Here is a 57,671-nt window from a genome sequence, read left to right on the forward strand (position 1 = left end):
CCTCCTGAAAGCCGACAAATGATTAGGAGGCCCGCTCGGGCCCACTTTATAATCAATATTGATCATTTCTAGAAACAGGAGGCCCCGCTGGGGCCATAATTTCCAGTTAGGTTATTTTTTGCTAGAAACAGGGAGCCGCTCTGCGGCTGAATGGGAGATGTTTTGCGTGGTAAACGACATGGAGCAAATGAGGTTTGGGACACTTCCGGGAAACTGAAAACAGCTCCGGCGGAGCTTCCTGTTTCTGGAAAGTGTGACTAACCGAAGATATTGGGCTCCATTGGGAAACTTAAAGCAGCTCCGGCGGAGCCTCGTGTTTCTAGAAAAAGTGCGACTAAACGAAGATTGGGCTCTGGCGGAGCCTCTTGAAACCCGACAAATAATCAGGAGGCCCCGCTGGGGCCCACTTTGTAATCAATATTGATCATTTCCTAGAAACAGGAGGCCCCGCCGGGGCCATAATTCCAGTTAGGTTATTTTTGCTAGAAACAGGGAGCCGATCTGCGGCTGAATGGGAGATGTTTTGCGTTGTAAACGACATGGAGTAAATGAGGTTTGGGACACTTCTGGGAAACTGAAAACAACTCCTTCAGAGCTTCCTGTTTCTGGAAAGTGTGACTAACCGAAGATATTCGGCTCCATTGGGAAACTTAAAATAGCTCCGGCGGAGCTTCCTGTTTTTAGAAAAAGTGCGACTAACCGAAGATATTGGGCTCCTTCGGGAAACTTAAAGCAGCTCCGGCGGAGCTTCCTGTTTCTAGAAAAAGTGCGACTAAACGAAGATTGGGCTCCGGCGGAGCCTCCTGAAAGCCGACAAATGATTAGGAGGCCCGCTCGGGCCCACTTTATAATCAATATTGATCATTTCTAGAAACAGGAGGCCCCGCTGGGGCCATAATTTCCAGTTAGGTTATTTTTGCTAGAAACAGGGAGCCGCTCTGCGGCTAATGAAGATGTTTTGCATGGTAAACGACATGGAGCAAATGAGGTGTGGGACACTTGACATTATGTGTAGATCAAATTCTTCATCTCTCCAAACTCATAAATCTTAACCTTCTCCGACTCCTTTTTCGCAGCCTGCATCATTGCTTTTGCAATATCACTAGCCTCGATGCCCCGATATTTTTTCATTGGTCCGATGAAAAGCGGGTTAATGACTGAAAACAATTTGATCAGGAATTTTTCGAGCTGGCGGGTTTCTTTGCGGTTTCCCATGATCATCGACGGGCGAAAAATATGGGTATGCTGCATGTCCAGCGCGGTAATGTCCCGCTCGGTTTCGCCTTTGGTTCGAACGTAAAAGATGCCGGAACCTGCATTCGCGCCGACTGCAGAAACAAGTAGAACCGACTTCGCTCCGTTTTCTTTCGAAATTTCAGCCGCCAGAACCGGGTAATCGTGATCGACCTGATAGTATTCTTTCTGATCGGGCGTGTTATCTTTTGTCGTTCCCAATGCAATGAAAACCTCGTCTGCCTGGATCTGGTCTTTTAATGCCGGCAAACTTTGATAGTTCCCAATCAGCGTTTTCAGCTTTGGATGGCTGACATTCAGGTCTTTCCGGACTATGATCGTTACCTGATCATAATCCGGATCGCCTAATAATCCATCCAGAAGGAAAGACCCGATGAAGCCGCTGGCGCCGAAAAGCACCGCCTTCTTTTTTCCAGTATTATCCATTCTTTTCCAATTGCGCCAGTATCTGGCTGAGCTTGTCATGGATCAGCGACAAATGCGGCCGGCCGCTCGGTGTAGTTCCGTTCGAGTCATGAATGGCTTGTAAAATCAGGTTTTGCTGCGCCAGTTGCAGCGTTTCAAATTTGGTCAGTTCAGGGTATTTTTCCTGAAATCCTTCTGCGAGTTCGTCAATGCTGTGAATGTTCATTTTGTTGAGGTTTTTAATGTGTAGAAACAGGTTATTCCTGCATTATCAAATCTAGTAATTTAAAATTACCCGCCACTTCAAAGCCGCATTTATCCTCCGATTTTACTCACATTTTAATGACTTTACCCGAATTCGTCAACGCGGTATTAACTACCTGGAAACCAACGGCGAGCAGCGCCAGAGCCGGCATAGCTCAAACCCTTGTTTATTCTGCGGATCCGTTTTTCCGAATGGGCGCGGATGGCGCCAGGTAGTTGAAGAAAAAGGCGTCTGGCCGCCCCAGCTGCTGCTTTACGACATATCCGGGACCAAAATCCCGGATTGCCGGCGGCTGTCCGAAACCGATCTGATAATGCGCTGCGCTTTCCGCAATTTCTTCAAACGCAGTCAGGCCCATTAAACAGAACATTAAAAAACAAGCATAGAAAATACCTTTTCTTTCCACCCATAAATACTCCAAGCTACTGGCAATCAAGACGCTCATCACAAAAAGCGACGGCATGGATACTTTAATACACCAATCGTTCCAGGTACCCAGGATCAGGAACGGAATGAGAACGAGACTACATCCCGCGATTATGCAGATCTGCTTTTCCATTCGGTCGAAATTTCGAAAACCTGCAGAGATCAGCAGTGTTCCGACGAGCAATTCGATGGTCAGAAACCGCGCATAAGTCCACCAGAAATCAGGTATCAGTGTTTGTGAAAATGCAACCGGAAATGAAAAATCATTGGACAAAATAAAAGATGAAAGGATCAGAAGAATCAGGCAGGAAGTGATGTTGAGGAGTGAAAACCGCAAATACTCCGATCTCTGTTCAACTAAAACCGGCACCAGAAACGGGATAAGCCCCAACAGACAAAGCGGCGACCATAGAACCAGGGAACAGACAACCAGCGGAAAACATCTGATTAAAACCGGATGCATGGATTTCCGATTAAGCAGCAAGCCGATCATGATCCAGGTCGGCAGGCAATGCTGCGGCGACCAGAACAGGTTTCGAGTATTGGAAAAATAGAAAAACGGTTTGAGCCACATTTCCGAACGGTCCATTGTGAAGTCAAAAACGAAATTCGCCAGGTAATCCATTCCGCCAAAAAGTGAGATTCCGGCAACGAGGAAGAATGCAGATCGCACACCGCTGGTTGTTTTATTAAAATATACCAAAAGCACCGCCAGCAATACTCCCAGATAAGAGTAAAAAAACAAGACAATATTCGCCTCCGCCCAGCCCGAAAGCTTCCCCGCGACCGCTGCGGGCAGGTAATAGGCAAAGTAATACACATAGGGTTTGTCGGACTCATAGCCAAATTCCGCCCCCATGTATTCGGGCGAAAACCAGACCGGCCAGTCATCTCTGGTCAGGTGCCAGAGCAGCGAGCTTCTGATACCGGAATCGAAATTCGGATAACCGACTCCGCCGATGCTGGAAAATAACAGCCAGGCAAACGTGAGCAGGGCAATGATCAGAATGTACTTCCGGACATGGGCAAGCTCGGCAACAATCCCTGCAAAACAGCGGCTGAATTTTGCCGCAGCCAAATGTGCCGACAGAATCTCATACAATGCGAGAATCATGACCATGCAAGTAAAAAGTGCGATTTCCCAGCGAACATAGCCGACCAGAAAAATCAATACTGGGAAAATCACATAACAAAAAGACAATCCGGCAACCAGGTTTAAAAGATTATAGCCGGGAGAATGGAGCTCCGCCCGGGCTCGGGATCGGTTTTTGTATGTAAAAATTTCACGGGGTGTCCGGAGTGGTACTTTCGGAACCGATACCAGATTTGTACTGAATGTCGAAGCAAGAAGAATTTTCATGACTTATGGATTAATAAATGAGGGCATAGCTTTCCCATCACCCTTTTTTGAGGGGTTGAACCTTATGGGGTTTTTCTAGACTACAATTGAAAAAGACTACGAACTATGTACTATATACGCGTCCGTGTAAATCCTGAAATTGATATTGGAGTGCCTGTAAATGAAGACAAGAAAAAATAGTATCGCCGTTGCATAACAATCCTGAATAAAATTAAATAGTAAGAATTTAATACACGTTGCCCAATTATGACCTCTAAAAACAGACCCAAAAGGATCGCCATCCTGGGAGGTGGACCGAGTGCACTTTTTATCTACAAAAGACTGATTGAATCTAAAACAGCATGGGAAGTTGATATCTTTGAGCGCAGGCACGCACTGGGTTCAGGTATGCCGTATAGTGAGGAAGGTGCTGGTACGGAACACATTACCAATGTGTCCGACAACGAAATCCCCGAGATTGTTACGTCCATTGAAGATTGGATCCGGTCCCTGCCACAAAGCGCACTGAGCAGGTTCGACATCAACCCCGAAACCTTTAATAAATTCCATGTGCTGCCGCGTTTATTGTTTGGGCAGTATCTCGCCGCGCAATTTGAGCTTTTGCGAAAAAAAGCCAGGAAAGCGGGACTCACCACGCACGTGCATTTCAACAGTAATGTCCTGGATGTGATCGACTACCCGGAACAGAACGTGGTACAAATTGATGTGGAAGAAAAAGGCAAGCTGCTATTCGACGCCGTGGTCATTTGTACGGGACATAACTGGCCCGTTAAAAATGAAGGCAGGGTTGCCGGATACTACGATTCGCCGTATCCTCCCGCCAAGCTTAAAATGAAATGCAATCATCCGGTGGCGATCAAAGGCTCGTCCCTGACGGCGATCGATGCGATCCGGACGCTGGCGAGGCATAACGGGCATTTTGAAAAAACACCCGAAGGAAAACTTGCCTTTATACCTGCGGAGGACTGCCCGAAATTCAAAATGGTCATGCATTCCAGAAACGGACTTTTACCCGCGATCCGGTTCCATCTTGCAAAACCGCAGCTTTCCGCCGATTCTTTACTTACGAAAGAAGAAATCGAAAAGAACCGAAAACAGAACGGCGGCTTTTTATCCCTTGATTTTTTGTTTGATAAAAACTTCAAAAACGGCTTCAAAAGGAAAGACCCGAAGTTTTACAAGAGAATAAAAGACCTGAATATGGAGGGTTTTGTACAACTGATGATGGATATGCGGGAGGGACGGGAGCCTTTTCATCTTTTCAGGGAGGAATACCGCGAGGCTGAAAAATCGATCGATAAGCGGGAATCGATCTACTGGAAGGAAATGCTGGCCGAGCTGAGCTTTACCATCAGTTATCCCGCCAAATACTTTTCGGCCGAGGATATGATGCGGTTAAAAGAGGTACTTATGCCTCTAATATCCGTGGTTATCGCATTTGTGCCACAGGCTTCCTGCGAGGAATTGTTTGCATTGAATGACGCCGGAAAGCTGGACCTCGTTTCGGTGGGGTCCGACAGCGAAGTTGTCACGAAACAGACCGGCGGCATTATTTATAAATACCGAAATGAGCAAGGCAGGAAGCGTGCAGAACATTTCGAAACCTATATCGATTGCGTCGGGCAGCCGCATTTGTCTTATGAAGATATTCCATTCAAAAGTTTGCTCATCAAAAAAACGGTAAGCCAGGCATTTTTACGTTTTAAATCGGTTGAGGCGGCGGAGAAAGAGATGGAAAAAGGGGACGGTTCGGTCATTCAAAATGCAAATGGGGACTACCTAATGAAAGTGTCCGGGATTACGATTAACGATCATTTCCAGGTTGTAAATGAGTATGGTATCGAAAACGAGCGGGTGTACATCATGGCTGTACCGTATATAGGTGGCTACAATCCGGATTATTCGGGTCTGGACTTTTGTGATGAAGCATCGTCCTGCATCCTTGAAAAGCTGACCCTCATTCACCAGCATGCCTGATGATCAAACAAGCAATTACGAATTATTTTGATACTATTTACATAAAATAGTGAGATAATTCTACAAATTTTATGCACTTTTAATGACAAATTCCAATATATTTAAGAAGAATGACTAATCTTTCTTCCCAACCCGATTTACCCGCTATCAGTAAGGAACATTTCTTTGACATTTCGGACGATTTTCTCTGCGTCGCGGGCTATGATGGTTATTTTAAACTCATCAATCCTGCTTTCACAAGGCTGCTCGGGTACGATGAACAAGAACTGTTGTCCAGACCGATCGACTCGTTTGTTTACCCGGAAGACCGGGAATTGACGGCAAAATACCGCGCCAAGTTGCGTCAGAATATTCCGCTTTCGGATTACGAAAACAGGTATGTGACCAAAAACGGAGAAGTAGTGTGGCTGTCCTGGACATCCATGCCAAAAGACGATGAGCAGCTGGTGTATGCCATTGCCAAAAATGTAACCCATAAAAAGATTCTTGAAAACGACCGGAATACACTGCTGGCCAACCTGACACGCATTAATCAGGAATTAAAACAGTTGACGTACACCACTTCGCACGACCTGCGATCGCCGGTAAACAACTTACTGGCAATTTTTAGTCTGCTCGATACCTCAAAGATCGAGGATACCGAAACACTGGAATTTATTTCCATTCTTAAATCGGCCAGTGAAAACCTGAAAGACACGCTCAACCAGTATGTGGATGCATTAATCCGGCAAGATCTGTTGAATGTAAAAAAAGAGGAGATCAGCCTTTCCCGGCCACTCGGTATCGTTACAGCTTCGTTGACATCCCTCATTGAGAACTCTAAAACGACGATCAGGACCGACTTTTCTGAGTTCGACACGATCCAGTTTAACGAGGCTTTTATGGTTAGTATCTTCTTAAACCTCATTTCCAATTCCATTAAATATGTGATCCCGCACCATCACCCGGTTATCTCGATCCACACCAGGAAAACCGGCAATGTGAAGCAACTGGTCTTTTCAGACGAGGGACGCGGGTTTGACATGGACGATGTGAAAGACCGTGTATTTGGACTGAACCAGACTTTCCACAACCACATTGATGGCAAGGGAATAGGATTATATCTTGTTCACAACCAGATCACTAGCCTGGGTGGCAACATTACTCTCGAAAGCAAACCGGGCGAGGGAGCCACATTTATTCTTTCGTTTAGAAACTAGCAACTGATACGTAACATCACTTCGGGGGCGATCAGTTAGTATCTGTACTAAGAATAAATCCAAATTTGACCTGATCCAGTGCTAAAATCGTTTTTGGCAAAATATCTTTTGTAAAGCTGCGTATTTTTGAAAAAAGAGCTCGGAATTACGAAAAGGATATGCAGAAAATGTTTCGGAAAAGCATCCGTCTGGATGATAGTCAAATCAGGAAACTGCAGGATCTGAGCGCATTCGACGGCAAAGATCCCCTGACACACATTAAAAGTGCAATTAATGAATATCTGGATAAAAAGAACAGCGAGATCAATTCGGCTTCCGAAAAAGAGATCCACGCCGAAATCCGCGAAAAATCGCGGGACCCGAAGATCCGCGGGGCGATGTGGGTATCAGGCATCGTCGACAAATATGAATTTTCTGCATTGATCCTCGGCGAACCTTCCAAATCGGGCATTGAAAAAGGCAAGGTTTCAAAACTTTCCATTCTCGACCCCGCCATTCAGAAGTCGACCAACAGTTTTATCAGTTCCTGTATTGTGAATTATGACCGGGGATGGGATATTCGGCCCAGCAAAATGGCTGAACCATACTACAACAAAGTGAAATACCTCGTCGAGAAATTCGTCTGAAACCAGTATAAAAAGCGGCCAAAATCTCCTACCGGTCGCTCACTTTCGAGATTTCACCGTTAATTCCTTCACCTATTAACGGATCCGGCTGCTATTTTTGAAAAAAATAAAGATTATAAAACAGCAATGGAAAATATTAAAGTAGCGACAGCCCAATTCGAGAACCGGAGTGGTGACAAAGAATACAACCTGGAAATGATCCGGAAATTGTCCGCAGATGCGGCGGCAAAAGGTGCACAGGTAATTGCATTTCACGAGTGCTCGGTCACCGGCTACACCTTTGCGAGGCATTTGTCAAGAGAACAGATGCTCGACGTTTCGGAGATGATTCCCGATGGCCCGAGCGTCCAGGCGTTGACAAACATTGCCAGGGAAAATCAGATTGTTATTCTGGCCGGCTTGTTTGAAAAAGATGCGGATGAAAAAATGTATAAAGCCTATGTCTGCGTGGATGAAAGCGGGCTCGTGGCCAAATACCGGAAATTGCATCCATTCATTAACCCGCACCTGACACCCGGCGACAGCTACGTCGTTTTCGATTTATTGGGGTGGAAATGCGGGATCCTGATCTGCTATGATAACAACATCATCGAAAATGTGCGCGCGACAAAGTTATTGGGGGCCGACATCATTTTCATGCCGCACGTTACCATGTGCACACCTTCTACCAGGCCGGGCGCGGGCTTCGTCGATCCGGCATTGTGGCTCAACCGGGAATCCGACCCGACCTCGCTACGTCAGGAATTTGATAGTTTGAAAGGACGGGGCTGGCTGATGAAATGGCTTCCCGCGCGGGCTTACGACAATGCCGTTTACGCAGTGTTCTCAAATCCCATCGGTATGGATGACAATCAGTTAAAAAATGGCTGCTCCATGATCCTGGACCCGTTTGGCGACATCATCGCAGAATGCCGGGAACTTGACAACGACATCGCCATCGCCACATTCACTCCCGAAAAACTTGAACAGGCAGGAGGGTCCCGTTACCTGAAAGCGCGCAGACCCGAACTTTATGCCGAAACCATCGGCAAATCCCACGTTTCAGAACAAAAAGTGGTCTGGCTATAAAAGAACAGGGTGCGTCACAGGTACAGGATATAATCGTGGCGCACCAGTTTTTCTTCCCTGATCTCTCTGAAAAACGAGAAGTTCTGCTTTGTTAAAACGTGGATAGAGGACTGATTTTCAGGAACTACTAATGCGATCAGCAAACTGATCGTACCTAACTGGCGCGCATATTCGATCAGCCGGGCTGTAATTTCGGAAGCATACCCTTTTCCCCAGTACTCGGGTAACAGTGCATACCCGATTTCAGTGAGATTATCACCAAAAGGAACAATTTTGGCAAGGCCGATAAAGTCTTCCCGGCTTTGTTCAAAAACAGCCAGGAAGCCCATATCCGCCCGGTCCTGATCCGCATCCAGCGCTACCTGAAAACGTTTTTTTGCCAGTTCATAGTCCAGCGGAAGTCCCGTGATGTAACGCATCACCTCCTGCCGGGAAACCAGCCCGAAATAGTTTTCAAAATGTGCCGGCGTAAACTTTTTGTAAGTCAGCCTTTCGGATTCCAGGTACATTTGTTGCTAAAACGGGCAAGTTAATCAACCTACCTCACATCCCACCAAACTTTGCTCAGATACGTATCGCCGTTTGCCAGCACCTTCGACGCTGCATTGTATTCTTCGGGATTACGGAAACGCTCGCTGCCGGAATAAACCGCGCGACGTGGGATCTGTCCGTTAGTAACACCTTTGTTCGGTCCCGGAACCAGTTTTGGATAGCCCGTACGTCTCCATTCTGAATAAGCTTCATAATGCCGCATGAACAAGCTGATCCATTTTTGAACCATGATCTGTTCCAACTGCTGTTCAGCTGTACCGGTCAGCAAGCCTTCCTTGGCCAGATACGTGTCGATTGTTGCCGCGTCAAGTTTATAAGGTTCTGTTTGCATTGCCGCGCGGATTCCCGCCTGATAAAAACCTTTTGCGTCAGCCGGCGTCAGACCGGCCCAGCCCAACAATGCAGCTTCGGCTTTGTAAAAACACAGGTCTGAGTAGGCCATGAATAAATACGGAAATGTCGTTTTCCGGTCGTTGTAGATCGAGATCGTGCCGTACGAATAATCGTCCCGGTTCACTGTCACATTCTGGCCCAGCGCCACGCCCAGCCCGCGATAAATTGGTGCGCCGGCTTTTTTGGAATTTTCAGTAGGTTCCGCGATTTTGGGAAGTCTTGGGTCATTTTTGTTCAAAAGCGTAGTGATAAATGGCTCGGCAAGCTGGTTCAATTCCTTCGAGCCGTTATAGCCGCTGATCACCGGGTGGTAACCTAATGCAAAACCATCCTGCGGATTAGTGATAATCTGCGCATTGTCCGCATTGCTGGTGAAGATCGGGCCTTTCAATGCTTCTTCCACCACTTTCCTGGACCACGTTTCATCCACATAACGTAACCGGAAACCCATGCGCAGTTTGAGCATATTGGCGAATTTCTTCCAGGCTTCCACATTCCCTTTGTACACCACATCAGCAACCCCGTACGAAAGATCGCCCGCATTTAACTTGCCCGCAGCCGCATCCAGATCCGCCAATAGCGACGCATAAATGTCTTTTTGAGCATCATACTTAGGTGTCAAAATCATTTCAGCTTCGGTCTGGGCCGATTCAGAATATGGGATATCACCCCAAAAATCGGTCATTCGTTGCCAGAGGTAGATTTCGTTGATTTTGGCAATGGCAAGTTTCGTACGACCTGCTGCCGTTTCTTCCTGGCCTTTCAGCAACCGGTTCCGGATCTGCGCCAGGTTGTTGATATAGCTATAATGTGACGCCCAATTGCGGGTTTCGTAAATGTCCCGGTCTTCCTGGTATTGAGAAGGCGCCGATAGCGACCCGCTCGCCCATTGCTCCACCCAAGATCCTACCTGCCACCAGTTGGCCCCTTCCGCCATGATCCCGTTCATCTGGACGTTGGTCAGCACATATTCTGCGGGGACTGTTGCGGGTTGGGTTGGCGAAGTATTCAGTTCTTCAAAATCATTGGTACATCCGAGCAGGCCCATCGCCAGTGTGAGCGAGGTAGTCAGGTGTTTCAGATATTGGTTCGTTTTCATTTTATATGTTATTAAAGACATCGTCTGTTTTTATTTAAAAATTAACACTCAGATCCACACCGAATGTCTTCATCATCGGCAGCGAATGCCCCTCCATTCCCATTGTACCCGTGTTCACATTTACAGATGAGTTTTCAGGTGAAAATCCATCGGTATGACGTTCGAAATATCCCAGGTTCCGGCCGTAGATCGCGAGAGACGCGCCGCTGAAAATCTTTGTTTTTTGAAATAAAGACGCAGGCAGCCTGTACGAAAGCCGCAATTCACGCACGGCAATGTAGCTGGCATCATAAATGAATTCTTCCGCCACAGCAAATCCTTTATCGGACGCAACACGGTTCCAGAAAGCCTGTGCAGTAGTAGCGACATCGTTCTTCTCACCCGTACTTACCCAGGTAGTACCTTCCTGGCGTGCTTTCACACCATCCACCACCAGGCCACCTTCCCGGCCTGCCAATGTGCGTTTGGAAGTTCCATAAGCTGCTTCCTGAACCCGGCCCTGCGAGAAAATGATCCCGCCGCGACGGATATCGATCAGCGAGCTGAATGACAATCCTTTATAGGAGAAAATATTGGAAAAACCACCCGTCCATTTCGGATTCGCATTACCCAGTTCATACGTAGGCACCGACCGTACAATCGGAAGTCCATTGGCATCGATCATCCTATTTCCCTGATCATCTTTGAGATACGCATAATCCGCCGCACTCAACACACCGAATGGTTTGCCAGGCACTGCCGTCACCCGGATGTTACGATCGGAGCCAACCAGGATTTCAGAAACACCGTCGATCAGCTCGATTACCTTGTTTTTATTAGCAGCAAGGTTAAAACTGGTTTCCCATTTGAAACCGTTGGCAAGCTGCACCGGCGTTCCCGATATCAGCAATTCCACACCGTGGTTCTGGATTTTACCTGCATTCGTCAGTTTGGTACCAAAACCCGTCGATTCAGCAATGGTAATGGGCAAAATCTGGTTGCTGGTGACCGAATGGTAATAGGTGAAGTCGATTAACAAACGGTTTTTAAGAAACCGCAATTCCGCGCCTGCTTCATAAGAAGTCTTCAATTCATTTTTCAGGTTCGGATCGGTAATGACCGAAGTATAAGACGCAAGTGGCTGGTTTTGAAACGTATTTGCATTCAGTGAGAAGTAGCCCATCGTATTATACGGATCGCCCGACCTACCTGCCTGCGCCCACGAGCCACGGATTTTGGCATAGTCAAGAACGCCGCCTTTGATATTCAATGCATCTGTCAGTACCACACTAGCACCGACCGACGGATAGAAAAACGAATTGTTTTTGACCGGTAACGTAGATGACCAGTCATTACGGGCTGTTAAATCGAGGAATACAATGTTTTTATAACCAAAATTACCCGCCGCAAATACCGAGTTAATGTCATATTCCGACACGCCCAGGTTCGCCGAGTTCAGGATCGTGCGCCCCACTGCATAAAGTCCCGGAATGCTCAATTGAGAACCCGAGTTTCCGACAATGCGGTAGCGATTGGCCTGATGGTTTGCCCCTGCATTGATAAACAATGAAAAGTCCTGAATGTCGCGGGAAACGGTCAACAACAAATCCGCGTTTTCAACTTTGTTAAAAACCGTATTTTCAAAAACACTACCCGTTTGCGCTACCCGCGTCCCCACTCCTTTCCAGCCATATTGACGCTCGTAGTAAAAGTCGGTACCATACCTTCCCTGAATGCTGATGCCTTTTGCAATTTCGTAGTTCAGTTTGGCATAGGCGATCAAACGGTCGCGCTGGTCTTCATTATGGTCATTATTAATAGTCCAGAAGGGATTGGAAGTCACCGAGTTACTTTCAAATATTTTTTCACCACCCACGAAAAAACCATTACCACTCAAATCCCTCGAATTCTTGATATCGGCCGCCGTGTATTCGTACCGTTTCAGACCTTCCATATTCAAGCTGCGCGGAATGTACAGAAAACGATATACCGGATTCTGGCCATCATCGCCCAGGTATGGCCTGTTATTCACATCCTGGCGAATGTAATTCGCCTTTACGTCCAGGTTCAAACCTTTGGCGATATCAGTCGAAAGTTTCAGGGTTGCCGAATTACGTTTAAGTACGTTAGTTGGCTGAAAACCGTCATTTTTCAAATTGGTCAGTGAAAAATAATAAGTCGTTTTATCTCCGCCGCCATCCACACTCACCGTGTGCATCATCATTTTTTCAGGCTGAAAAAATTCCTTATACGGATCAGCGATCGGAGAATAGCTCACCGTATCGCCCCACATATCTTCTACCGTTTGCCCCTGCATTTTCGGCCCCCAGCTTCCGCGGGTTGTCGGGTTGCGGCCGCCGCTCAGCTTGGGAATACCGCCGGTCAGTTCTGGTTTGTAAGCTACTACCGAGCCATTTCCTTGTCGGTAAAATGTAAAATTGCCATTGAACCCCTGGCCATATTCATTCTGGTAATCCGGCTTCACCAATGCAGTTCCCGAAGAGAAACTACCATTGTAGGAAATGTTCGGTTTGCGGTTTTTAGTACCGGATTTGGTTGTGATAATGATGACCCCATTCGCACCCAACTGGCCATAAAGTGCCGCGCCGTTTGGGCCTTTCAGTACCGTAACACTTTCAATGTCATTGGGATTAATGTTGGAAATACCATCGCCGCCATCCACACCAGTGGCAAATGTCTGCGAACCTACACTCCGGCGGTTCGAGTTGTCGATCGGCACGCCATCGATCACATATAATGGTTGTGAATTACCTGATAACGAAGAATTTCCGCGAATAATAACCCGTGAGGCTCCCGCCATACCACCAGAAGAACTCGACACATTCACCCCGGCTATTTTAGCAGATAATGCAGAAGCCAGGTTGGTTTCGCGCGCATTTGAAAAGTCCGAACCTTTGAGCTCACCGGTCGCAAAAGTCAATGCTTTTTTGTCGCGTTTGATACCCAATGCAGTGACCACGACTTCATTCAGACTGCGGCTGTCGACGGCCATCGAAACATCCAAAACGGAACGGTTGCCAACCGTAATTTCCTGAGATAAGTAACCTACATAAGAAAAGATCAGGATTGCGCCGTCGGGAACGGTCAGCGAATATTTTCCGTCCCCATCCGAGGTGGTACCGATCGTTTTTCCTTTTACAATGATACTTACCCCCGGCAAAACCCCGCCGGATTCTCCGTCTTTAACTGTTCCCGAAATCGTCTGATCCACATTAATCGGCGCCTCGGCCGGGGCAATAACGCCCGTTTTGGTCTCTGTTTCGATTGTCGGTGCATTCTTCAATAAAATGTGCTTTTCGCCGATTACTTCAAACGAAATCTTCATCGGGTCCACGATCTGGCGGATCACCTCACTGAGTTTTTTATTGGTAAAATCGACCGTAATCTTTCGGTTTGCCTGAATATTCCTGGGAATGTAGGAAAACCGAACGTCGGCAATCTTTTCGATCATACTCAATGTCTCGCCGATTTGCTTGTCTTTCACGACAATGCTGATTTGCTGTTCGAGGATCTGCTGCGCATTGGCACGTCCGGCAAAAGACATGTCGGCAAACACAACAGCCAGCAGAAATTGAATGACCGAAATCCGCATCATTACAGATAGATCTGGTCTTGTTTTTCGTAATCGTAGTTTCATGGGTTTTGGTTGTCAGCGTTTTGGGGTAAAAATTTAGGTGAGCTTGTCAGCACCCTTTGCTATCGATCACGATCTGTGCGTCGATGATCTTATAGCTTGCATTCAGCAGGGTACAAATGATTTTCAGTTTGGAATAAAGATTTTCATCTTCCATGGAAGTGGTTACGCGGCAGTTACTTAGCAACGTTTCATCGTACACGATGGTCACGCCATACGCCTGTTCCAGTTTTTTGAATATTTCGTCAACCGGCGCATTATCAAATATAAATTTCGGCTGCGCAACGGACGGCAGCACCACGTCCGGGTTCTCGACCAACGTTTTGACCAACCGTTGCTCACGGGCCATAAATACCACCTGCTGATTGGGAGTGAGCACGACGCCACCCGTTTCCGGATCGCGTGAACCTTCCGTCTGCGATGTCAGATTAGGCGAAAAAACGGAAACCCGGCCGGTTTTAACAGCGACGGTAACATCGTTCCCTGACTTCCCGGCGCTAACCCGGAAACTCGTCCCCAACACTTTGGTCACCACCTCGCCCGCATATACGATGAAGGGTTTGGCCGCGTCTTTGGTCACTTTGAAAAATGCGTCACCTTCCAGTATCACCTCCCGACGCTGGCCGGAAAACTGTTCCGGATATCTGATTTTAGCGCCCGGTTCAAGGCTTATGACACTTTTATCACTTAAAATCACGTCCATCGGCTTGTCCGTGCCATTCGTCTTTTCAATATTCACTGCCCCATTCGTCGCCGCGGCAAATTCGTAGATAGCGGATTTCGGTTTTTCCCCTGAGAACCAGAAGATTGAAGCAAAAACGAGCACAGCCGCACAAGCAGCGACCGCATATTTCCAGAAAACAGGTTTTTGAGATTTCGGAAGCAGCAGTTCTGCATGCAACGCATTCCAGTTTTTCCGCATGAGCTGCAACTGCTGTGATTCCGGAATTAATGTCTGAGAACGCTCGTCGAGAGCATCATACCAGGCATCAAGTGCGGCCCGTTCCTCGGCAGTAACATCCCCATTTAAGTAGCGTTTCAGCAGAGCCTGGTAATCCTGATCATCCATTTTCCGAGTCCTTTTTGTGATTTGGATGTAGAGACGGACGAAGGCAAAATTACCCTAAGGCGAATGGGATCTTTTTTTCAAAAAAATTTATTGAACCAGGAAAAACAGCCAGGCAGAGGCAAAATTGCGAAGATTCTTACGTAAAAAAGCCAATGCGCGGGAGAGGTGATACTCGATGGCTTTGTCGGAAAGTTCGAGTTGTTCGGCGATTTCGGGAATGGTGAGTTGTTCAAAACGGCTCATGATAAAAACCTGTCTGGTTTTCTCGGGCAAATGCAAAAGTGCATCTTCCAATGCATGGAAAAGCTCGTCGTACTGCACGGCCATGGTCGTGGTAGCACTGTCCGATGGCAAATAAAAACGGAGGTGTTCGAGGTAATGTTCTTCCTGGATGTTTTTGCGAATGTAGTCGACGATCAGGTTTTTGAGGGATTGAGTCAAATACGCCTTTATATTCTGAATTTCGAGAGCGTGCCTTTTTTGCCAGAGCGTAGCAAAAAGCTGTTGCGCCAGTTCTTCCGCCACCTCTCTTCGCCGCAATTTGTTCAGGGCAAGACTGTACATTCTGAACCAGTAACGCTCATACAGCTGCTTAAACGCATCTGCGTCGTCCCGTTTCAGCAAATGCACCAGCTCGGCATCTTCCAGCAACTTATACGACATAGGAGAAGTTTTACAGCTTCTTCAATTTTACGTTGCGGTACCAAACTGTACTGCCCCAATCCTGCAGACCAATGCGACCCGCATAATTCCCTTTTGATATCGGGGCTGCTTTCAGCCCGCTGTTTGCCACTTTTTGTTTCCAGTCCGCACTGTTCAGGTCGTGTTCCTGTACGATGAACTCGTCCTGATAAACCGTCAGTTTTCCTTTTTTTACGATAAAATGGATTTTGTTCCATTCTCCCTGCGGCTTACCCTCGCGCAACCGGGCATTGGCAATGCCGAAAAAGTCGCTGGCCCGGTGCGTATTTTCTTTGGCGCCTTCGTAAATTTTATCATCGATCACCTGCAGTTCCAGTCCGGTATTATGCATGTTCGGATATTTCGCATCTTCTGTGACGAAAAAGAAAATGCCGCTATTCGCGTATTTGCTGACTTTCCATTCTGCTTTAAATTCAAAATCGCCATTAACAACTTCATCCGTAACGATGTCGCCACCATTTTTTGCTTTATTCCCCGCACGTTCCGGCACGTTCAGTTTAATGGCGCCGTCTTCGATGATCCAGGCAGAGCCGACTCCTTTTCCGCCGTATGCATGCCAGCCTTTGAGACCTCTTCCGTCAAACAAAAGCTTCCAGCCATCCTTTTTTTCAGCCGCCGAAAGTGTGTTCAGCGATTGTGAATGAGCTTTTACAGCTATCAGAACTAATAGAAGTAGGATGGATATGAGCCTGCGCATAGCTTTTAGGGTTTTGATTTTAATAAGACAAGGAAAAGGTGGGAAATAAATACTGATCCGCCTCCATTTCCCGCCGGTAAAAAAGTCGAAGTAACCATTCAGATTGCTTTTATATAACTTAGTAAGATCGGATGAGAAACCGCACAGACTATGGAATGCATTAAACTGGCAGCTTAAAATGAAACGATCCCTGCTCACCTTTTTACTTTTTGCTGCATTCGTAAAAATCGCTTCCGGACAGACGGAACCGCCGCAGCAAGCTCTGAACCACTATGTAGAATTCCTGAACCGGTCGACTGCCGCAGTGACTGACCGTTTCCAAATGGTGCGGGATTATGAGGAGGATGTAGCGAGATATCGTAAAAAGCAGGATGTATCATTACGACTTCAGTCTTCCGGGCCACTCGAAGAATTCTATTATCAAAAGGCATTATCCGCGACGGGAATTACCGGTGCTGAAAGACAGAAGTTGAACAAACCATCAAATGCATTGTGGGAACTGCTCAATCAGCTCGACGAAACCGGGAAATCGCTCGAAACGCATGTGCGGCTAAATGCATATAAAGACGACAATCTGAAACAATCGGATAAGCTTGTTTCGAAAATGTTATCACTTTTCAATGCGTACAGTCGGGAGAAAGCGGAGTTTTATCAGCAGATCAGGCAGGTTTATCTCAAATACCAACCTTATGTCGCTTCTGATCCCTATCTCAGTACCGAAAAAGAAATGGAGCATATTCTGCTGATTCAAAAGCAATTGCTCGATTCGCTGCCGTATTATCTCCATGAAAATACACGTGCTGAATGGCCGGTAGCCGCCATTCAACGAAGTATGCTGACGGACGAAAAACTGTTAGCCGATTTTGGAAAAGCACAAGCCAGACTCGAATATCCGGCCTCGGCTGTGGTGCCCGATTTCAAGGAAGCTCTGCAGGCGCTTCAAAATATTAAACGACGCGCGGTGGATGATCATAATTTCGCAGCACAACAATCTGCCACACATGGTAACGACGTGTATTTATCGCTGATCAATCAATACAATAATGATTTGCTGGTCACGCACAAATCCTTCATCAATTACAGTAAATCCGCCCGGCGCATGTTGGATTTCCCTGCTATTAGTCCGGTTATGACGGATGAAGCTGCCGAAACGAAGTCTTCTAAAATCGCGCAGACGCCACCCTTTCAGGACAAACCACTGGCAACGTTTACTACAAAACGTTCAGCCACGCCGATGACCAGTTCGCTCGCGGGCGCATTGAATGTGTATGTTGAATTTATAAATGAGTCATTGCGCCAAATGCACCTGATGCAGGTGCTGGTTCGCAATTATCAGTCTTCCGCAGAGTATTACCGTGATCCGGAAGAAGCCCGGAAACGCGCCGGACTGACTTACTCGCACGACGACTTCAAGATTCCATTATCTGCCTATCAGCTTCTTTTCAGGGCCAGTAACTCCATGCCGCAAACCTATCGGGCAGCAATTAATGCGCAGGCCGAGGTATTACTGAAAGTGTTAAAGGAAATGGACGGATTAAGCGTGGAGCTGATCAGATACACCACAGAAAAACAGTATCTGGAAGATCAGCTTTCCCGCTCGGACGCTATTCTGGACCGTTACGCAATTTTATTTGAGATTTTTGATCAGAAAAAAGAACAGCTTTATAACGATGTGCGTCGTATTCATGAAAGTTTTCCAAGTGCGAATCCGGCCGGTTCATGGAATGTGGCTGGCAAGGCTTTACTCATAACGGTCGATGATGATCACGCGGTTTTATTTGATGTAAAGGCATTTTTAAATGGAGAAAAAGAGAAACTGCCGGTTACTGAAAAACTGGAAGACGGCGCGAAAAAACTGATCGAGGACGAGTATCAAAATTTGAAAGGCCTGAAACGATATGGCCGCAGCAATGGACTTTGTCCCTACTCTCCCTACGAAGATCTGGCCGGCAATTCTGCACGGTTTGCTGAAAAAGCACAAAAGGTGAAGCCCGTTTCAACGTCAGTGGGTTCGCATCCTTACGAATCGTTTTATTATTTTTACAACAATGAGCTGATTTACCAGTACAATAAGTTTGTCGAGCTGGCGAATGCAGGTTTGCTCAAAGCGGTCAATCAACCGGATGTGTTTGCGTTTCGACGTTTATCAAAACAACATGTACCGGTTTCTCCGCCGGGTAAAACAGTTGTCCCGCCTGCTGAGCCAGAAACCAAATCCGGGCCCGTCACTACCGTCGCCACACAGGAAACGGCATTTGTTTCGCAGGTTAACAAACCGGAGTCCGCCGCAAGTGCAAATCCGGCAAACCTAACGCGGGACACTGTATACGTCGAGCGCGTTCGTGTCGATACGGTGTATGTGGACCGCCATGCGGGAGGGCAGGAAGTGAGCCGGACGCTGGATGGATTTGCACCAAATAATATGGTACTGCTGCTCGATGTGTCGTCTTCGATGAATTCCCCATTTAAAATGCCTTTGCTGAAAAGATCCATCAAGTCGCTTCTGACCTTACTCCGTCCGGAAGATCAGATTTCGATTGTGTTATATTCAGGAAAAGCCCGGGTGGTTTTAAAACCGACATCGGGTGCAAAAGCCGCTGAAATTTCACGGATGATCGACCTGCTGCAATCCGACGGTGACACGGATGGAAACGAGGGTATTAAACTGGCCTACAAAACGGCCAACAAACAATTCATTCGCGGCGGAAACAACCGCATTATACTCGCCACCGACGGTGAATTCCCAGTCAGTAATGAAGTACTTACAATGATCGAAACAAACGCCAGCCAGGATCTGTACCTGACTATTTTTACATTTGGCAGAAACGAACATACCGGCCAGAAGCTCAAAAAGCTCAGTCAGCTCGGCCAGGGGACTTACGCCCACGTAACGGAAGAAAGTGCTGATTTGCAGTTGATTCTGGAAGCGCAGGGGAAGAAACGGGTGAGGTAGTAAAATGTGAGATGTGAGATGTGAGATGTGAGATGTGAGATGTGGGATGGTGAAGTGGACTTTAAGGCTACTTTCCCGGATCTTCAAACATAATATTATCAAACGCCTGTTTAATACGCTCATGATACGGATTGGCATTACTGATGAAAATAGAGCCAAATCCCTCGCCCCCAAAACGTTGTCGTATTTCGACGCCACATTTCCTCTAAGCAAACTCAATTTGTTATACCATCGGGCAAATAACCAGTCCCTGCACCGATCTTTCGAATTTTCCCCTTTGCAGATTATCATAAGGTTCAAACGTGAAGCTCACTATGTCGTTATTAAAGCATCTGCATTTATTCCCATTCATTCCGCAATCCATTCAGCGTTTTATTCCTCTTGAAAATAAATCACTTCACTCTATCAGTACTAAAACCTCTCGTTTCTTTTGTAAATCCAACGCGGATAGTATTCAAATGCAGTTGGCACGGAAAGCAGCAGGATAGAGCATTTCTCACCGACTTTTTCCGCGTCAGTTCGATAAGTCTTTTTCCGATTCCACTTTTATGAGAATCCGGACTGGAGAACCACATTTCGCATCGTTTTTTTACATTAATATAATTAAAGAAATAAAAAGCATGATATAATACTTGTTAATATTACGTTTTTCTAGTCCGTACAAGTCTATTTTTTATCAACAAAACAGGTTGCAAGTATGAAGAAAGTGAATTTTTTATTAGTAATGTTTCTGTTAATCAGCATGTTGAGCGTACAAGCCGGCATCAAAAAGCCAGCCAATGAACTGACTGGAACCTGGAAATACAAAGTCTCCAATGTTCCGGTGGAATATGAAACAGGCTTCATGACATTCGAAGAAAAGGATGGAAAAACAAGCGGCTACCTGGGCCAGAGCCAAAAGTCTGAAATGAAAGCTCTGACCGTTGCCGACGGGAAAGTTACTTTCAAGCTTGATTTTGAAGGAGGTATTTTAACCGTAACCATGGTTCAAGATGGCGACAAACTGAACGGAAGCGTCGTCTCTCAAGACGGGGAATTTCCAATTACAGCAGTGAAAGAAGAAAAGAAATAATGTTGGCTTATTTTAAAAACGGCCCTTAAAAGCGATTTTAAGGGCCGTTTTCATTTATATATAGTAAAAGAAACTTTGTCAGGTCAACCAGCTGTATTTCGGATTGTCAATCACAAAATGACGGCCGCGATTAAGATAACCGTGAACGCCCGACACGACAAAAATCACGATGGCCGCAGCAATTGCCGTGTAGGCGATCGCCTGTGATACGTCCCAGTTGGCTACAGCCACCGCAACAATGCCCCAGATCCCAATGGCGGCAGATTCGCGAAGATTTCTTGTCCAGATGAGAGCAATGTTGATCGCCGCCGCTGCAATGAGCATAATGATCGTCCAGTTTTCAGCGGAAATTCCGAAACCATCCCATTCTATTTTCGTGAGATAGGCTGCGGTATTTGCGATCAGAGCGACATTGATCCAGCCGAGATAAATGGCAAAAGGCCAGCATTCCAATGCAATTTGTTTGAGCGAAATCAACTCCATTTCCATACGCGTGGCCATTACAATGCGGATCAGCGAGCCCAGAATTACCAGCATAATGAGTACCGAAAGACCGGTATAGTCATACAGCCAGGCAATAACCCACAAGCAATTTGCTATACATGAAACAACAAATGTCCAGCCGATCTGCATCACGACTGCCGGCGTTTCCCGGGAATTGAACAATCCTTTACTTTGATGAATTACAAATGCAGTTAATGCCGCATAAATGATGCCCCAGATCGAAAAGGCATATCCGGCGGGCGTGAAATAATTCTGGTATGACGCAGAAACGGAAGCCATGGTATTTCCATTAAAAATACCCGTGTTGGACAGGTAATTGATGATGATGGTCACCACCAGCACCACAATGTTTGCTATTTGTAATGTTCTCTGCATGTTTCTGTTAGCTGGTGTGCCAGGTTGCCCGTTGATCTCTCCACTTGATTCCATAAATTTTAAATCGGTACGTTTCGTAAAAGACTTAAATTATTGTTCCACGTTTCGAAACCGGAAATACCAGGGTAATGTGACTTTATTTATTCAGATCGGAAAGAAGTTTGAGCGCCTGTTTTACGTCGCCGGTATTGTTTGTCCAGTTCCCTTCGCGCTCGATATACGCGATGCCAGAGAAATTCTGCCGGTTTAGTTCTTTGATGATGTCGGGGTATTTGAGCACGCCCGTCCCGACGACCACGTCATTTGCTTTCAAGTTGCCTGAGGCATCCAGGTCTTTTACATGCACAGCGATAATCTTGCCTTTCAGAGTTTGAAGGCACTTTACAGGATCCAGGCCACTTCTTGACCAATGACCCAGATCGGCGCATGCACCAAAATTCGGGTGACCTTTCATCGCCGCGACAACGGAGTCGGGATGCCAGTAGTAGCTCGAACCTTTGGCATGTTCGTGAATCGCTATTTTCATTTTATAGGCGCCCGCGAGGCTATCCAGTAAATCCCAATCCTTTTTCTCCGGTTCGCAGGTAAAAAATTCGATCCCCATTTTTTTAGCAAAATCGAAATACTGTACCCATTCCTGCCGGTTTTTCCCATTTCCAGCATATAACGATTTCATTTTCAAACCCTTCTGATCAAGCATTCCTTTCATTTTTGAAATTTCGGGATCGGATAATGCAGGAATGGCGTGTCCATTAAACCCTTCACCCAGTTTATGAAAGAAAAACCCTTCCACATACTCCGCTCCGGCACTATCTGCCTTTTCCAGTGATTCGGAAAAAGAGAAACGATTGAACGAGTAAAGTGCCACACCTGTCTTCATTTTCCCCGGCTTCGACCGGTTAGTATGGCTCACAAATGCAACGAGACTTGTACAGATAAAAAGGAAGGCAATGCAGGAAATTTGAGTGATGTTTTTCATTTCGATCGAATAGCAGTTTCTCGAGAAAGTCTCCGGATATGCTACTTTACTGAGTGCAATTCATAAGCCAGACCCGGCGACTCTAAATAACCGCTAAATAACAAGGCGGCGTATAGAACTTAGGTGCCATTTACCAGTATTGCAAAAATATTTAGATTTGTTTCAGACAATCGTCTGAATCATTTACTCAATACAATCCTCTAACCAATTCACCATGCTTAAAAAAGTACTTAAATGGACCGGGATCGTTCTCGGCTGTGTCCTTTTACTGTTAGGCTGCTTCTACGGCTACATTTATTTCAACACCGAATCCAGGCTCAACAAAGTGTACGAAGTGACCGCGAAACCGGTCATCATCACAAACGATAGTGCATCGATCGCCAGAGGAAAACACCTTGCCCAAATCCGCGGTTGTGCAGGATGTCATATGCCTGATTTCGCCGGCGGGTATGCTCTTGCAGATGAAAGTACGCCCATTGGTGTGCTGTACGGCCCTAACATTACCAGTGGAAAAGGCGGCATCAGCTATACCGACGCGGATTGGATCAAAGCACTTCGCCATGGGATTGGAAAAGACAATAAACCATTATGGTTCATGCCATCTGAGGAATTTTACCTGCTGTCCAATCAGGATATCGGCGATATCATCAGTTACGCAAAATCCCGTCCTCCGGTAGATAAAGAATGGCCTAAAAAAGAGTTGAAACCTCTCGGCCGCGTTCTTACCCATTTCGGTGAATTCCCACTTATCCCGGCGGAAAAAATTGATCATAATGCGTCTTTCGCCGATTCAGTACAAAAGGGGATCACACCGGAATATGGCAAATACCTGGCATTAACCTGTACCGGATGCCACGCACCGACCTTTAAAGGCGGACCTCCGCATGGTCCGGGCCAACCTGAAATACCAGACATCAGCGCCACCGGGCATTTGGGTAAATGGAGCGAACCTCAGTTTGCTGCGACCATGCGCACCGGAAAAACACCCGAAGGAAAAGCGTTAAGCGACGCGATGCCGTGGAAAATGTTTACCTATTCGGACGATGAACTGAAAGCAGTTTACTCGTATCTGCACGATCTGAAATAGGTCAATTCCACTTACCAATATAAATGTCGATGCCCCACCTGATTGAGATCGGATGGGGCATCGGCTTTTTCAGGATAACAGGCTCAGAACGCGGTCGACGATGGTTTTGCTCGTAAAAAGATAGCGGTGGTGAGTTGGAAAACGTTTAAGGTTGAACACGATCGAGCCGGTGTTGATGCCGCCGTAATCTGCATTTGTCCATACATCATCCACTTTTTTGCGCGCCGAACGCCGGATCCGCCGAAATGGAAAATCGTTGGTAGGTTCGTCGTCACCGGCGATATCATCCACATGGAAGAAATTAATGCCCTGCACACGGTCGATCGGTTCGGGTATTTTGTCCCCGAAATTACCGAGGTTACGATAATTCTTGGTTAATGTAAATCTTGCCTCCGGCGTTGCGACATTATTCAAATTACCCATTCCGACAAACTTTTTGGTACTCGAGTACAGCAGGTAATCGTACTTGTCGTGGAAGACGTGTACATTGTTTGCGATCTGTTTTAATTTGGTGAAATCATAATGGAAATCGATCCCGTCATTGTCCTGGAAATAGTTTTTAATCGTTTCTCCGCCCGTTTTCACAGTCAGGTGAGTAATGTCCGGTGCCATCAGGAAAATGTTATCGAATACTTTTTTATTCGGCAATAGATCCGGCTCCCCGGCCGCGGGGTTCAGCATTCCGTTCAATAATTGGTGGCCAAATGAATGCACGATCAGATTAAGAGTCTTATTCCTGGATTTCAATTTGTCAGACAGCTTTTCAAATGTCTCGAACAATCCATTTGCGACAAATTCCTGCCCCGCTTTCAACGATCTGTCATCGACCGTTTTACGACTTGGCCCACCCTGCGCCGGCCAGCTCATGAAAAGAACCTTTGCAATGTTATTGAGTGGCTGGGACATGTAGTTCTGGACAAAACTGCCAAGCAAATCGAGCTTTAATGACGACAACAACTGATACCCGTGAATGTAAACGAATACGTGTTTTCTAGGGTTTTTTAAATTAACTACTGACTGAAAAACGCCTTCTGCGAAAAAGTCGGGAACCAGATCATTCACCCGGATGCTGGCCGAGTCTGCCGGAAGCCTCACGGGCGTGAAGTATAAACTCTTTGGGGCCATTTTCGAGAACATATCCGGTCTTCCCTGCTGATCGACCTGCCGGTAACAGATCAGCCATTGGTTTTTATCCTCATCCGAAAGCTTCGAACAATCGACGTCTACGTCGATCGCCGCATTCCAGACAAATGCTCCATTACTTAATTTAAACCAGACATCATCGCCGTCAAACGGGTCTCCGAGAACGGTATCCACGATTTGAACGATATCGCCAGCCTTATAAAATTGCATGATCCGCGAATTGACCGTCGGCCGCTCGCGTTCATTTAAGTCGGTGTTAACTATTCCCCGCATCATCCTACCCGGTTTAAGATCCCACGATTCGACATCGCCAGCCCCGACGGACGTGACCTGTCGTCTGTATCCGACGCAATCGCTTTGGAAGAGCGCAGTTTGACGAGCTTGTTCAACAGATCAAACCAAAACGGCGCACCGAGTGAAAGTGCCAGTACCGTCATCAGATATCCCCAAAAATGCTCCCAGGTAAATACATAACTGTACTTATATTTCACCGTATTCAGTTTCAGGAAACCTTCCGTTTCTGCTTTTACAGCATTTAAAAAAATCCCTTTGTCAACAGAACGGTGTACGACCACGTAAGCGTTTTTCCCGTTTTTCAACTTATAAGGAATCTCAACCCATTCCTTTCCCGCCAGTGTCGCAGAAGTTAATGTATATGGAATGGAATCAGACACATACCAGTTCGAACCCATTACCGTTTGCGTGTTCATGATCTCTTCCTGCAGCATTTTCTGGGTTGCCTGCAAAGAATCCAGTTTTGTATGAATTTGTTTCACCGCTGTACTGTCATCCGCCGGAGCTTTGTCCACCGATTGCAATCCGGCTTCGTTCTTCTCAACAAAATTCGCTGCCATTTGAACCATCTGGTTTCGTGCATTATCGTCCCGCGAAAGCTTTCTGATCATGGAAATGGTATCGACATTAAACGAAACAACGATCACAAATCCGATCCCGAACAACACAACCTGCGTCGTTTGCTTAAACCAGCCACTCGCGCGTTCCATGGTATCGTTATACCAGTTTTCCAGCAGGATCTTGAATTTCACAAGGTCGTAATTCGCATCATCGAGCAGCGACTGGATCTGCTGCTTGGTCTCGCTGCCGTCCGACAATTTCCTCAAAAGACCTTCTTCCACGCACGCCAGCAAACTCGCATCCGGATTGTCGACTTTAATGGCGTCGATCAAAGCTTTGGAAAAATTCTCCGCCGAGAGGTACGAAGGCTTGTTGCCTGCTCCGCCGCTTGTGAGGTATTTAATGGAAGGTTGTTTGAAAAAATGGTCGTAAAGTCCGCGGTTCTCGAGATTCATGGCATTTCCCGTAACGCGCATGACGGTCGTAAGTATACGGGAACTGATCCTGGCTGCTGTGCCGGGATACCTTTTTTCATCCATCAGCATTCTTTTCAGCGCATAAGACAGATTTCTGGCACGCAGCCCGAAAATAGACGATACAATCTCCATCACGACGGTGACGTAAAGACTGTATAACAAGTAAATGAAGATGAGGCCGATGGCCACGTCGAAAGCAACATTTCCTGACATAACGGATGAGGTTTTGGTTTCTGCAAAGACCATAAAAAAAGGAAATTCCGGCTGGAATTTCCTTAGGTATAATTACTTGATTTTGAAGGTACAACTACCTGTTGAAAATCTGAAAGTCCGTTTACTTGTACTTCATTTCGATAGCCCGCAAATCTCCTTTTCCTTCCTGTTGTCCCGAAACGTTCACACCAATCCGCGGCGCCCGGTCCCAGCGTGGCAGCCACAACGCTTCCAGTTTTACAGAACTACTCACGGATTCGATCTTCTGACCTTTTACATCCCAGCTGAACTCAAAAAACCGGCCGAACCGGCAGTTCAGTTTCAAATCGATCACCTTGTATTTTTCCGGCAAATCCTGCTTTTTCAGCACTTCCCGCACGCCGTCTTTCATCTGCCATACTTCCAGCAAACCTGCTTTCACACCCAGCCCGATCGCATTTTCAGCATCGCCATAAACAATTATGTTTTGCATGAGATCTTCCTGAACCCCAAATGTGCCCATGAAATCATAATGCCCTTTTTTCACAACCAATCCGAGAAAATTCCCGGTTGCATGATGGTTCCTGTTTTCAATCCGGAATGCGCCCCGCTCGATCGCATATTTCGGCTGCGGGAATTTGACATCATATACCCACGGTGCCTGTAACGTATCCCGGTCAAAGTTGATGGACAAATTTGGTTGAACAATTGTAAGGTTCGTGCTCGGCGCCTCTGCCTGCGCCGGTGTCGCTTTTCCATACCGGAATGCCGGCCATTGCGAAACCTCATCCCAAACGAGCTCACTCAAAACGCCCTGACGACCAGCGAATGTAAAATCGACGCCATTATAGGCATGGTGCAAATAGAAATAACGTTTTTCAGGCGTGACTACCACTGTTCCGTGGCCAGGGCATTTCCAAGTTTCATCGCCAAAAAGCATCGGATTTCCTGAATATTTCACCCACGGCCCCTGCAACTTTTCCGCGCGCGCAATCCCCACCTGATAGTCGCATTTCTCGCCGCAGCACGCATTGCCGGAATACAGCATGTACCAGTAATTTCCCCGTTTGAAAATCGACTGGCCTTCCGCGCCGCCTCCCTCCCAGCCCGCAGCATCCGCTTTTATCATGCTGAATTCCTTTCCAGTTACTTTCATCCCATCCGCAGAAAGCTCTGCGCCAAGTATCTCGATTTGCCTGCCTTTGTCCAAACCATAGGCTTTCCAGGTAATGAACAATTTGCCTTTGTCTTCGACGATAAATGCATCAATGGCTTCATTTGTCCATTCAATAATGATCCCGTGATCTTTAAAGCCGCTTTTCAAATCTTTGGTACTGGCCACGCCAATGAACGATTTCTGGTCCGATTTCCGGCGGGCGGTGTAATACACGTAGAATGTATTGTTGCGATAGTACAGCTCGGGCGCCCAGTAACTGCCCATTGTCCATTCTGGCAGCTCGGCGAAAACCGGCCCAACATATTCCCAGTCGACCAGATTTTTTGAAGTATAAATGGGATAAGCCGGTCCCCATTCCGAAGAAGTACCTGCTGCATAATACGTATTCCCCACTCTGATCACCGAAGGATCGGCAAAATCGCCGGAAATAACCGGGTTCCGATACGTGATAACGGGAGTCTTTTGTGCAAAAGCATTTCCGGTGAAAACAAACAGGAATAAAAACGCTAGCGAATGGATTTTTATCTTTTTCATGAGGCTAAGAAAAAGAATTATTTCAACTATCAGAAACGCATTCCCATTCTGACCGCAGTCTGCCCGACTTTCCTGCCAGCTTAACTTTCCAGCCAGGCTTTGAATGCGGCTGCTTTCTCACGGCTGATCACTACCTCCTGCGTGGTTTGGGGGCGAAGCTCAACTTTCAGTTTTCCATTGAAGTACGTATGGATTTTTTGAATGGCTGTAATACGAGCGATAAACTGCCGGTTGACACGAAAAAAGCTGAGCGGGTCTACCAGCGATTCCAGTTCTTCGAGCGTGTAATCGACCAGATACTGGCGACCGTCGTTTCCAACAAGGCAAGACATTTCATTGGCCGTATAAAAATACGCGACGCTTTCCTGGTTAATGGGAATAAGCTGCTCACCGTTCTTTACCAAAAATCGCATTTTATACGGTTTTCGGCTGATTTCCAGACTGTCCAGCAAAGTCTCCACTTTTCTTGCGTAAGCTTTTGGTGAAAAATCTTCTTTGATACTCTCGTATTTTTTGATCGCCTCGGCCAGTTCGGGAAGTTTAATGGGTTTTAGCAGATAATCTATGCTTTTGACACGAAATGCTTTGATGGCATATTCGTCGTAGGATGTCGTAAAAATGATCGGACTGTGCGCGGGAAACTCTTCAAAAATCTGAAAACTGAGCCCATCGGAAAGCTGAATGTCGGAAAAGATGAGATCGACCGGCTCCTCGGATTTGAACCAGCGCCGGGCGGACTCCACACTTTCGAGCACTCCCGCAATTTCAATGCGCGGATCGTGCTTTTTAATCAGCTTTTCGAGTCTTTCGGCAGCCGGATATTCGTCTTCGATAATGAGTACTTTCATATCAAACCATTTGTCCCAGCAATGGGATCTTTACTTTAAAAACCGCATTGTTACTTGTAATTTCCACTTGTCGGTCTGTCAGCAGGCTATACCGGTTTACAATATTCTGCAACCCGACGCGCGTGGATTTCTCTAGAATCGTTTTTTCAAGAATGTTGTTTTCGACCACCAGAAACGCGCCGTCTTCTTCTCTAATCAAAATCCTCAATGGATTTTCGCGACTGGCCACATTATGCTTGATCGCGTTTTCTATCAGCATTTGAAGGCTCAACGGGGTAATATGTTGCTGATATGCACCCGGGGTAATCTGCTTTTCAACCTGCAGGTTCTCCCGGAAACGGATTTTGTTGAGGTAAATGTAAGCGTCCACGAAAGCCAGTTCTTCTTCCAGTAAAACCGTATTCTTGTTCCGGCTGACCAGCACGTACCGGTACACATCCGAAAGTCTTTCCAGGTAATCCTGCGCATCCGTGTTGTCATCGTCGATGAGTGCCGCCAGGGTATTCATACTGTTAAACAAAAAATGCGGATCGAGCTGATTTTTAAGCACTTCGAGCTGTGACTGCACACCTTCCCGCATTAGCGATTCGGTTTTTCTCACATTCAGTTTCCAGGCTTCGAAAAAGTAAACCGCCTCGTAAACCAGGTACACCAAAACAGTTGGTACAATGCTGATGCGAAACGTTGCCAGGATGCCTGAATGATGTGCCATTGCTATGAAAATGAATGCATCGAGCAGCACAGATATGCCGAGAACATATACGAACGCGAGTGCAGCTTCCACCATTACCCGGCGCGCAGTTTGACTGTAATCGGGAAAAATACGGCGCATTCGAACGATGATGAACCGGTTTCCTTCCCAAAAAATGAACGTCAGAATGGTGGAAAACAAAAAGCTGATCCAGAATTTTTGATTAAGCGCCAGGAAATCTTCGAAACTCATAATGACCGGAATAGCCAGGCCCAACAGCGGGATGCCGATCAGCCTCAATTTTCCGTCATTCAAAGTATACGCAGGTTCAATCATATTTGGGAGAAAATGGTACTACCGCAGCTTTGGTAAATGCATTTAAATTAAGTGTTTGGCAGTACCATTTCCAATTAAAATGTCGCTTTGAAATAAGGTACGGGGAAAAATCCCTGCCCATATACATTGGCGAGCGCATTGGTGCGCGGGTTGTAAGTTTGCTGAAAGATGTTTTTGTTGGCAGTTACATTTTGCAGGTCCATTGCAAATTCCATCGTGCTTTTTCCCATTTCCCATCGGTATGAAAACCGCAGATCGGTCCGGAAGTAAGGTTTCTGACGATCTGAGAACGCTTGTTTCTCATCATAAACCGCCTGGCCACGAAGTCGGGACGCGGCGAGATTGAGCGGGGTAAAATATTTGCCGCCCACGAGCGAGCTTCTGATGCTGGCACTTATTACATTGGTTTTCATTACTTTGATCTCCTTTCCAGCGAGCACATTCAGGACATACCGGGTATTAAATGCAGTATTCCGTTCGATTTTGTCACTGCCTTTGTATTTCGAATCAAAAAGCGAGGTCGTAAGCAGAAAATAGTAACCTTGGTTGAAATACCGCTCCAAAGTCATTTCGATCCCTAAATTACGTCCAGATCCTTCATTCGCGAGACTATCACGATCGGGCGGGCCGAACGAATTTCCGGTGTTGAGTACTGAAAAAGTAGAAGGTCTCGATTCGACCGGAACATTGTAAACAGACTGGAAGTAAGGCTCTACTTTCAATAACAGATTTTCCGTCAGCCTGTTTTCATAACTCAGCACAACATGGTGACTTTTCGTAAAATCCAGGTTTTTATTGGTAAATGCAGATCCCGATTCTGTCGGTGTCTGGATAAAATACGTGTAAATATTCTGCGCCTGACTGTTCAATCCATACCCGACGCTCAGCGACTGACCCTGTCCAAAGGTATATTGCAAACCAGCTCTCGGTTCCAGCGCCACATTGTTGTTCAGACTGAAATGCTGGAAATGAAGGCCGGTCGTAAGTAGCAACTTTTGCGAAATGCGATATCTCCATTGCGCATATGCCTGTGTCAAAGCCGTATTCTCTCCATTCACATCCACCCGCACCGAATCGATCTTGCCTGCCTGATGGATCGAACGATTGTATAGATCAAAGTCAAGCATATCCACAGTCACCCCGCCATATAAGCTGCTTTTCGCATTCATTTTATGCCTCACATTGAGCACAGCTGAATATTTGCTGGTATTATATTTTGACTCACCGCTCAAAAAAGCTTCTCGAGTTACCAAACTGATCGAATCACCGCTAAACCTTTCGCGGGTTGTACTCATGCCGAGCGTTAATTTCGCAAACGTTTTGGGAGAAAGATTATGCTCGTAAGAAACACCCGCAATGTTGGTCGCATACCTCACCCGGGAGTTGGTATTTTCTGTTCCATATAAATTAGTAAGTGTGGTATCTACTTCACTGCCCAGAAACTGCACATGGCTGGCGCCCAGGATCCCGAATAGTGTGAACTTTCCATTCCGGCCCGTTGGTACAGCCACTTTGAAATTCAGATCCTGATAGTCGGGAACCGCCGTGCCCGTTCCAAAGGAAATGCCTAATGCTTTGAAAACGCCTAATGTCGAGTAGCGATAATTGATCAGATAAGATGCTTTTGAATTTTTAGAAAACGGACCTTCTGCGCCGGCTTCAAAACCATTGAACCCGATCTGGCCCATAAACTCATGTTTCTGATTGTTACCTTCTCTCAATTTTAGATCAAAAACGGCAGCCAACGCATTACCATACTGCGCTGGGAATGCGCTCGTCAGGAAATCCGACTTTGCAATGGTGTTGTTGTTCAGCATACTTACTGGTCCGCCGGTTGCCGAAAATGACCCAAAGTGGTTGGGATTTGGGATGTTAAGTCCTTCCAGCTGCCACAGCATCCCGGTTGGCGAATTACCGCGCACTACAATGTCATTCCTCGAATCATCCCCGGAAACCACACCTGCAAAGTTGGCTGCCATCCGGGAAGGATCACCCAGCGAGCCCGCATACCGTTTGGTATCATCCACATTGAAGGACCGACCGCTCACCAGCGAAAGGTCGTTATTGGTTTTGCTTTTGTCATTCGTGCGGTCGGCGGTTACGACCACCTCCTCCAATGCCTGCACGCTTTCCGTCAGCGTGATGTTCAGGATCACTTCCTTGCTCCCGGTGATCACGACATTGGGTAAACGCTGCTCCTCATAACCCACCATCGTAATCCGGAAAGATTGCCGCCCGGTGGGTACATCCTCGATTTTAAAGTCCCCATTCATATCCGTCGTGCTCCCGATCGGACTGCTGCCATCGGGTTGGATCAATAGAATGGTCGCGCCGATCATGGGTGATTGCGAAACCTCATCCCGGACTGTCCCGCGAATCGTTTGGGTCATTTGCTGCGCATACAGCGTCCCGGTGAAGAAAATGGTAAAAGATAATAGTAATGCTTTCATGGCTAATGTTTTGAATTTTTGATAAGACAAAACTGGGGAAGCAATTACTACTTATAAAAGGATAGCCGACGAAGCGTCGGAAAATGCAGCCGAAGTGAAGAGTCGGCGGGGGGAAATGCTAATTATTTACGAGACAGTTCTTTAATTTTTTCAAAAAACCAAGCTGGCTTGTCAGCCATCACGTAATCGGTTTTTGCTTTCGCAGCTTCTTCCCAAGATGAAAATTTGCGATCTAAAGGGTGCTTTTCAGAAGATTTATTTTTTTTGCGTGCCTTTTCTGGTTGAACCGTTTCCATGTCTTTTCATTTCATTAGCTAAACAATATTAAACATTTTTTGACGAGATCACAAATGCGCGATAGGTTTTGCCGGGTTCAAATAGTTCAAGCTCAGTTTCACCAAAACCCAACAGACGGAAATGTTTGGAGATTGTATTGAGTTCACGGCAAAGAAGAATGCGATATAGCCTCGTCCTTGCCGGAGTACTTCCCTGAATACATATTATGGCATCCTTATTTGTAGCCAAAAAATGAGTGATTATTTGGATAACCGTCGATAAGACATTTTCCATATCCCCATTATTGCTTTCAGAATAAACATCAATATTTCCAGAACTATCCACATCACCCATAATTACATTGAACAGATTGGGTGTTCCGGTTTGTTGAAATAAAACGCCCTTTGGAATTATTCTGCTGCCAACACTATCAAATGTAAAGAGGACAGACTTTTCATTGTTGGAAAACTCGTACGAGGGATGATTCATATTTATAGTGTGTTCTAAACTTCTTGCAAAGATGCGTATCGGCGCGTACATTCGCAATGTGAAAAGGCTTATACTCCATATCCTCTTGACCATCGTTATACTTGATACCACATCCTTGTATCAGGTCCTGAAAGCACCTTCACTCGTAAGACATTTCATAGAACACAAAGCATTAAACCAGGAAATCAGCTTCATGGATTTCCTTTCCATGCATTATTGGGGCGATGACCTGGATGATAATGATGATGAGAAAGACATGCAGCTGCCTTTCAAAAAGTTTGAAATTCAGCATACCAGTTTTCTTTTCATTCCATTTACCACTTCGTTTTCTTTCAAAAACACCCTCTGGCCAGTGAAAGCTGACTACGGCCCGGACAAGCCGCAGGTACACTACAATGCTTCATTAGGCTCGCTCTTCCGCCCTCCGCGAGCATAAATACATACATCCCGGCAGGTGCATTGCGCCCTGACTTTCTATGCCTGCATGGTTTCGTGCATGCATACTCTTTTTTGCTATGTATTTATTTATGAATTTGTTATGCTCAATAAGATCATCCTGTTTTCAGTCAGGAACAAACTGATCGTTGGCATTTTCATGCTGCTGTGGATTGTATACGGCATTTATGAAGTGACCCAACTTCCTATCGACGCCGTCCCCGATATTACCAATAACCAGGTCCAGGTAATCACGTCCGCCCCGGCGCTCGGTGCCGAAGATGTTGAACGCCTCATTACTTTCCCCATTGAACAAGCCATCGCCAATATCCCGGGCTTGAAAGAAAGCCGGAGCATGTCGCGGTTCGGACTTTCACTGATCAGTATCGTTTTTGAAGACGGTTCCGATGTGTATTGGGCTCGCCAGCAGGTTACCGAACGGCTTGCACAGGTTGAAATCAATGAAAATGCCAGTAAACCGGAACTTGCTCCCGTAACTACGGGCCTGGGTGAGATCTATCAATATGTGATCAGGCCGAAAGATGGTTTTGAAAAGAAATACTCCCTCGCCGACCTCCGCACCACCCAGGATTGGATCGTGCGGCGGCAGCTTCTGGGTACCGCCGGAGTAGCGGACGTTTCTACTTTCGGGGGTGACCTGAAACAGTATGAAGTAGCCGTAAACCCCGCCAGCCTGAAAGCATTGAATCTCTCGATCAGCGATGTGTTTAATGCTTTGAGTAAAAACAACCAGAATACCGGCGGCGCATACATAGAAAAGGGGCCGTCGGTGCTGTATATACGCAGCGTGGGACTTGCAGGTTCAATGGACGATATCAACAACATTGTTGTCAAAACCACCACGAACGGAACACCCGTTCTGATTAGTAACGTGGCCGATGTACGCATTGGATCTGCAATACGATATGGGGCGCTCACAATGGCGGGCAAAGGTGAACTTTCGGGAGGGATTGTGATGATGCTGAAAGGCGGAAACTCTTCGGAGGTGATTAAAAATGTTAAAACCCGCATTGCCGAGATTGAGAAAACACTTCCCGAGGGATTAACAATCGAGCCGTTTCTGGATCGTACCAAAATGGTGGACAATGCGATTGGCACTGTAAAACACAATTTGCTGGAAGGCGCGCTGATCGTCGTGATCGTGCTGGTCTTATTTCTGGGTAATCTGCGCGCAGGGCTTATTGTGGCTTCCGTGATCCCGTTATCCATGCTTTTTGCGATTGCGATGATGAACACGTTTGGCGTGAGTGGTAATCTGATGAGTCTGGGCGCACTGGATTTTGGGCTGATCGTCGATGGCGCGGTCATTATCGTCGAAGCGATTTTGCACCATTTGCACTTCTCCAAAAGGTACGAAGGCATCAACCGGATTTCGCAGGAGCAAATGGACGTGGAAGTATCCGGCTCGGCTTCGCGGATGATGAATGCCGCCGTTTTTGGACAAATCATCATTCTGATCGTTTACCTGCCCATTCTTTCACTTTCCGGAATCGAAGGAAAAATGTTCAAGCCGATGGCACAAACCGTTGCATTCGCTATTCTGGGGGCATTCATTTTGTCGCTCACCTACGTGCCGATGATCAGTTCGATGTTTATCAGCAAAAAGATCTCGCATTCGCCCAACCTTTCCGACCGCATTATGGCGCGGATTGAAAATGGCTACCAGAAGCTACTGGCGCGGGCATTAACCATCCGCAAAACCATGGTTTTGTCTGCATTTGCATTGTTTGGCGTCGCTGTTTTTCTGTTTACTCAAATGGGCGGAGAATTCATTCCGCAATTAGAGGAAGGCGATTTTGCGACCGAAACACGATTGCTGGTTGGCACCAACCTAAGTACCACGATAGATGCCATTAACCGCATTTCCGACAGGTTGAAAAAAGATTACCCCGAAGTCGAGAACGTCGTTTCCAGGATTGGGAGCGCCGAAATACCGACTGACCCAATGCCGATCGAAGGTGGCGATATGATCATAGTTTTAAAAGATAAATCGGAATGGACCAATGCAAAAACGTTCCCCGAAATGGCTGAAAAAATGGCGGCTACCGCTCAGGAAGTGGTACCCGGAGTTACTACCGGATTTCAATATCCCGTCCAGATGCGTTTCAACGAGCTCATGACGGGAGCAAAACAGGATGTGGTTTGCAAGATTTTCGGAGAAGACCTCGACAAGCTTGCCACTTACGCCGAACAATTAGGCAGTATTTCAAAAACCGTAAAGGGTACCGCAGACTGGTATGTGGAGAAAGTAACCGGAATGCCGCAGATCGTGATCGAGTTCAACCGCAGCGAAATCGCAAAGTACGGACTTAATATCGACGAGGTAAACCGGACGATCAATGCTGCATTTGCCGGCGCCGCAGCCGGGCAGATCTATGAAGGTGAAAAGAAATTCGACCTCGTAGTACGCGTGGGAAGCGAGGGTCGGAAAAATATCAATGATGTCCAGAATCTTTTGATCTCAACACCGACCGGCATGCAAATCCCATTGTATCAGGTTGCCAGCATTCGGGAAATCGAAGGCCCAAACCAGATCCAGCGCGAAAATACCAGACGCAGGATCATTGTCGGGTTCAATGTACGCGGGCGGGATGTGCAGTCGATCGTGGAGGAATTACAGGGAAAAGTGGATGCCAAAATGAAATTCGAGGCGGGGTACAGCATTGCCTATGGCGGCGCATTTGAAAACTTGCAGCAAGCCAAAGCCCGGCTGAGCATTGCCGTACCGGTGGCATTACTGCTCATTTTCATCATGCTGTATTTTGCGTTTTCCTCGGTGAAAGATGGCGCGCTCATTTACACGGCGATCCCATTGTCGGCCATTGGCGGCGTGTTTGCACTCGCATTGCGGGGTATGCCATTTAGTATTTCAGCTGGCGTCGGTTTTATCGCGCTTTTCGGAGTGGCGGTATTGAATGGGATTGTGCTGCTTTCTGAATTCAACCGGATCAGGGCGGAAGGAAAAATCAAGGACGCTTTGCAGCTGGTCATGACCGGCACACGCAACCGACTTCGTCCGGTTTTGATGACGGCCGCAGTAGCCTCGCTCGGATTTTTGCCGATGGCTCTGAGCAACGGTGCGGGCGCTGAGGTACAACGTCCGCTGGCGACCGTCGTGATCGGCGGCTTGCTCACCGCTACGTTACTTACACTTTTTGTACTTCCGGCACTCTATCTTTTGGTAGAAGGGAAAGTGAAGTTAAGCAAACCTGTGGCTGTCTTAATCGTGCTCATTCTCGTTGGTAATCAGGTAAATGCACAATCAAAAACAGCGATTAGCCTCGATGAAGCCATTACAATTGCTTTACAAAAAAACCTGCAGACGCAAAGCTCGCGCCTGAATGAACAGGTCCGGGAAAGGTTACAGTCAACGGCTTATGATCTGGCGAAAACGAATGTGAATGCCGATTTTGGCAGGTTCAACAGCATCAATCGCGATACGCGATTCGGGATTACTCAAACATTTAGTTTCCCCGCCGTTTATTCCAATCAAAAAAATGCATTGAAAGCAAATTTGCTCGCCGCCCGGGCGCAAACCAAGCTGACCGAGCAGGATATCCGGACCAGTGTTCGGCAGTTGTTTTTCGAGTATGCGGCATTGACCGAGCAAAAAAAGCTGCTCATATACGCCGACAGCATTTACAGGCTTTTTGAAACAAAATCCAACCTTCGTTTCGAAAAAGGAGCTACCAACATCCTGGAAAAAACCACTGCGGAATCTCATCGGCAACAGATCACCAATCAGCAGAACCTGTTGAGCAAAGACCTGGATATGGTGGTTAATCAGTTCAATTTCCTGATCCAGGACGATCAGCTTTACATCCCGCGCATTCTTACTTCCAAAATCGAAAACACGTTCACAAGTCTTGATACCTCTTTGAATGTAAGCCAGTTACCATTATCAGAGCTAGCATTTCACGAACAAGATGCGGCGCAGTTCCGGTGGAAAACTGAAAAATCAAGAATGCTGCCGGATATCACATTGGGCTATAATAACCAAAGTCTCATCGGCCCGCAAATGGTGAATGGCCAGGAATTGTTTTACAAAAGCACGGACCGGTTCAGCTATTTCAATGCCGGGATTGCCATTCCGCTGTTTTTCAAAGCACAATCCGCCCGGACAAATGCAGCCAAATTGGATTGGGAAAGAAGCAGGAAACAAACCAGCCAGATCCAGTTACAGCTCCGGACCGAAATGGTAACCGCCGCGGACCAGCTCCGAAAGTACCAGGAAAGTCTCCAATATTTTGAAAATCAAGGCCTTAAAAACGCTGATTTAATCATCGCCACCGCAGATGAACAGTTCCAGGCCGGTGAGATCGATTATTTACAATGGGTAATCCTGGTGGACCAGGCTGTGACGATCAAAAGCGATTACATCGGCGCATTGAACAGCTATAACCTGGCGGTGATCCAATTATTGAAATTGAACAACTTATAAAAGCATTCAAATGAAAACTTATCAAATCACCTTCCTGAGCCTGATGATCATGGCTTCTTGCGGGACCGAACCAAAAACCGACGCACCGGAAACAGTACAAAAACCGGATTCCACGGAAATGTCGCAAACCGTTTCCTTCAATCCGGGCCAGATGAAAAGCGTTGGTATCGAAGTAGGCACTCCTACTCCCGGAAACATCAGCGGCACATTGAAATTGCAGGGAAAAATCGACGTGCCGCCGCAAAGTACTGTGAGCCTGAGCTTTCCGCTCGGGGGCTATTTACGGTCGACGAAAATGCTGCCGGGAATGCACGTAAAAAAAGGCCAGGTACTCGCGGAATTGGAAGATATGCAGTTTATTCAGCTGCAACAGGATTACCTGACCGCCAAAGAAAAGTTTTCGCTGGCGCAAACGGAATACTCCCGACAAAGTGACCTGAATGCCAGTAAAGCCAGCAGCGACAAGGTGATGCAGCAGGCCCGTTCGGAAATGGAAACCCAACGGATCCTGATGAGCGCTCTCGGACAAAAACTGGAAGTGATCGGCATTGCCCCATCCAAACTGAAAGCCGACAACATTTCGAAAAGTGTTTCCATTATTTCGCCGATCAATGGTTTTGTATCGAAAGTAAATGTGAACGTGGGCAAATATACTTCCCCGACTGACATGCTTTTTGAACTGGTCGATCCGGGGGACATTCACCTGGCATTGCAGGTTTTCGAAAAAGACCTTAATGCATTATCCATTGGACAACAGGTAGTTGCGTACACCAACAACGATCCGACTAAGAAATTTCAGGCTGAAATTATCCTCATCAGCAAGAACCTCGACCAGGACCGGATGGCGGAGGTACATTGTCATTTTGAAAAATACAGCCCGTCGCTCGTTCCCGGAATGTTTATGAACGGCGAAGTTTCCGTCAATAATCAGGAAGGCCTGACGGTTCCGGAAGAAGCTGTGGTGCGGTGGGAAAACAGATTTTACGTTTTCACGGAAGGTAAAAACGGGAGTTTCGATATGCAGGAAGTAACGCCCGGCGTGATCACCGGCGGCAGGCAGCAAATTGAGGGAAATGGTATCACCGGCAACACCCGGCTAGTAATTAAAAATGCTTATGCATTACTCATGAAAATCATGAATACGGATGATGAAAGCTAGTTATAATGGGCAGTAAATGAACGCTTAAAACGGATCGAGCCCGTGCATAAGCTGGCTTCTAAACATTATATCACACCATGAATGTTGGTACCAAAAAACACCTGAAAGAGATCGATTTCCTTGAAGTACCCGAGTTCAGTTTGTATATCCTTTACTTTAAAATCGGCATATTGATTGTCAAATTCGACGAATTCAGGGAAAAATCTCTTCACCATATCAGCTAACAATGGTTTGTATATAAGGTGCTGATCGTTAATGGGTTGATATGAAACCTCCGAGTTTACTTGGCAAGAATGGGACCGAATTAAACTACTGTATTTTATCGGCACTCCGATTGGATCGTTATTTAATTCTGTCTTAGTATCTGAATAATAAAAGCCTATTTGATTTCCAAGAAAACTGAGGTGAATGCTAATACCAACTAACCTATTAAGATCGTCGGGCAGTTTAATGTGCACAACCACCTTAAATCCCTCATTGGTGTCAAAATGCATATTTCTTGAACTGTAAGCCCAATCAAGTTTACCGAATTGAGACAACATTTCGTTCCATCTCTCGAACGCCGCTTTTTTCCTCTTCCATGTATCAATAAGCTCCGGATGCAATAGATCGAGATACGCATCTGCCGTCATTGACCCATCTTCGACAATCTGGTCGTTGGAGAAATAAGTGCTCACAATAGCTAGATATTCAGCCCGTTTTTTATCGACACGATGCTCCATAGGTTGCCTGAGAGTTTGTACTTCCATTTCCTGCGCCGACAAACCCGCGATATATTTTTGAACCTGGCATAAAGCTACGTATTATGTTCGTAGCCTGTTCTTCGTATTCCTCCCATGTTGCCAGATTTCCAGGCATTGCAGAACCCGGTACAGCTAGTCTGGTACCAACACTTGCAACTTCGGCTGCAACGGATGAAATAGCTGTCACTGCATGGGAGGAGAATTGCCAAACTTTTTGCCCACCTACTGTCACAGATTTAATATCATTACTTGCAAAAAGATCAGGAAAGAGTTCTCTTAAATACTGATAACATGTATATCCCTGACCTAGATAGTCAACTGCCGGTACCGAGTTCATTTTAAAATCAGTTATCCCATTTGACAGAGAAAAAACCATCAACTTGTTGCATTGATTGATGTTGCTCCCATCCTCGAATCTCAGTCCGCTCATATTTGTGACAAAGAACGAACCACTTTGTGAACCTGTGTAAATAAAAGATGACCTGCACAATCTCTGCCCAGGGCCAGCTGGCGCATCAAAATATGCTACTGTGGTGTAAAAGCCGCCGCCCCCCAAAATTTGGATACCATTTACCGTCTAATACGCTGAACTTGTCATGATCCTGATCCTGAAGTTCAATGCATCCAATTTCCTCGGTGTAGTTGAAATTACAACCATAAAATACGCCATTTGAAGAAACGCATGTGTACCAATTTATGTATGAACATACCTTCTCATACGTTGTTCTTTCATTTTTCAGGGTTTTGACAATGGGTTGAATTTCATTCTTTTTGTATTCGTATCCTTTGATGAATTCACCGTTAATATCTTCAACTATAATTTGCCCAGAAAATTTTGTGGATTTCCGTTTGAGCCAATCCTCGTCAGGGTACTTCGTAACTACCTCATAATTGTACTCCCCATTCTTCTTGGACACAACAAGCGAAGTGAGGCTGCTGTATGGTATGACTTTGCCATCCATCCAGTTGGTGAATATCTCCTCTTCCAAAGTGAAAGGAACTACTATTCTCTGCTCCTTGTCTTTAAGAACAGAAATATATTGGTCCCACCTTACCAACCTGTTCAAGGTCTTTTCTCTTTTATCCTTTGTTGTTCTTGCCCATTTGTTGCTATTCAGTTTGAAATTGTAGTCTTTGATAATTTCGTTTACACCGAATTCATTGATCCCAGGCTTTGTGAAAATATCATTCGAATTGTATTCACAAGCTATGGAGGTTACCAACAGCAAAATGGACAAGAAGAAATTTTTCATATGATTGTTTATATTTTTTTACAATCTATGCTTAAAGAATTATCAGACTTTGTAGTAGCTTGGCGAGTAATAAGCCACCGACGGTAACCAATTATTTGTCGGTAAAATTTTCGTACTGACCGTCAAATAGGCCGCAAAAAAAAAGCAACCTTATAAGGTTGCTTTGAAAGATCCGCGACCTTTTCGGCATTCTTCACGGAACGCTATTATGCACCCAATTAAACGGCTTCATCAGGCCGAAATGATCGGTACTCCGTTTGCGGAGCAGCACGTAAAGGGAGTCACTGTCCCTCCTGCCCGTGAGGAGAACACGATCTTTGTCCAGGGTGGTGTAACGCAGTGCATACTTGCTGACACCATTTCTCCGAAACTTGAACCGGACCATTTTGTTGGTGGTATCGGGTGTGTAATCAAAATAGGCGCGACCGTACCTGGATAGCTGGCCGTGTGGCGCTCCCGTCCGCACACTTCCGCCATTCCAGTTTTCAAAAACTACGTTTTCCCACCGGTTCTCATCCGTATAAGTCAGTTCCTGTCCATTTACCTTAAAATCCTCTACATCAAAATATCCTTTAATCACCCCCGTGTCAGCTCCGTTGCCAGCCGCGCCGTTGTTGTAAGCAGTCATATTTTCATAAAAAGGGGCAACACCAATACTCAGGATGAGCACCACTTTCAAAACCATCCTTGTCACCCTGAGCCATTTCTTTGTCAGGTTCAGACTTGGGACTGTGAGTTTTACAGGAAGATGCAAAATGAAAAAAGCCCAGTATTGCCGGATGTTTGGTACGAGCAAATAAATGGTCATTACCAGCAACATCGCACTGTAAAGCTTGACGGGAATGTCGAAAAAGAAGTTCAATGCCACCACGTGACCGAGTACTGCAACGAGTATTAGAGCACCAAGCGACGACGTACGTCTCCAAAGCAAAAGAATCGCCCCGACTACTTCGCAGCAGCCTGAAAAAATCTCGTACGCGGGCGAGGCGCCAATAAACAGCCACGCCAGGCGCATGGGGGACAGTTCACCCAGCGGCGTAACCAGCTGACTGAGAGTAGGAACTGACATTTGCATGGGAAAAAGCTTGATAAACCCGTAAATGAACATGGTCATCGACAGATAATACCGGCAGATCACTTGCAGCCAGGTACTCAGGAAGTTGTAATCCCTGCGACGAGGATCCAGAACCGTCCAGATCAGGCATCCGATTGCGGCGATAATGGGAATGATGGTGTATACGACCCAGCTGTCGAGGCTGTCTCCACTCCCGCTTTGCGCGATTACAATGTCAGTATCCAGGACATCTCTTTTGACCAGACCCACCAGCCATTCGAAAAACTGATAATAGGGACCGCTGATAAAATCCAAAGCCTCTCCGATATAAGGAATCCTCGATATCCAGGTCCACGGCTCTGCGTGAAACAAAAGAAAGATGAAGAAAAACCGGAAAGCCATTTTTTCGTACCAGGTCCAGGCAGGTGTAAGTGTAGCAGAAGTCTCGGTCATGTGATGCTGAGTAGTTATGGATGCCTGTCGCAAATTCATTCAATATAAAAGGAGTGACTTCATATTATTTAACCGTTTACTAAAATCACCCATTGACGTATTCATGCATTTGGTCAACTTTTCATGACCGGTTATCCCGCCCATTTCCTGGTAAATAAAAGTCGCAGTTTTTTTGAACTGTATACCTGTTGGTCGCGCTGCCAGGTGTAATCCAAATGTATTAAATATCGCCATGAAGATTTTTTGTATTAGCCTGATTTCAGCTTTTTTAACATTTGATGCTCCCGCACAAATTAGTGGGAAGCTTAAAACGAAAAGCGCCCAGCCCATTCCATTCGCCAATGTGCTGTTACTCAATCAACCCGACAGCTCACTTGCAAAAGGTTCGGTAACAGACGAATCGGGTGCTTTCAGGATTGACCGGGTGCGACCCGGGACCTATTTCCTGCAGTTCAGCGCGGTGGGATACAAAACCACCGATCTGCCGGCATTTTCCGTGATCCCTGAAGCCGCAACGGAGATAGGCGAGCAAATCATCGAAGAAGACATTCAGCAAATGGGCGAGCTGGTCGTAAAAGCGCAAAAGCCACTTTATCAGCAGGAAATCGACCGGACGGTGATTAACGTGGAAAGCAGCATCATGACCAAAGGAAGCTCTGCACTGCAGGTACTGGAACGGTCGCCGGGCGTACTTGTAGATATGCGAAACAACACGATCGTACTGAATGGAAAAAGCAGCGTGCTGGTGATGCTGAATGGAAAAGTAATGCGACTGCCGATGTCGCAGGTCATGGCTATGTTGCAGGCAATGAGTGCCAACGACATTGAAAAAATAGAAATAATGACCACGCCACCCTCGAAGTACGATGCCGACGGTTCGGCAGGTATGATCAATATTGTAATTAAAAAAAGAGAAGATCGGGGAACAACCGGCTCGTTGTCAGCATCGGCGGGTTATGGCTGGGGCGAAAAAGGGAATGTGAGCGCCAGCGTCTCCCACAATACTGGCAAACTGAATTTCTACGGATCTTATTCTTTTTTGAGAGATCACTTTAAAGATGGTTGGGAGGCCGTCGGCGGCCAGGATATGCCGGTTTTCGGAGGAAAATTGAATGTGCTCGCCGGTAGCGCGCAAATCGGCAGATCCAATAGTCACAATGCTTCTGCCGGGACTTCACTTAATCTAGGCAAAACGACCATCGGCGTCAATGCATCGTATAGTACCTCCCGTTCAAACCGGCATTTATTTAATCACGGTTCTTATACACAAATCGGCAGAGATTCGACACTTGCGATTCTTAGCGATATTTACCAAAATGGCCGCTGGAATAACACTGTTTTGAATGGGTATCTCGAAAGGCAAATTGCGGCCGGAGAAACGTTTAATCTGGATCTCGACTACCTGATCTACAACAGCGACAGTCCCACCGAAGCTTACTCCACCTTTTTAGACAAAACCGGCCGGGAGGCAAGTCCGGGTGGCACCTTCTTTTCCAATCGCCAAAGTGGTATTGCGCAGTCGCCGATCCGTGTTGCGGTTTTGAAAATGGATTATACCAAACAGCTTTCAACAAATGTAAAACTGGAAGCAGGCGTTAAAGGCACACACACACACAGCTCGGCTTTGTCACGCATTTTGAGTTTAGTGGAAGAGCAATGGGTGGGAAGTTCGAGGTACACGAACGACACCAAAATGCATGAAAGCATTGGCGCGGCATATTCCTCATTAAATATTCGTATCAATCCCAAAACAACCCTTTTGGCTGGCCTGCGGTATGAATATGCCTACACGCACGGCGACGCGGATAAGAAAGAAAACGAAATCGACCGGCGCCTCGGCAAATTTTTCCCGAGTTTGTTTCTATCAAGGAAGTTGGGTGACCAGTCCGAATTCCAGGCTTCATATACGACCCGTATCACCCGGCCATCGTTCAATGACTTATCATCTTACCTGCTTTACAGCGATCCTATGGCAGCGACCACGGGAAACCCGACGCTCCGCCCCACCATTACGAACAACCTGAAATTCGGCTACAACCATTCTGGTTACTCCTTTTCCCTGACCGCCTCGCATGACAAAAACCCCATTGTACTTTACCAGCAAAGCGAATCGGCCGCACGAGATCTGATGTACCAGTCGCCGCAGAATATGGCTTATCAGGATAACCTCGATTTACAGGCAACCCTACCGCTCTCTTTTACAAAATGGTGGAATGCAAACCTTACGACGATCGGCAGCCTGCGGCGTTTCAAACTGGACCATACCCGCGAGAAACTGCAGAAAACCTACATCACATTTAATCTGAATGGAAATTCAACGCTGACATTTCCGGCAGGATTTTCCATGGAATTCAATGGCTGGTACAATTTCACAGGGTATGATGGTTCTAAAAAAATGAAACCTTTTGGAATGCTGAATGCGGGTTTGAAAAAAGAATTGAGAAGCAATCACGGGAGTTTCCAATTGGTGGTTAACGACCTGTTCAAATCCATGCGGGTGCGCGGGAATTTCGGCGGGCTTACCCGGGAAGCATTTGATTTGTCCGCCAACTTCGAATACCGAGCAGAATCGGCCCGCACCCGAATTGTGAAACTGTCTTATTCGCGGTCTTTTGGCAATAACAAAATAAAAGGACAGGCATCCCGAAGCAATTCCAGAGAAGAAAATGACCGCATCCGGAAGAATTAGGAAAAGATGCCGGACAATCCTGTTCGAAAACGTACAGTTACAAAAACGCAATTATTTAAATATCAATCATTTACACTCGATGATTCCTGCGGCATAGCATTTTAGGTTACCTTGTATTCAACGCATTACCTGAACCTGACTATGCTCCAAAACTACTTCAAGATCGCCTGGCGCAACCTGCTCCGAAGCAAAACATATAGCATCCTGATCCTCGCGGGACTTGCGTGCGGAATGACCTGTGCCATTGTGCTGGGACTTTTCGTAAATGACGAGCTCAGTTTCGACGGTTACCACCGCAATGCGGATCGCATTTACCGGACGATCCTCGACATTAAATGGGCCGATAACCGATACAATATGGCCACGGCCGCCGCCCCGTTTGGCCCCACCCTGCAACGTGAATATCCGGAGATCCAAAAAGCGTTGCGCGTGAAGCAGGGAGGTCAGATTTTTCGGAACGGGAACCATGTTACCAATGTGAAGGAATTGTATTATGTGGACTCTACCTTGTTCGATTTCTTCGATTATACGTTCACGGAAGGCGATCCGCGCACTGCTTTGAATAGCCCCGGTAACGTCGTTCTGACCCAAAAGCTTGCGAATGTATTGTTTGGGAAAACGTCCGGGGTTGTAGGTAAAACAGTACTCGTGAAAGACAATGTGCCATTTACCGTCTCAGGGATTATCCGGGATGTTCCTTCCAACCACCATTTAAAGTTCGACGCACTCCTGCCCTATTCCAACCGCGAAGTTAGTAATGCGGACCCCGAGAATTGGGGGAATTTCAACACATTTACCTATTTAATGCTGAACAACGAGCAAGTTGCAAAACGGCTGGAAAGTAAAATGCCTGCGTTTTACAAAAAATACATCGCCAAAACGGTGGGCGGCGAAGGTCAGCAGAAGTTGGATTTCGACATCACTTTTCAGCCTCTCAGCGAAATACATCTCAAATCCTCCCATTTAATGGGCGAAGAAAATGGCAGCAGCATGCGGTATGTCTACACCATTTCTCTGATCGGTCTGTTCATTCTGCTGATCGCAATTGTGAACTACATCAACCTTGCTACCGCGCGTGCAACGGGTCGCGCCAAAGAGATCGGGATCAGAAAAGCAGTGGGTTCCCAAACGTTCCAGCTGATCGGGCAATTTCTTTCCGAATCCATACTGATATCGGTGTTGGCCATGTTGGCGAGCTTGTTTTTGCTATATGCGTTACTCCCATTTTTCAATGAGGTAGCTGATAAAAAGCTGATGCTGAATATATTTAATGTCAAAACCGTCGTATTATTCGCTGCATTTACACTCACGGTCGGGCTGGTCAGCGGTTTGTATCCTGCATTTATTTTATCAAAATACAATCCTGCCCTTGTATTGAAAGGCCCGATGGCTGCCAAAGGTCAGGGATCATTTCTCCGGCAGTCGCTGGTTGTTTTTCAGTTCGCCATTTCTATGCTGATGATCGTCGGGACAATTGTGGTTTACAGGCAACTCCAATTTATGACCAACAAAGAGCTGGGTTTCAGCAAGCAGCAGGTCATTACCATTCCGCTCAAAGGCCCGATCATGCAGCAATCCGCTGGCGTGTTGAAAAACCGCATCCTTCAAACCTCCGGCGTAACCGATGCCAGCCTTACTAATGGGACAATCGGTGCGGGCCTCAACAACAAATCCACTTTTGACTTTTATACTAAAACCACCGATGAGCCTGTCAGCAGTGAACATTTTATTGTGGATGAAAACTTTTTGGGCGTACTAAAAATACCAGTGAAAGAAGGACGAAACTTCTCGGCCGCATTGGACAATGACTCGTCCCGCGCCGTTCTGGTGAACGAGGCTACATTAAAACGGCTGGGCTGGAAAAGCCGCACGGACGGATTGATCGAGGTTGATGCCCGAAAAGTGGAAATTACCGGCGTTATCAAAGATTTTCATCTTCGCTCTTTACATAACCAGATTGAACCATTAATACTGGTTTTGAAACAAAGCGGCGCAAACAATTTGCTGATCCGCATTTCGCAACAGAATATCCCCGCCACTATCAGCCTGATCAAACAAGCTTTTACGGAAATCAATCCGAACCAGCCTTTTGAATATGACTTTCTGGATCAGGCATTTGCGAAACAATACAAATCCGATGAACTCAGGGGCACCATGTTCCTGACTTTCTCCGGAATTGCCATTTTAATCGCTTCCATCGGTTTGTTTGGACTGGCTACATTCACCGCCCGGCAACGCACGAAGGAAATTGGTGTGCGAAAAGTGTTGGGCGCCTCGGTGACCAGCGTTGTGGCGTTGTTATCCGTTGACTTTCTCAAACTCGTCTTCATTGCAATCCTTATCGCCGCGCCGGTTGGCTGGTATTTGATGCACACCTGGCTGCAAACTTTTGCTTACAAAATCAATATCGAATGGTGGGTGTTTGCATTGGCTGGCGCTACGTCGATCGTGATCGCATTTGTCACCGTAAGTTTCCAGAGCATCCGGGCAGCGTTGAGTAATCCGGTAAAAAGCCTTCGTTGCGAATAAAAGGTAGCTGTACATCTCACAACTACCTTTTCACCGCCCGGCGGCCCGGATTTCGCAATTTAGGCTGCTACTGCATGCTGCCCTGGCACATAGGAGCCGGCCGGCGTCCGAAATGCGACGTTGATGCGGTTATAACAATTGATCGCAAGCACACCCATGGTGAGGTCGATCATTTCTTCTTCAGAGAATTGTGAAGTCACAAAATCATAAACTTCGTCCGATACATTCTGATCGGTCAGCTTGGTTACACTTTCGGCCCAGGCAAATGCAGCCCGCTCGCGATCGGTGTAGACGCTCGCTTCACGCCAGGCGCCGATCATATAAAGACGCTGCTCGGTTTCACCCTGCGCCCGCAGATCCTTCGAATGCATATCCAGACAATACGCGCAGCCGTTGATCTGGGAAACTCGGAAAAAGATCAGATGCAGCAGGTTCTTTTCAATTTTTGATTTTGCAAGATATCCCCCTAAACCATACAGCGCCTTCATTGCACCTTGTCCTTTTTCGAAGAAATTAATACGTTGTTCCATTTTCTAAGTTGTTTTATTAATCAATGAATAGTTGAACTACACCCTATATCGATTGACTGGACTGAGATTGGACAAGTCTTCAAAAAATATTTTACTTTTTTAAATCAAATGCATTAACCCTGAAAAATTCCTTAAAACCGGCATTTCGTACTGGCAGGAATGCAGTTTATCAATTGATTAGTTTCAGTTTCTTCCCCCGCTTGCCTTGATCTTGCCCCCGGCCCCTAAAGGGGAGAGCCGGTAAAGTAACAAAAAGTCCCCTTGAGGGGATTAGGGTAGAAAACATGCACAAAACACACGGTAATGCCCATTGAAAAAAACCGGCCTTCTCGCCTCCAACCTCGTTAAACTCAAAAACCTGCGCTAACCGGCGAATTGGTGAGTGAGGAGTTGATGTTTGGCATACAAGCAGGTGGTGTAGGCGAGCCCGGATTACCACCATTTGCTCCGGCACTTTGCAATGCGATCTTTGATTTAACAGGAAACCGGATCAGGAAACTGCCATTTAATATGGACGAAATTTCCTGATCCGGTTCTGCTACTTCTTGCCTGAAAGCGATTTGATATACAAAATAACAGATTCAATATCCGGGTCGGAAAGTACGCCGACGAAGGAGGGCATTTCTTCATTGTACCCTTTTATAATACGTTTCGAAGGTGCCAGAATCGACTCGCGGAGGTAATTTTCGTCCGCAATGACCTTCGTACCATCGTCAAATATCCTTTCAGATTTATATAGATTTTTGAATGGCGGGCCGTACATTCCGTCCGTTTTGGTTCCCGGGGAATGGCAGCCAGCGCAGGCCATTTTCGTGAATATTTCTTTTCCTTTTTCGGCGGATGCTACTTCTACTTTCGCAGGCTGCGTGGCCATTTCCTCCTTTTTTGCAGTCAGTAACGCCAGATCTACATTTCCAAAACCGTACTTTTTAAGATCCATATCATCGGAACTGTTCACCGTAAAGTAGAGATGGTCGTTTACCTTTTTACCATCTTTTGCATTCAACCGATATGCGACCTCCATTTGCATGATTTCTTTCATATCCGGCACGAGCAACAGAATTTTCTTGCCATCCGCAGACAGGTATGACCCCGCTACCGGCAGCATTTCCTCGCCTGTGCTGCCATCCAGCTTGAAATGCCCCGAACCATATTCTTCGGTTCTTTGATAGTTATATCTTTTCACCTCAAAATTCGCCGCATTCAAAGCAGAAGCTTTATCCAATTCCGAATCAAAACCAATGATAATCCCCTGATTACCAGCTCTGAAATAATTTGGCATATAACTTGGTTTCCCGGTATACCTCAATCTCAACACCGAACTGATCCCCACCGAGGCCGATCCCCATAGGTTGAAACCGGTCACGTACATCTGTTCGTCAAGCGGGTTCATGGCACCTTTGGAAGTTGGCGCGGGATAATTTGCATTGAGGTATGAAACGCCGCCCTGCAACACTTTCGACGCACTGTCAATCAAGACCCGGAACAATCCCGGTGTTCCGAACGAAAAGTGGATCAGACTGCCATTCAGCGGGCCCATTTTGTTTCCGGTCACCCACGCCTGCCCAAGGCTCGACCGGTCGACGCTGTGAGGGATCCAGGTTAATGGAGGCGCTATTTCCGGATTATCCGTGCGATGTGCAGTGGGGATCACTCCGTAATAATCTCCCTTTTTGATCACATAAATCGGCGTGGAGGGAACAAAGTTACCTTGCTGATCGGTCGCTGTAAGTATTCCAGTATTGGGATTAAAACCTAAATAAGGCCCGCGTAATCCGGTTGCGATAATTTCAGAAGTTCTGCCATCGGGTGATATTTTCATGATCGTCCCGTTTTGGTCCGAGCCTGTCCGAAACCCTTTTCCGAACGCTTTGTCCGTCATTCCCGGCCCATTGCTCAGACTTCCGCCTTTGGCAATGTAAAAACTGCCATCCTGCACAGCTACCAGATCCGCCGCCCATTCCCGCGATTCGGCGGATTGCGACATTACGTTCGAAAAATTCTCGTAGTAATCTGCATTTCCATCCTTGTTCAGGTCATGCAACTTAACAATTCCATTTCTGTCAAAAACATAAATGATGTCTTTGACGACCTCAATGCTCAAAGGTTCATGCAAACCGGAAGCAAATCGTCTCCATTTTACATTTTGGAGATCCTTGTCAATCCCTTCGATCGTCCAAACGTCACCTTCAAATGTGACCACTGCCGCACGGCCGTCCGGAAAAAATGCGATATCGGCAACCCGCACATTGCGTTTCCATGGATTGTTGAGTGGCAATCCGAGCTGGTCGGTCACAAATGCAGCCGTGTCGGGCGAGAGCTTACCTTTTGTGGTAATGGTTTCTTTCCAGGCTGTCGGACCGCCTTTTTCGAAATCGGGGAACAGTTCCGGTTTCCCGCGGATGGACTTTTCAAAAGTTTTTAATGATTTCGTCGGCCCTTTCCACATCACAACCATGCCCAACGATTGTTTGGCTGACACAGGCAGTTTAACCGTAACAAATTTATTTTCATTGATTTCAAGTTGCCAGTCCACTTTTCCGGCAATACCAATCGCCGTAACACTGTCTTTATTGGCTCCCTGATAGATATATGCAAACTTCCCTTTGACCTCGCCCGTCGATCCGTTGCTGACTTCAGCTGCCGTTATATAAAGTTCTTTATCCACATTTTCGACCCTCAATTTCCTGGTAAATGCAACCTGGTTATCAAATTTTATGCTGCCAGGCAACTCATAAATCTTAGAATTACCAACCGAATAATGAAGTATTGCCTGTTTACCAACAACATACACACCATTATATCTCGCCTGATCCGCCGGCAACGCTTTCCAGCTTGGCTCAACTACCTGTTTCCCGTTTCTGAAAAACGGCTTCCCGATTGTCCAGCCGGCATAATTTCCGGTAGCGATTTTCGGCTCGCCGGTCAATTTGGCGATCCCGTTATTTTTATTGAAAAAGTTCTTGTAGGAGATCTGCGCCATTAAAACCATTGGCAAAAACTTCCCTGTCCACGCTACCGACCACCTCAACTGATCGGTATCAAAACACGCGTAGGCACTATCGCCCAGCTGCAATGCGAACGTACGGGCGGCCTGATTGTCGGTGGGGAACCCGGCACCAATCTTTCTGGCATCGACAGAGGTAGAGATGTAGGGAAAGCCAGGCTCCACAAAATCGGCCAGCTTAACGGAGTCGGGCTGGTTGGCTAAATTGGGTAAATAATGGGTGTTACTCGTAAGAAGGACAGTCGAAAGGGACAACACCACAATTGAAAAAACTCCCCACTTCCTGACCTGATTTTTAACAATTTGAAACATGTAAGAACGGATTAATAGATCAGATCCAAAAGTCCGGCGCGGTCAAAACCTCCTCATTTGATTTAAATCAATATATTTGAAAATAAACCGCGCTCCTATGTTTTCTCTTTCCTCACTTGAAAAAAACAATACTTCCGTTTCCACCGAAATCCTCGCCGGGGTTTCTTCCTTCCTCGCAACTGCTTACATTATCGTTGTAAATCCGTCCATTCTCAGCCAAACGGGAATGCCATTTTCGGCCGTGCTGACGGCTACGGTCCTGGTCTCGTTTTTCAGCAGTATGATGATGGGACTTTACGCAAATAACCCGATACTGGTCGCGCCGGGAATGGGACTGAATGCATTTTTTACGTTTTCTGCGGTGCTCACGGACAAACTCAGCTGGCAGGTTGCATTAGGTACGGTTTTCTGGTCGGGGATCTTCTTTTTGTTACTCTCGATTTTCAATATCCGTTCATACATTGTAAAAGCAATCCCGAAACCATTGCGTTATGCGATTGCGTCGGGAATCGGGCTTTTTATCACATTAATTGGTTTTTCAAACGCCAAATTCATCGTGCCGAGTCCGGCTACCATGGTTACTTTGGGGAATTTGAATGCGGCGACACTTACATTCATTGCCGGACTTCTGATCACCGTCTTTCTGCTGATCCGAAACATCAAAGGCGGCATTCTGATCGGCATTATCGTTACCAGCCTGCTTGCGTGGCCTATCGGCAGATGGTGGGGCGGCACCGAGCCGCTGGTCGAATTCGGTAACCTGATCGCCATGCCGGATTTCAGTCTGATCTTTCAGTTGGATCTGGTTAACTCCTTGAAATGGAGCCTCGCGCCGATCATCCTGGCATTTGTGTTCACCGATATGTTCGATAGTCTTTCCACGTTTGTGGGACTTGCCGAGGCTTCGAACTTGCTGGATGAAAACGGCGAGCCGAAGAATATCCGCAAGTCTTTGATCGTCGACGCATTTTCAACCACCATTGCCGGGTTAGCGGGAAGCAGCCCGGGCACCGCTTATATCGAATCGGCGGTCGGCATTGAACAAGGTGGAAAAACCGGATTGACCGCCATTGCCGGCGCAGTTCTTTTTCTGCCGTTTTTATTTTTATCCCCATTATTAAGTGCTATACCCGCCATTGCAACGGCCCCGGCGCTCGTTTTAGTAGGAGTTTTTATGATGAAACCGGTTGTAAAAATCGATTGGAATCAGCTTCATGAAGCATTTCCGGCTTTTTTAGCGATGGTACTGATTCCATTTACCTATTCTATTACGCAGGGAATTATCTGGGGTTTTCTCAGCTGGACTACTTTGCATATCCTGACGGGTAGGGTGCGAAAAATCAGTCTGGCACTCTGGATCATTGATGCATTCGCCGTTTTGGCTTTAATTTTTTAACACCAATGAAAAAAATCCTTCTCTCCCTCCTCCTGTCTTCTCCATTTTCCGTTATCGCACAGGATGTTACCGGTGTTTTAGGCGCATTTCCACCCGAACTGGTGTTGCTCCAAAAGAAAATGGAAAATCCGAAAGACACCGTGATCAGCAACGTGCGTTTCACAACAGGAAAACTGAATGGCCGCGCCGTCGTACTGGCACAAACCGGCGTTGGGAAAGTGAATGCAGCGATTACGACGACCATTCTGATCGAGCATTTCAAGCCGCGGGAAATTGTTTTTTCAGGGATTGCGGGCGGTGTTGATCCGGCATTGTCACCGGGAGACCTGGTGATCGGTACGCAGGTATCTTATCATGATTTTGGGGCATTAAGCGATAATGGAATGACGTATTGGGCGACTAAAAATCCATTTACCCAAAAGGAAAATCCGGCGTTCTTCCTTTGCGATTCGGCTTTGGTACAAAAAGCGATTACTGTTTCAAAGACCCTGCAGTTCACCAAAATAAATCTGGAAAAAGGAAACCGATCCCCAACTGTAAAAACGGGTATTATTGTCACGGGCGACGTGTTTGTCTCCTCCCAAATTGTCACGAAACGATTGATCAAAGACCTGAATGCCGCCGCCACCGAAATGGAAGGCGCGGCCATCGCGCAGGCCTGTTACCAGCGAAATATCCCGTTTCTGATCATCCGCAGTCTCAGCGACAAAGCGAACCAGAAGGCAAAAGCAGATATGGATAAGTTTTACGAAATCGCGGCGGAGAATGCCGCTACGTTGGTGATGGCGGTTGTTGGGGAGAAATAAGTCTAGCTATCTTAACTGATTTTTTACATCCATTCTTACGTGCAGTACACGCGTAATTTCAACGATGTCATCTTCGACATTTCGAAAGAATACATAATGCTTTACGAAAACCGCTCGTTTCAAACCGCTAAATATCCTGTCAACAGGTTTCCCTGTCACTCTGCCATCGGCAATTGCATCGAAAACTAAAAACAGGCCATCATAATACTTGTCAGCTTGCTCACGAGACCACTCATTTGCTGTGTAACGCCATATATTTCGCAGGTCCTCCTTGGCGAGACTTGTCAAGCGATATCCCGCCATATCAACCCAAATATTCTTTATTCAATTGTTCTTTAAAGGTTTGCGGATCAAAATCTTCAACCCAGCCACTTTCTATACCGTCGGTAATTGCCTTCCTTAATAAAGCTAATTTTTCTTCTTCCTCCTCCAATAATCTTAACGCTGCTCGGACAACTTCACTGCCCGAAGCGTAGCGACCAGTGTCAATCTGATTTTGAATAAAGGAATCAAAATGCGAGCTGATTGAAATCGATGTGTTCTTTCCCATATAATCTTAGAATGAATTAGAAAGTATTTCAAAGTTACCAATATTTGGTAATTATCACCCAAGCTTCGACTGATATGTATAAACCGAATAAGGCAAAATCTTTCCGGCTACCCAGCGGGAAACGAGGCAGGCGATGACGATCGGGATGAACAGAATGTAATTATCGGCCATCGCGCAAACCAGGAAGATGGCGGTGAATGGTGCGTGGATGCTGCCGCTGAGCACTGCCGCCATGCCGATCAGTACGAAATTGACAGGTATCAATCCCAATCCGAAAAAGTGGTTCAGTAATGCGCAAACGATCAAACCGAGAAATGCGCCGATGAAAAGACTCGGCGCGAAAACACCTCCGTCGCCGCCCGCGCCCAGGGTAACCGAAGTGGCAATGGGTTTGAAAAGTAGCACAGCGAGTAACGGCAGAACCAGGGTTACAGGTGTTTTCTGGACGTTTTCCAGCACATGTCTGATTCCTTCATAACCTTCCCCGTACAAATGCGGAATGAAGAAAACGAGAATGGAAAGCAGCAACGAACCTCCGATAATCCGCAGGTAATCATTTTGGAATGAGCCAAAAAGCTTTTTGAAAAACAATACACTTTTCGTCAGATAGGCTGCATTGAGCCCCGCCAAAATACCGAGCAGGATAAAGTACGGAAATGCCCGCCCGTGCCATTCTGTGATGTTGAAATGAAATAACTGTTTGAAAAAGAAAAACCGGGTGATCAGGTAGGATGTCAGCACTGCGGTGACCACGCTGGCCGTATGGAGTTTGCTTTTGCGTTTTGTGAAAACTTCGAATGCGAACAGAAAACCCGCAATGGGAGCATTGAAAAGCGCAGTTACACCCGCTGCCAGGCCGGCACAGACCAAATCCGTGCGGTACTTTCGGAGGTAATACACTTTCCGGCTCGACAATGCGCCGATTGCGGCGGTAGATACAACAGTAGAAACTTCAATGCCTGTGGAACCGCCAAAAATCACGGTCAGCAATCCATTAAAGTAGTGCGATGGTATTTTATAGGAAGGCAGCGAATTGTTCTTTTTGTTTACCGTATCCAAAACCTCTTTAATGCCTTTATTTGCTTTGTTATGAAAAAGGAAATGCCTGAGCACGTAAATCGTTGCAAGTCCGATTAATGGTAACAGGAAAATCAGGAACTTGTTTTTTTGGAGGGCACTGAAGAAAAGCTCCTCGTAATGCTCGGTAATCACTTTGAGGGTATCGGCAAGGATGGCGGACAAAACACCGGTTATCGCTGCCGCAAGCAGTACCGCCAGTGAACGTCTGAATTTCCTGGCCGCGTAAGAATTATATTCAATTTTCATACTCTTCAATATGCATACTCTAATCACTCATTTTGTAACGCCAATCTTTCTTTTTTTGTTTGCGGAAAACATTTTAACGAAGATGTTGCTTTGTTTACCCAGAATCGAAAGAATCTGACTACTAGGCGAATAAGATTTAAAAATGGGGAATTAAAAATTTCTTTGGACAGGTAGGATCGTTAACCAAATCACCTTTTCATTTTGTTCGAACTTGCGTAATCACTAAACTAAACGGATATGAAAAAGATGTATTTTCTGCTGGCTGTAATCTGCGCCGGGATCGCGCTGCTGGCAACTACCAATCGGTTTGCGGAAAGCAAATACGGGTTTGTAATCGGAACGCCTGAAATCAAATCCATCAGCGCGCTGACGTTTGGCCCGGAAGGAATCTTGTTTATAGGTGACTCGAAAAGCGGTGTCGTTTTTGCGATGGATACCAAAGATGCGGCTGCTACTCAAGCTACCGCCATCGAGATCAAAAACATCGACCAGAAGATGGCTGCGTTACTGGGTACTACACCCGAAAACATTACTATTCAGGATGTAGCGGTGAATCCGGTGTCCAAAACGGTTTACTGCGCGGTCCAGAGCAGTGACGGAACGCCGGTTTTATTTAAAATTGCAGGTGAGAAAATTGAAGCGGTAAATACGAAGAATGTACCATTTTCAAGTCTGACACTCAACAATGTACCTGCCGAAGATGCGAAAGACAGAAGAGGTACTTCGGTGCGTGTTTCGGCGATTTCCGACATTGGTTTTGCAGATGGCAAAGTGCTCGTGAGCGGACTTTCGGGCCAGGAATTCAATTCCACTTTCCGGAGCATTCCTTTTCCTTTTTCGGATAAACAAGATCAGGCTACGCTGGAAATCTATCACGCGGCACATGGAAAATACGAGACACTCGCCCCGATCAAAACCTTCACGACGGCGGAAATTGGCGGTAAAAAATACCTGGTTGCAAGCTATACCTGCACGCCGCTCGTACTTTTCCCAATGGATGAGCTGAAACCCGGCAAGCATGTGAAAGGCAGGACCGTTGCTGAAATGGGCAGTGGAAATCAGCCGATTGACATAGTTACTGTTAAAAAAGGGAATGACTCCTTTTTAATGATGGCAAATTCAGCCAGACCGGTTTTTAAGGTAAAATATAAAAGCATTGAGGCATATCAGGGTTCATTGACGACCCCGGTGGAAGAAAGTTTTGCGACGGCAGGAGTTGATTTTGTATCCTTACCGGTAACGAATGTCATCCAGATGGACAAGCTGGACGATTCGCGGATGATTTTGCTGCAACGCCGCTCTAATGGCAATCTTGATCTTTGGACTTCCAGTGAACGCTATTTGTAATAAACTGAACATGAGGCGGGTCAGGTTGTACATCACGTGCAGCCTGACTTTTTTTGTCCTGATACAACTCTTTTCCTGTGAAGAAACCAGGAAAAAAGGAACTGCCTCCGTTATTTGGAAAGATAAAAATGCAGTCGCCATTTCGTTTCCGGAGTGGTGGTTGACCGACAAAAAAGGAGCTGTTTCGGTGCGCGTACGAGCAGGTTATGACAATGAGGTTATGATGTTTGGAGACTTGGAAAAACGCGCTGATAGCATCACTTTTACGCCACTCATTCCATTTACCCGCGGACTTTCCTACGAAGTTTTTGAAGGCGAAAAATTGCTCACCTCGTTTTCTATCCCAAAAACAGAAAGTAAGGATGCTCCCAGGCTTCTTGCGGTCCATCCCGCGAACGATACTGTACCCGAAAATCTGCTCAAAATCTACCTGCAATTTTCCCAGCCGATGCAGGAA

The 57,671-nt window shown here is 46.5% G+C and carries 44 protein-coding genes (1 of these 44 running past the window's edge); 16 read left to right on the forward strand and 28 right to left on the reverse strand.

The features are described 5' to 3' along the window. Positions 1-1,005 precede the first annotated feature (1,005 nt). The 3 genes from LZG72_RS10920 to LZG72_RS10930 all read right to left on the reverse strand — a co-directional run bounded on the left by LZG72_RS10920 (position 1,006) and on the right by LZG72_RS10930 (position 3,710). Positions 1,006-1,680 carry an NAD(P)H-binding protein gene (locus LZG72_RS10920; RefSeq protein ID WP_233871510.1) on the reverse strand — a complete coding sequence of 225 codons (675 nt, stop codon included), beginning with the start codon at positions 1,678-1,680 and terminating at the stop codon, positions 1,006-1,008. Beyond that, entirely contained in the window at positions 1,673-1,885 is a 213-nt protein-coding gene (locus LZG72_RS10925; protein ID WP_233871512.1) for a hypothetical protein, read from the reverse strand. The genes LZG72_RS10920 and LZG72_RS10925 overlap by 8 nt, the downstream gene beginning before the upstream one ends. Positions 1,886-2,090: 205 nt before the next feature. Beyond that, on the reverse strand, positions 2,091-3,710 hold the full coding sequence (locus LZG72_RS10930; protein ID WP_233871514.1) for a hypothetical protein: 1,620 nt from the start codon (positions 3,708-3,710) through the stop codon (positions 2,091-2,093). 246 nt (positions 3,711-3,956) lie between these two features. Between LZG72_RS10930 and LZG72_RS10935 the strand changes: the two genes are divergently transcribed. The 4 genes from LZG72_RS10935 (at position 3,957) to LZG72_RS10950 (ending at position 8,580) form a co-directional block, all read left to right on the forward strand. Beyond that, on the forward strand, positions 3,957-5,687 hold the full coding sequence (locus tag LZG72_RS10935; RefSeq protein ID WP_233871516.1) for an FAD/NAD(P)-binding protein: 1,731 nt from the start codon (positions 3,957-3,959) through the stop codon (positions 5,685-5,687). A 110-nt stretch (positions 5,688-5,797) separates the two neighbouring features. Then, on the forward strand, positions 5,798-6,886 hold the full coding sequence (locus tag LZG72_RS10940; RefSeq protein WP_233871518.1) for a PAS domain S-box protein: 1,089 nt from the start codon (positions 5,798-5,800) through the stop codon (positions 6,884-6,886). A 158-nt stretch (positions 6,887-7,044) separates the two neighbouring features. After that, positions 7,045-7,512 (forward strand): hypothetical protein, encoded by a 468-nt coding sequence (locus tag LZG72_RS10945; protein ID WP_233871520.1) that lies wholly within the window; start codon positions 7,045-7,047, stop codon positions 7,510-7,512. Between the two features lie 126 nt (positions 7,513-7,638). Next, complete coding sequence (locus LZG72_RS10950) at positions 7,639-8,580, forward strand: nitrilase family protein (RefSeq protein WP_233871522.1); 942 nt, start codon at positions 7,639-7,641, stop codon at positions 8,578-8,580. 14 nt (positions 8,581-8,594) lie between these two features. Here the strand turns inward: LZG72_RS10950 and LZG72_RS10955 are convergent, their stop codons facing one another. The 6 genes from LZG72_RS10955 to LZG72_RS10980 all read right to left on the reverse strand — a co-directional run bounded on the left by LZG72_RS10955 (position 8,595) and on the right by LZG72_RS10980 (position 16,726). Beyond that, positions 8,595-9,089: a GNAT family N-acetyltransferase gene (locus tag LZG72_RS10955; protein WP_233871524.1), complete on the reverse strand. Its 495-nt coding sequence runs from the start codon at positions 9,087-9,089 to the stop codon at positions 8,595-8,597. A 29-nt stretch (positions 9,090-9,118) separates the two neighbouring features. Beyond that, positions 9,119-10,624 (reverse strand): SusD/RagB family nutrient-binding outer membrane lipoprotein, encoded by a 1,506-nt coding sequence (locus tag LZG72_RS10960; protein ID WP_233871526.1) that lies wholly within the window; start codon positions 10,622-10,624, stop codon positions 9,119-9,121. A 34-nt stretch (positions 10,625-10,658) separates the two neighbouring features. Continuing rightward, a complete protein-coding gene (locus tag LZG72_RS10965) occupies positions 10,659-14,261 on the reverse strand; it encodes a SusC/RagA family TonB-linked outer membrane protein (RefSeq protein ID WP_233871528.1) in 3,603 nt (1,200 codons plus the stop codon). A gap of 46 nt (positions 14,262-14,307) precedes the next feature. Continuing rightward, positions 14,308-15,327 (reverse strand): FecR family protein, encoded by a 1,020-nt coding sequence (locus LZG72_RS10970; protein ID WP_233871530.1) that lies wholly within the window; start codon positions 15,325-15,327, stop codon positions 14,308-14,310. 87 nt (positions 15,328-15,414) lie between these two features. Then, complete coding sequence (locus LZG72_RS10975) at positions 15,415-15,990, reverse strand: RNA polymerase sigma factor (protein ID WP_233871532.1); 576 nt, start codon at positions 15,988-15,990, stop codon at positions 15,415-15,417. Positions 15,991-16,000: 10 nt separating this feature from the next. Further along, positions 16,001-16,726, reverse strand: a complete 726-nt coding sequence (locus tag LZG72_RS10980) for a DUF1080 domain-containing protein (protein ID WP_233871534.1) — start codon at positions 16,724-16,726, stop codon at positions 16,001-16,003. Positions 16,727-16,904: 178 nt separating this feature from the next. Between LZG72_RS10980 and LZG72_RS10985 the strand changes: the two genes are divergently transcribed. Continuing rightward, on the forward strand, positions 16,905-19,679 hold the full coding sequence (locus LZG72_RS10985; RefSeq protein WP_233871536.1) for a VWA domain-containing protein: 2,775 nt from the start codon (positions 16,905-16,907) through the stop codon (positions 19,677-19,679). Between the two features lie 697 nt (positions 19,680-20,376). Next, positions 20,377-20,751: a hypothetical protein gene (locus LZG72_RS10990; RefSeq protein WP_233871538.1), complete on the forward strand. Its 375-nt coding sequence runs from the start codon at positions 20,377-20,379 to the stop codon at positions 20,749-20,751. A gap of 78 nt (positions 20,752-20,829) precedes the next feature. On the opposite strand, the gene LZG72_RS10995 is transcribed toward LZG72_RS10990, so the two are convergent. Continuing rightward, positions 20,830-21,684 (reverse strand): tryptophan-rich sensory protein, encoded by an 855-nt coding sequence (locus LZG72_RS10995; protein WP_233871540.1) that lies wholly within the window; start codon positions 21,682-21,684, stop codon positions 20,830-20,832. An 82-nt stretch (positions 21,685-21,766) separates the two neighbouring features. Continuing rightward, complete coding sequence (locus LZG72_RS11000) at positions 21,767-22,609, reverse strand: sugar phosphate isomerase/epimerase (RefSeq protein ID WP_233871542.1); 843 nt, start codon at positions 22,607-22,609, stop codon at positions 21,767-21,769. A gap of 214 nt (positions 22,610-22,823) precedes the next feature. Here LZG72_RS11000 and LZG72_RS11005 point away from each other — a divergent pair, with 214 nt between their 5' ends. After that, positions 22,824-23,696 carry a cytochrome c gene (locus tag LZG72_RS11005; RefSeq protein WP_233871544.1) on the forward strand — a complete coding sequence of 291 codons (873 nt, stop codon included), beginning with the start codon at positions 22,824-22,826 and terminating at the stop codon, positions 23,694-23,696. 69 nt (positions 23,697-23,765) lie between these two features. Here the strand turns inward: LZG72_RS11005 and LZG72_RS11010 are convergent, their stop codons facing one another. The 8 genes from LZG72_RS11010 to LZG72_RS11045 form a co-directional block, all read right to left on the reverse strand. Further along, positions 23,766-25,115, reverse strand: a complete 1,350-nt coding sequence (locus LZG72_RS11010; protein WP_233871546.1) for an alpha/beta hydrolase — start codon at positions 25,113-25,115, stop codon at positions 23,766-23,768. Next, positions 25,112-26,383 carry a hypothetical protein gene (locus LZG72_RS11015; protein ID WP_233871550.1) on the reverse strand — a complete coding sequence of 424 codons (1,272 nt, stop codon included), beginning with the start codon at positions 26,381-26,383 and terminating at the stop codon, positions 25,112-25,114. The genes LZG72_RS11010 and LZG72_RS11015 overlap by 4 nt, the downstream gene beginning before the upstream one ends. Positions 26,384-26,504: 121 nt before the next feature. Continuing rightward, positions 26,505-28,073: a glycoside hydrolase family 43 protein gene (locus LZG72_RS11020; RefSeq protein ID WP_233871553.1), complete on the reverse strand. Its 1,569-nt coding sequence runs from the start codon at positions 28,071-28,073 to the stop codon at positions 26,505-26,507. An 80-nt stretch (positions 28,074-28,153) separates the two neighbouring features. Beyond that, on the reverse strand, positions 28,154-28,921 hold the full coding sequence (locus LZG72_RS11025; RefSeq protein WP_233871556.1) for a LytTR family DNA-binding domain-containing protein: 768 nt from the start codon (positions 28,919-28,921) through the stop codon (positions 28,154-28,156). A gap of 1 nt (position 28,922) precedes the next feature. Next, entirely contained in the window at positions 28,923-29,948 is a 1,026-nt protein-coding gene (locus LZG72_RS11030; protein ID WP_233871559.1) for a sensor histidine kinase, read from the reverse strand. A 74-nt stretch (positions 29,949-30,022) separates the two neighbouring features. Further along, the gene (locus LZG72_RS11035) at positions 30,023-32,398 is read right to left on the reverse strand and encodes a TonB-dependent receptor (RefSeq protein ID WP_233871562.1); all 2,376 of its coding nucleotides are present in this window, start codon (positions 32,396-32,398) and stop codon (positions 30,023-30,025) included. A gap of 122 nt (positions 32,399-32,520) precedes the next feature. After that, positions 32,521-32,694 carry a hypothetical protein gene (locus LZG72_RS11040; RefSeq protein ID WP_233871565.1) on the reverse strand — a complete coding sequence of 58 codons (174 nt, stop codon included), beginning with the start codon at positions 32,692-32,694 and terminating at the stop codon, positions 32,521-32,523. Between the two features lie 28 nt (positions 32,695-32,722). Beyond that, positions 32,723-33,163, reverse strand: coding sequence for a DUF6934 family protein (locus LZG72_RS11045; protein ID WP_233871568.1), 441 nt, complete (start codon positions 33,161-33,163; stop codon positions 32,723-32,725). Between the two features lie 31 nt (positions 33,164-33,194). Between LZG72_RS11045 and LZG72_RS11050 the strand changes: the two genes are divergently transcribed. The 3 genes from LZG72_RS11050 to LZG72_RS11060 all read left to right on the forward strand — a co-directional run bounded on the left by LZG72_RS11050 (position 33,195) and on the right by LZG72_RS11060 (position 39,219). Beyond that, positions 33,195-33,599, forward strand: coding sequence for a hypothetical protein (locus LZG72_RS11050; RefSeq protein ID WP_233871571.1), 405 nt, complete (start codon positions 33,195-33,197; stop codon positions 33,597-33,599). 102 nt (positions 33,600-33,701) lie between these two features. Further along, positions 33,702-38,060, forward strand: a complete 4,359-nt coding sequence (locus LZG72_RS11055) for a CusA/CzcA family heavy metal efflux RND transporter (protein ID WP_233871574.1) — start codon at positions 33,702-33,704, stop codon at positions 38,058-38,060. A gap of 10 nt (positions 38,061-38,070) precedes the next feature. Further along, positions 38,071-39,219: an efflux RND transporter periplasmic adaptor subunit gene (locus tag LZG72_RS11060; RefSeq protein WP_233871577.1), complete on the forward strand. Its 1,149-nt coding sequence runs from the start codon at positions 38,071-38,073 to the stop codon at positions 39,217-39,219. Positions 39,220-39,284: 65 nt separating this feature from the next. On the opposite strand, the gene LZG72_RS11065 is transcribed toward LZG72_RS11060, so the two are convergent. From LZG72_RS11065 to LZG72_RS11080, 4 genes are all read right to left on the reverse strand, one after another. Beyond that, positions 39,285-39,941 carry a hypothetical protein gene (locus LZG72_RS11065; protein ID WP_233871580.1) on the reverse strand — a complete coding sequence of 219 codons (657 nt, stop codon included), beginning with the start codon at positions 39,939-39,941 and terminating at the stop codon, positions 39,285-39,287. Further along, positions 39,922-40,392, reverse strand: a complete 471-nt coding sequence (locus LZG72_RS11070; RefSeq protein WP_233871583.1) for a hypothetical protein — start codon at positions 40,390-40,392, stop codon at positions 39,922-39,924. The genes LZG72_RS11065 and LZG72_RS11070 overlap by 20 nt, the downstream gene beginning before the upstream one ends. A gap of 85 nt (positions 40,393-40,477) precedes the next feature. Beyond that, positions 40,478-41,215, reverse strand: a complete 738-nt coding sequence (locus tag LZG72_RS11075) for a hypothetical protein (RefSeq protein WP_233871586.1) — start codon at positions 41,213-41,215, stop codon at positions 40,478-40,480. A 193-nt stretch (positions 41,216-41,408) separates the two neighbouring features. Further along, complete coding sequence (locus LZG72_RS11080) at positions 41,409-42,722, reverse strand: hypothetical protein (protein ID WP_233871589.1); 1,314 nt, start codon at positions 42,720-42,722, stop codon at positions 41,409-41,411. Between the two features lie 232 nt (positions 42,723-42,954). Here LZG72_RS11080 and LZG72_RS11085 point away from each other — a divergent pair, with 232 nt between their 5' ends. Both LZG72_RS11085 and LZG72_RS11090 read left to right on the forward strand, forming a co-directional pair. Beyond that, on the forward strand, positions 42,955-45,411 hold the full coding sequence (locus tag LZG72_RS11085; protein WP_233871592.1) for a TonB-dependent receptor domain-containing protein: 2,457 nt from the start codon (positions 42,955-42,957) through the stop codon (positions 45,409-45,411). Between the two features lie 141 nt (positions 45,412-45,552). Beyond that, a complete protein-coding gene (locus LZG72_RS11090) occupies positions 45,553-47,940 on the forward strand; it encodes an ABC transporter permease (RefSeq protein ID WP_233871594.1) in 2,388 nt (795 codons plus the stop codon). Between the two features lie 59 nt (positions 47,941-47,999). On the opposite strand, the gene LZG72_RS11095 is transcribed toward LZG72_RS11090, so the two are convergent. Next, the gene (locus LZG72_RS11095; RefSeq protein ID WP_233871596.1) at positions 48,000-48,470 is read right to left on the reverse strand and encodes a carboxymuconolactone decarboxylase family protein; all 471 of its coding nucleotides are present in this window, start codon (positions 48,468-48,470) and stop codon (positions 48,000-48,002) included. Positions 48,471-49,008: 538 nt separating this feature from the next. Next, positions 49,009-51,789 carry a DUF6797 domain-containing protein gene (locus LZG72_RS11100; RefSeq protein WP_233871598.1) on the reverse strand — a complete coding sequence of 927 codons (2,781 nt, stop codon included), beginning with the start codon at positions 51,787-51,789 and terminating at the stop codon, positions 49,009-49,011. Positions 51,790-51,886: 97 nt separating this feature from the next. Here LZG72_RS11100 and LZG72_RS11105 point away from each other — a divergent pair, with 97 nt between their 5' ends. Next, positions 51,887-53,185 carry an NCS2 family permease gene (locus LZG72_RS11105; RefSeq protein ID WP_233871600.1) on the forward strand — a complete coding sequence of 433 codons (1,299 nt, stop codon included), beginning with the start codon at positions 51,887-51,889 and terminating at the stop codon, positions 53,183-53,185. 5 nt (positions 53,186-53,190) lie between these two features. Then, positions 53,191-53,991 (forward strand): 5'-methylthioadenosine/adenosylhomocysteine nucleosidase, encoded by an 801-nt coding sequence (locus LZG72_RS11110; protein ID WP_233871602.1) that lies wholly within the window; start codon positions 53,191-53,193, stop codon positions 53,989-53,991. Between the two features lie 6 nt (positions 53,992-53,997). Here LZG72_RS11110 and LZG72_RS11115 read toward each other — a convergent pair whose 3' ends face one another. From LZG72_RS11115 to LZG72_RS11125, 3 genes are read right to left on the reverse strand one after another with little or no spacing between them, the layout of a single operon-like run. After that, positions 53,998-54,294, reverse strand: a complete 297-nt coding sequence (locus tag LZG72_RS11115; RefSeq protein ID WP_233871604.1) for a type II toxin-antitoxin system RelE/ParE family toxin — start codon at positions 54,292-54,294, stop codon at positions 53,998-54,000. 1 nt (position 54,295) lies between these two features. Continuing rightward, complete coding sequence (locus LZG72_RS11120) at positions 54,296-54,541, reverse strand: type II toxin-antitoxin system ParD family antitoxin (RefSeq protein ID WP_233871606.1); 246 nt, start codon at positions 54,539-54,541, stop codon at positions 54,296-54,298. 54 nt (positions 54,542-54,595) lie between these two features. Continuing rightward, the gene (locus tag LZG72_RS11125; protein WP_233871608.1) at positions 54,596-55,867 is read right to left on the reverse strand and encodes a chloride channel protein; all 1,272 of its coding nucleotides are present in this window, start codon (positions 55,865-55,867) and stop codon (positions 54,596-54,598) included. 237 nt (positions 55,868-56,104) lie between these two features. Here LZG72_RS11125 and LZG72_RS11130 point away from each other — a divergent pair, with 237 nt between their 5' ends. Together LZG72_RS11130 and LZG72_RS11135 are read left to right on the forward strand one after the other, a co-directional pair. Next, positions 56,105-57,214: a hypothetical protein gene (locus LZG72_RS11130; RefSeq protein ID WP_233871610.1), complete on the forward strand. Its 1,110-nt coding sequence runs from the start codon at positions 56,105-56,107 to the stop codon at positions 57,212-57,214. A gap of 10 nt (positions 57,215-57,224) precedes the next feature. Beyond that, on the forward strand, positions 57,225-57,671 hold the start of the coding sequence (locus LZG72_RS11135; RefSeq protein WP_233871612.1) for an Ig-like domain-containing protein. Its footprint extends 645 nt past the window's final position; only the first 447 of its 1,092 coding nucleotides appear in the window; its start codon is at positions 57,225-57,227; its stop codon lies off the right edge, out of view.

This window comes from Dyadobacter sp. CY323 (genome assembly GCF_021390245.1).
GTDB lineage: Bacteria > Bacteroidota > Bacteroidia > Cytophagales > Spirosomataceae > Dyadobacter.

Coding starts and splice junctions, on each gene's coding strand:
- LZG72_RS11095 (WP_233871596.1), bottom strand. CDS start 48,470: ATGGAACAACGTATTAATTTCTTCGAAAAAGGACAAGGTGCAATGAAG.
- LZG72_RS11090 (WP_233871594.1), top strand. CDS start 45,553: ATGCTCCAAAACTACTTCAAGATCGCCTGGCGCAACCTGCTCCGAAGC.
- LZG72_RS10980 (WP_233871534.1), bottom strand. CDS start 16,726: ATGCGCAGGCTCATATCCATCCTACTTCTATTAGTTCTGATAGCTGTA.
- LZG72_RS11025 (WP_233871556.1), bottom strand. CDS start 28,921: ATGAAAGTACTCATTATCGAAGACGAATATCCGGCTGCCGAAAGACTC.
- LZG72_RS11120 (WP_233871606.1), bottom strand. CDS start 54,541: ATGGGAAAGAACACATCGATTTCAATCAGCTCGCATTTTGATTCCTTT.
- LZG72_RS11125 (WP_233871608.1), bottom strand. CDS start 55,867: ATGAAAATTGAATATAATTCTTACGCGGCCAGGAAATTCAGACGTTCA.
- LZG72_RS11075 (WP_233871586.1), bottom strand. CDS start 41,215: ATGAAAAATTTCTTCTTGTCCATTTTGCTGTTGGTAACCTCCATAGCT.
- LZG72_RS10965 (WP_233871528.1), bottom strand. CDS start 14,261: ATGAAACTACGATTACGAAAAACAAGACCAGATCTATCTGTAATGATG.
- LZG72_RS11060 (WP_233871577.1), top strand. CDS start 38,071: ATGAAAACTTATCAAATCACCTTCCTGAGCCTGATGATCATGGCTTCT.
- LZG72_RS11130 (WP_233871610.1), top strand. CDS start 56,105: ATGAAAAAGATGTATTTTCTGCTGGCTGTAATCTGCGCCGGGATCGCG.
- LZG72_RS10990 (WP_233871538.1), top strand. CDS start 20,377: ATGAAGAAAGTGAATTTTTTATTAGTAATGTTTCTGTTAATCAGCATG.
- LZG72_RS10975 (WP_233871532.1), bottom strand. CDS start 15,990: ATGTCGTATAAGTTGCTGGAAGATGCCGAGCTGGTGCATTTGCTGAAA.
- LZG72_RS11005 (WP_233871544.1), top strand. CDS start 22,824: ATGCTTAAAAAAGTACTTAAATGGACCGGGATCGTTCTCGGCTGTGTC.
- LZG72_RS10940 (WP_233871518.1), top strand. CDS start 5,798: ATGACTAATCTTTCTTCCCAACCCGATTTACCCGCTATCAGTAAGGAA.
- LZG72_RS10945 (WP_233871520.1), top strand. CDS start 7,045: ATGCAGAAAATGTTTCGGAAAAGCATCCGTCTGGATGATAGTCAAATC.
- LZG72_RS10925 (WP_233871512.1), bottom strand. CDS start 1,885: ATGAACATTCACAGCATTGACGAACTCGCAGAAGGATTTCAGGAAAAA.
- LZG72_RS11105 (WP_233871600.1), top strand. CDS start 51,887: ATGTTTTCTCTTTCCTCACTTGAAAAAAACAATACTTCCGTTTCCACC.
- LZG72_RS10960 (WP_233871526.1), bottom strand. CDS start 10,624: ATGAAAACGAACCAATATCTGAAACACCTGACTACCTCGCTCACACTG.
- LZG72_RS11110 (WP_233871602.1), top strand. CDS start 53,191: ATGAAAAAAATCCTTCTCTCCCTCCTCCTGTCTTCTCCATTTTCCGTT.
- LZG72_RS11115 (WP_233871604.1), bottom strand. CDS start 54,294: ATGGCGGGATATCGCTTGACAAGTCTCGCCAAGGAGGACCTGCGAAAT.
- LZG72_RS10995 (WP_233871540.1), bottom strand. CDS start 21,684: ATGGAATCAAGTGGAGAGATCAACGGGCAACCTGGCACACCAGCTAAC.
- LZG72_RS11030 (WP_233871559.1), bottom strand. CDS start 29,948: ATGATTGAACCTGCGTATACTTTGAATGACGGAAAATTGAGGCTGATC.
- LZG72_RS10950 (WP_233871522.1), top strand. CDS start 7,639: ATGGAAAATATTAAAGTAGCGACAGCCCAATTCGAGAACCGGAGTGGT.
- LZG72_RS11055 (WP_233871574.1), top strand. CDS start 33,702: ATGCTCAATAAGATCATCCTGTTTTCAGTCAGGAACAAACTGATCGTT.
- LZG72_RS11100 (WP_233871598.1), bottom strand. CDS start 51,789: ATGTTTCAAATTGTTAAAAATCAGGTCAGGAAGTGGGGAGTTTTTTCA.
- LZG72_RS11035 (WP_233871562.1), bottom strand. CDS start 32,398: ATGAAAGCATTACTATTATCTTTTACCATTTTCTTCACCGGGACGCTG.
- LZG72_RS11015 (WP_233871550.1), bottom strand. CDS start 26,383: ATGTCAGGAAATGTTGCTTTCGACGTGGCCATCGGCCTCATCTTCATT.
- LZG72_RS10970 (WP_233871530.1), bottom strand. CDS start 15,327: ATGGATGATCAGGATTACCAGGCTCTGCTGAAACGCTACTTAAATGGG.
- LZG72_RS11010 (WP_233871546.1), bottom strand. CDS start 25,115: ATGATGCGGGGAATAGTTAACACCGACTTAAATGAACGCGAGCGGCCG.
- LZG72_RS11040 (WP_233871565.1), bottom strand. CDS start 32,694: ATGGAAACGGTTCAACCAGAAAAGGCACGCAAAAAAAATAAATCTTCT.
- LZG72_RS11065 (WP_233871580.1), bottom strand. CDS start 39,941: ATGGAGCATCGTGTCGATAAAAAACGGGCTGAATATCTAGCTATTGTG.
- LZG72_RS11050 (WP_233871571.1), top strand. CDS start 33,195: ATGCGTATCGGCGCGTACATTCGCAATGTGAAAAGGCTTATACTCCAT.
- LZG72_RS10955 (WP_233871524.1), bottom strand. CDS start 9,089: ATGTACCTGGAATCCGAAAGGCTGACTTACAAAAAGTTTACGCCGGCA.
- LZG72_RS11080 (WP_233871589.1), bottom strand. CDS start 42,722: ATGACCGAGACTTCTGCTACACTTACACCTGCCTGGACCTGGTACGAA.
- LZG72_RS11000 (WP_233871542.1), bottom strand. CDS start 22,609: ATGAAAAACATCACTCAAATTTCCTGCATTGCCTTCCTTTTTATCTGT.
- LZG72_RS11070 (WP_233871583.1), bottom strand. CDS start 40,392: ATGAGCGGACTGAGATTCGAGGATGGGAGCAACATCAATCAATGCAAC.
- LZG72_RS11045 (WP_233871568.1), bottom strand. CDS start 33,163: ATGAATCATCCCTCGTACGAGTTTTCCAACAATGAAAAGTCTGTCCTC.
- LZG72_RS10930 (WP_233871514.1), bottom strand. CDS start 3,710: ATGAAAATTCTTCTTGCTTCGACATTCAGTACAAATCTGGTATCGGTT.
- LZG72_RS10985 (WP_233871536.1), top strand. CDS start 16,905: ATGAAACGATCCCTGCTCACCTTTTTACTTTTTGCTGCATTCGTAAAA.
- LZG72_RS11020 (WP_233871553.1), bottom strand. CDS start 28,073: ATGAAAAAGATAAAAATCCATTCGCTAGCGTTTTTATTCCTGTTTGTT.
- LZG72_RS10935 (WP_233871516.1), top strand. CDS start 3,957: ATGACCTCTAAAAACAGACCCAAAAGGATCGCCATCCTGGGAGGTGGA.
- LZG72_RS10920 (WP_233871510.1), bottom strand. CDS start 1,680: ATGGATAATACTGGAAAAAAGAAGGCGGTGCTTTTCGGCGCCAGCGGC.
- LZG72_RS11085 (WP_233871592.1), top strand. CDS start 42,955: ATGAAGATTTTTTGTATTAGCCTGATTTCAGCTTTTTTAACATTTGAT.